This is a genomic window from Arthrobacter glacialis (genome assembly GCF_002909415.1).
In the GTDB taxonomy this organism is placed as follows: Bacteria; Actinomycetota; Actinomycetes; order Actinomycetales; family Micrococcaceae; genus Specibacter; species Specibacter glacialis.
In genome coordinates this window covers 56,696-114,366 of sequence record NZ_PPXB01000001.1, presented here as the reverse complement: position 1 = coordinate 114,366, position 57,671 = coordinate 56,696, and the positions used below count along the sequence as shown (strand labels likewise).

The following is a 57,671-nucleotide window of genomic DNA, read 5'->3' as shown; positions in this document are numbered from 1 at the left end:
TCTACTACGCTCAACTTACGATCGCGAGAAGTTATTCCGGAATTCTTGATGTGCGCGAAAAATTCTTGACATTGACGATGCGTCAACCTTTACCGTGGTGTTCATGGACCTTTCAATTCAACAGCTGGCCCAACAGAGCGGCACTACAAGCCGCACTCTACGTCACTATGGCGACATTGGCCTACTACCCCCGAGCCGCATCGCCAGCAATGGCTACAGGCACTACGACCAGGCCGCCCTGGTGCGGTTGCAGCGTATTTTACTGCTGCGGGAACTGGGCTTGGGCCTGCCCGCCATTGCCTCGGTACTGGAACATGAAACCTCACCCGCTGCGGCCCTGCGCACGCACGTCGACTTGCTGCGGGCCGAACAGGCGCGGCTGGTGCGGCTGATTGCGTCCGTCGAAAAAACCATTGCAGCCCAAGAAAAAGGAGAAGAAATCATGGCCGAGAAAATGTTTGACGGCTTTGACCACACGCACTACAAGGAGGAAGTGCAGCAACGCTGGGGCAAGGATGCCTATGCACGCAGTGATTCATGGTGGCGCGGCATGGATGCCGCCTCGCAGCAAACCTGGAAGGACCGGCTTGCCACACTGAATAGCGATTGGAGCGCCGCAGCCGCAAGCGGGATGGCCGCCGATTCGACAGCCGCCCAGAAACTGGCGCGGCGCCACGTCGAATGGCTGGGTTCCATCCCGGGGACGCCCGCGTCCACCTCCGGCTCTACGCCCCGGGGCAACCTCAAGGACTACATCCTCGGGCTCAGCGAAATCTACGTGGCCGATGAGCGCTTTGCGGCCAACTACGGCGGCACGGCCGGGGCCACGTTTGTGCGGGACGCCCTGGCTGTCTATGCGGAACGGGAGCTGTAGCGGGGCGCGGGGCCACTGCGTGCGCTCACACAGGTCCTGACCGCACGGTCAGTGTGCAGATAATGCCCTCAAAATCGATATTGAGGGCATTATCTGCACACTCGAGAGACCGGGCGCGCGAAAAGTAAAGTTTCCCTTACATATCTGCGTGACTGACGGGGCAAAAGTTGAAGAAGCAGATAGCAAGTGTGCTCATTGCGGGCCTGGCCCTGCTGGCGGTGTTGCTGGCCTGGGCCAATGCAGCGGAATCGCCAGACGATTGGCCCGCCCGCATTCTGGCTGCCGCTGTGGTGATCGCGGCTCCACTCACAATTCAAGCCCTGAAGAAACGTCATCAGGTACGGACACTGGAGCAGGCCGAAGGCAGCTTCGAGCGGTAAGTCTCCGTCCGGGCCCAATCCGCCGCTTACCTTGATGCCCTCGTGATCCTTGTGCTGGCCCTTGCCATGGTGGCCACATTCGGACATTCACTCCTCGCCACCATGATCACGTTGGGCGCCGCCGTGCTTGTCATCTTGTCCTTTTGGATCCGCTACCAACAGACAAAGAACGCATGCTGGCCGGAGACGGTCGATGAAGAATCGCATAGCTGAGTCGCGCAAGGCGGCAGCGTTGTCGCAGGAAAGCCTGGCTGCCATGCTGTCCGTTTCCAGACAAGCAGTCATCGCCTTGGAGCGCGGGAAATACAATCCCAGCCTTCCGCTGGCATTCCGGCTCGCGAGGGTGTTCAATACGACCATTGAGGGACTTTTCACCGACGAGGAACTGGGGCCATGATCTTCATCGATCCGCCGTATTGGCCGGCACACGGGACAGTGTTCTCACATCTCATCTCCGATGCCTCCTTGGCAGAACTGCATGACTTTGCCGCAGCCAATGACGTGGCCAAGCGTGCCTTTGACCTGGACCATTACGATGTCCCAGCGCGCCGCTACGACGATCTGGTGGCGGCGGGGGCCATGGCGGTCTCTGGCAAGGACCTGGCCCGCGCCCTGGTGGCGTCGGGGCTTCGCATCAAGGCCAAGTACCGGGTCAAGTCGACTGGGTCAGTTCTGGAAGTGCGCTGGGACGCGCTACTTCCGGGGCAGCGGGAGCTGGGGGCTGAGTTGCTGCGCCGCTGGAACGAACCCCACCGGCACTACCATTCGGCCAGCCACCTCTTGGCGGTTTTGGAGTCCCTGGACCTGCTCACAAACAGTGCACCGCCGCCCGCTGTGGCCCTGGCAGCCTGGTTTCATGACGCCGTCTACAACGGGGTGCCGGGCACGGACGAAGAGGAATCAGCCGAGCTGGCCCAGCAGCACCTCAAGGGGCTGGCGCCACCGGCCGTCGTCACCGAAGTGGCCCGTTTGGTGCGGCTGACGGCGCAGCACTCCCCTGCCGCGGATGATCACGCGGGAGCCTTGCTGTGCGACGCCGATCTGGCCATTCTGGGTTCGGCACCCTTGCGTTATGCGCAGTATGTGACGGATGTTCGCAAGGACTACGCGCACATTCCCGAGGACCAGTTCAGCTTGGGACGGGCAGCCGTACTGAGTCAGCTATTGGCGTTGGAGCCGCTGTTCCGCACGGAGCTGGGGCAGCAGCTCTGGGCGGTTCAGGCCCGGATCAACATGTCCACCGAGTTGGCGCAACTGGACCACACGGTCATCGACGCCGGTAGGCTGGCACCATGACCGGCTACAGCTCCCTGCCCGTGTGTGAATTCGCGTTCCCCGGCCCCTTGCGGGACCAACTTGTTGCCGCCGTCCTTGACGGTTCCAAGACCTCAACCACCGCCACCTGCATTGAATACGAGATTGAGCAGGAGGCGCTTCCCTTTGTTGGAGCGCAGGAAGTGGTCATCGACTCCGCGGGCAAGCCTGTGGCTGTCATTGAAATGACCGACGTTCGCTTTGCCCGCCTCGCGGACGTGGACCTGCAACATGCCATCGACGAGGGCGAGGGCTTCAGCACCGTGGCCCAGTGGCGGGCCGGCCACGAGGAATTTTGGCATTCACAGGACATGCGCGACGCCATGGGAGACCCCCGTTTCACGGTGGATGACGGCACGGAGCTGGTGCTTCAGCGCTTCAAGGTGGTGGCGCGGCTGCCCTAGCGCCGCCAGGCATGGGGCACCTATTCTGGGGCCATGGAAACCTTGGGGACGGTCCGGATTTGGCACGACGAAGAAGGCTGGGGAGTCATTGACTCAGAGCCCACGCCCGGCGGTTGCTGGGCTCATTTCTCCCACATTGCCGTGCCCGGCTACGCTTCGCTGAAAAACGGCCAGGCGGTAATTCTTGAGTGGGAGGCCGCGGACCAGGACGGTTTCACCTTCCGGGCAACACGGTTGTGGCCCGCCGGTGCGGTGCCCATCACCAATGAACCCACGCCCGCCGACGGCCCGTACTCTTCCAGTCTGTCCATCACCTTTGAGGGGTAAGCGGTATCATAATTTCGGTGCCGCCGCAGCTGGCTAAGCTGGTGCCATGGCCCCGAAAAAAGAATCTCGCGAACCCCGGCTGACACCGCTTCATCTGCATGACCTGGTGGAGAACGACGATGCGTTCTTTGGCCCGGGCGACACCTATGACGGCCAACTCTTCGACAAGCCGTCCTTTGACGAAGCCAACCTGACCTCCACGGACTTCCTGGAATGCCAGCTCAACGGGCCAACCCTGAACAACACCGAACTGCGCGGCGTACGCTTCCGTGGCACGGTGATCAATGACAGCTTTGCTCCCGTGATGCATGGCGCGCGGACCAGCTGGCGGGACACTGAAGTCACGGCCCCGCGCTGGGGATCGGCAGAGCTTTACGACAGCAGCTGGCAGTCAGTGCGCATTGACGGCGGCAAAATCGACTTCCTCAACCTGCGCGCCGCCAAGATCACGGACCTGCTCATCAGCGACGCCATCATCGGCGAACTGGATCTGGGCGGGGCCACCGTGACCCGAATGGCTCTGAAGAATTGCCGGATTGGCACCCTTGACCTGCAGCAGGCCACGCTGAAGGACCTTGATCTGCGCGGCACGGAATTCCGCACCCTCAACGGCGTCGGATCCATGTCCGGGGTGGTCATGGACGACTATCAACTGGGCCTGCTGGCACCCATTCTGGCGACGCATTTGGGCATCACCATCGCCTAGCGGGCTAGACTCGGCATGTGAAGCTACGTCCTACCTCATCGGAACATGTTCTTGCCCGTCGCGGAATTGCCGGCCACCGCCAGTATCGCATCCCGGCCCTGGCTGTCTCCCCGCGCGGCACCCTGCTGGCCGCCTATGACGGCCGCCCCAATTTGGATGATCTGCCCAACCCGATCGACCTGCTGATCCGCCGCAGCCTGGACAATGGCGCCACCTGGGAACCGCAGCAAACAGTCCGCACGGGCACCGGATTGGACGGCTATGGCGATCCCAGCCTGCTGATCGACACCCAGACACAACGAATCTTCATGTTCCACGCGGCGGGCACGCATGCCGGCTTCTTTGAGGCCATTGAAGGGCTGGAGGATCAAGACAGCATCCAGCACGCCGATCTCAGCTTTTCCGACGACGACGGCGTCACCTGGCAACACCGCAGGCTCACCGCCATGCTCAAACGCGAGGGCATGACAGGCTTGTTTGCCGCAGCCGGCGCAGGCATCCAAATCCACACGGGCCCCTTTGCCGGACGCCTGGTCCAGCAATTTGTGGTGCTGTCCCGCGGCGAGATTGCCTCCGCCAGCGCGCACAGCGACGACCACGGAGACACCTGGACCCTGGGCGAATTCATCGCCGGCGGCAATGAGAATAAGGTGGTGGCCCGCACTGATGGGAGCCTGTTGATGCACTCCCGCGCCACCCCGTACCGACTCACGGCCGTTTCCACCGACGGCGGCCACAGCTACTCCCCCGCGCAGCCCCACCACGAGCTGCCGGACCCCAGCGACAACGGCTCCGTAGCACGCTTTGACGGACTCCCCAACGTCACCGGGCTCGCTTCCCCAGAGACTGACAGCTGGCTCATTGCCACCCACAACCACGACCCGCTGCTGCGCCGGAACACTGTTTTGAAGCTCTCGCAAGACAACGGCGCAACGTGGCCCTACGCCGTCGTACTGTGCGCTGGAAGTTCCGAGTACTCCACGGCAGCCCGCCTGCCCGATGGCCGGATTGGCGTGCTCTATGAACGCCAGGGCTACCAGGAGATTGTGTATGTGGTGCTCGACCCGGCGGACTTGTTGGCCTCCCCTGCTGCTGATTTGACGCACGACGGCGGCACCACCTACGCCGGCGGGCTCGCTTTGGACGTGGCGTTGCGGTCCATTACCCCGGGCCGCCCCGCTGTGTGGGAAAGTGTTGGCGAGAGTTTTGTGCTGACACAGACCGACGGGGATTGGGATCCGGCGGCGTGGAAGGAAGTGGGGCAGGGCTATTCCGCGGACGCGCCCCAGGTGCTGTCCAACCGTGAATCGCAGGATCTGAACTACGGGCCGGTGATCTCCGGATACAAGGTGGGGGACGTGCTGGCGTTCAGCGGCCGGGTGCGCAATGGCGACGCGGTGCCTTCAGTGGTGGCTGTTTTCCTTGAGGGCGCCGCTGTGGCTGTTGAGGTTCTGCTGGCGGCGGAGCCATTGGACCCCGGTCAGGCCCGCGGGTTCACGGCCAGCTACACGGTGACGGCAGAGGATGTTGCCGCCGGCAGTGCCACCGTCACGTTCACCCTGAATGCCGGCGACACCTCGCAGGCCGCCAAGAAGGCCTTTGCCTTCGGCATGGTGACGGGCAACGTCACCGAGTCCTGACCCGGGTTCGTTCAAACACGGCGGGCTAGCGTGCCGGTCCGTCCAGATCATCCAGCGAGCTGGCTATTTTGTGGCGGGCATCGGCCGCCGTGTGCACGGCTTTGAGCGTCTCGGCAGTGACGTTGAAACCCGCCACCCTAGCCTGCAGCTGGGTCAAGGCAGCTATCAGCATGGTCTCCTGCTCGGCCAGGGCGTCGCGTTGGGAGAGCAGGTCGGCCATTTGCTCGCCCATGATGAGGTGGCGGCCCAGGGCAGTTTGCGCCGCTGCCCCATCCCCGGCGGCCTGAGATTCCTCGGTCTGGGCGGACAGCTGATCCATGGCACCTTGCAGGTGGCTTGCCTGCAGGTCCAGTCGCTGCCGGCTCACCGACACATCGGCCACGCCGCGGCGCATCTTCTGCACGGCAGCCTGCTGCTTAATCTGCGCGTCCGCCAAGGTGAGTTGATTGGTGGAGGAGGCACCGGCGTCGTACGTCTTCTTGGCCCGCTTGGGACCGAAGAAAGCTGCAAGCCGGGCAAAAAAACTCATGAGGACGGCTAGTCCTTGCCGAGATCCGTGTAGGTGGCGGACCAGTTCTTGAGCATGGTGGCTTCAATTTCCAGGGTGCGGGTGAGGTCCTTCAGATCCACGTCGCCGGCGGGCGCGGCGGCGCTGGCTAAGGCGTTGCGAACACCCTTGGCCGTCTGGGTGATTTGTTCCACCTGGACGCCAAGCGTCTTGGAATAGAGGCCCTGCACCGCGGGGTCGGGCTCCTGCTGGGCCACCAACAGCTGGTGCTCCATGACGGTGCCGGTTTGTTGGAGGGTGTTGAAGATCTGCTCAAGATTGCCGGTGTACTGGCCGGTGCTCTGGGCCACGGCCAGGGAACGCCGGGTGGCTTCCAGGGACTCCGCCAAGGCAACTCGCTGTTTGAGGATCTCGGCCACAGGCCCGGTGCTTGTCTCGGCCCGGGCCTTGAGGGCATTGCGTTTGGCCGACTCGTATTTGGGCTTGGAAATTTTCACCAGGCCCAGCACCCCGCGGCGGATCAGCACCCCCATGACGATGGCCACACCCACCACAATCGCGATGATGACCAGCATGAGGATTAAAAAGACTGTGCCGAAGTCCATGGTTTCTTCGTTTTCCTGCCGTTGAAAATCGCTGAGAGATCGTGGAAATTAGCCTAGCACCGGCCGCTGGGGAAAGCTCAGGGTCATCCCCGATGCCATTGTGGGTGCCAGCAGGGCACAATGGGGTGATGAAGACACTCTTGAACATCATCTGGCTGGTTTTCGGCGGTTTTTGGCTGGCTCTTAGCTACTTTCTGGCCGGAATTGTGTGCTGCATTCTCATCATCACCATTCCGTGGGGCATAGCTTCCTTCCGCATTGCCGGCTACGCCCTGTGGCCGTTTGGCCGGACTGTGGTGGACAAGCCCGGCGGCACGGGCATTGCCAGCACCCTGGGCAATGTCATTTGGATTCTGGTGGCCGGGATCTGGATTGTCATCAGCCACATCACCACAGCAGTTGCCATGGCCGTGACCATCATTGGCATCCCGCTGGCCATCGCCAACATCAAGATGATCCCCATCTCCTTGATGCCGTTGGGCAAGGAAATTGTGCCCACCAGTCAGCCCTTTGTGCGCAGCTACCACTAAAGGCCCTGCCCAGATGACGCCCCTGGAGGACCCGCCGGGGCAATGCCGCGTAAGCTGGTGCCATGCGTATTAAGTCCGACTGGCTGGACATCATTGTCAACTTCGCCAGCTTTACAGCCATGATCCTGGTGCTTACCTTTGCCCGGTTCTCGCTGCCCATCAAGATCGTGCTGGCCTTTGCCGTTTCCCTGGCCATCACGGGAGGCTGGTCTTACTACAAACGCAAGCTCCGCCGTCGCCCCTCAGACCCCAAGCGCCTGCACGTGTACAGCGTCAAGAATGAGGACGAAAAGTAGTGGAAATTATTCGTTACGCCTCACTCAAGACCATGCCCTGGCCCAACGGCGGCGGAGTGAGCCGGCAACTCGCTGCGGCTCCGGCCACTGACGGCGGTTTCGATTGGCGCATCAGCATTGCCGAGGTTGCCAAGGCCGGGCCGTTTTCACCCATGCCCGGGATGGACCGGATCATCACCGTGATCGACGGCGAACTCATCGCTCTCACGGTTGACGGTGCCGAGCAGGCACTGGAAAAGTTCCGCCCGTTCCGCTTTTCCGGCGACTCCGAGACGTCCGCAGCCCTGCCCACCGGCACGCTGAAGGACCTGAATTTGATCACCCGCCGGAGCGCCTTCAAGGGCTATGCGGCCATCATCGAGCTGTCCAAAAAGCGCCCGCACCCCGTCTTTGCCGACCAGTTTGCCGTGCTGCTGCAAGGTGCTGCCACTGTTTCCCCCGCTGCGGTTTCAGTTGTCGACGCCGGAGCCTCCTCCGCTGCGCCCGTCACCTCAGCCGAGTCGCTGGGCAAGTTCGACACAGTGGTGGGGTCCGAGGACGCACCCGAAATTTCAGGCCGCGGGTTCCTCGCCATACTGAGCATCGATCCCGTCGGGTAGCACTGCCCACCCCTGCATAATTCCCCAACTTCATCCCTTGGTCTGATGTTCCGCGCCCCTTGGCTCTCCTAGGCTGGCCGTTCTGGGGAAAGGGTTCAACCGTGAGATTTTCAATTCGCGCAACGATGGGTTCGGTGGCGGTGGCGGCTTTGTTGGGACTGGGCGCATGCGCCGCCCCACCCACCACCACGTACACCAATGAGGCGGGCCAAGAAGTCACCGTGAATTGGAAAGACTATCCTGTGCATGCTTACTCCCTGCCCGCGGAACTGCTGGATGCCCCCGTCAAAGAGGACACCGAAGCCGTCGCGGCGGAACTGTTCGAGGAAATCAAAACAGCCCTCACCGCTGAATATCGAATGGAATGGGAAGCCCGTGGCGAAGCCGGCTGGTTCCCCACCACGGGCAATGGCTACGGCGGCCAGGCCATGACTTACACGTACAACTCCGTTGAGTGGAGAAGCACCACACTTCCCCCATCCACTGCCGAGTGGAAGAAAATCATGAGTGTCATCAATGGGTTCACCACTGCCTCTGGATTGGGCCGCGTGAAGCTCACCCCTGACAGCGACTCATTGGCGAACGACCCTGAACGGCAAAAAGAGCTGGTGGAAGAATACGGCACGGCTGATCTGGACAAACTGTATTGGTGGGCCGGTACAGCGTATTCGGGTTCCCAGTGGCTCTCCGTCAATTTGGTCAATGTGGATAGAGATACCAGCGGCAAAGCAGCCAAGGAATATCAAGAATCCGAGCTTCCGGCACGCTCCATCTCCATCACCTACGGCACTACCACCGTGTCCCGAGCGGATCTGCCTGCGTTCAAGAAAGCCTTGGAACAGTTTGAAGGACTGACGCCCCCGGAACCCACCACCTCGGACTGAGGCCGCCGTCATCTTCACCGTCGGCCCACCAAAACTCTTGGGCAATTTGGCGCTGCCATGCACAATGGGCATATGGAACAGCCTCGTTTGTCCACCCACCCCCGGCCTGGTCCATGACCTTCCCCATCCTGGCCCTCATTTGCGTGGCCGCCCTGCTGGGCCCGCTGCTGGCGCTCCCGGCACGGTGGCGCATTCCGGTGGTGATCGGAGAGCTGCTCGCGGGGATCCTCATTGGCCGCTCCGGACTGGGTTTGGTGGATCCGGCCGAACCCACCTTCACGTTCCTAGCGGACATGGGGTTTGCCCTCATCATGTTCGTGGTGGGCACGCACGTCCCGGTCCGAAACAAGCAAATTCGCGCCGCCCTGGGCAGTGGCGCCCTGCGCCTCATGGTGGTGGCAGCGGCTGCCGCAGCGGTGGGCATTGGCCTGGCTGCTATTTTTGGCGGCGGGCACGCACCGCTCTACATCGTGTTGCTCGCTTCGTCGTCCGCAGCACTGGCGTTGCCCATGATTGGCTCCCTGAAATTATCAGGGCCTCCTGTCCTTGCCATGACAGCCCAAGTGGCCATGGCCGATACTCTGGCCATCATCGCCCTGCCGCTTGTTCTCAACCCGGCCACAGCGGGCAGGGCGGCACTGGGCTCCTTGGCAGTTATGGCGAGTACCGGCGCCGTGTTTTTGTTGTTGCGCACAGCGGACGCAAACGGCACTTGGCGACGTATTCACAAGGTTTCTGAAAACAGGAAGTTTGCCTTTGAACTGCGATTCCAGCTGGTGGTCCTGTTTGCCTTGGCAGGCCTGGCGGTGTGGAGCCATGTGTCCATCATGCTTGCCGGATTTGCGTTCGGGCTGGCGGTTTCGGCCGTGGGAGAGCCGCGCCGGCTGGCCCATCAATTATTTGCCCTCACCGAGGGATTTTTGGGCCCACTATTTTTTCTCTGGCTTGGCGCGTCCTTGGACCTACGCGAACTTGCCGCCCATCCCCCGATGATCGCGCTGGGGCTGTCCCTGGGGTTTGGTGCCATAGCCGTCCATTGCGTGACGTGCTTCCTTGGTCAACCACTGCCGCTGGGCGTGCTCTCCGCTTCGCAGCTGGGCGTGCCCGTCGCCGCTGCCACGATTGGCATTCAGCAGAATCTGCTGGCTCCTGGCGAGCCGGCCGCCCTGATTCTGGGCGCCCTTGTCACGATTGCTGCGGCCACCGTTGCCGCTAGTCGTTACCGAGCTGCTGCACCAGCGCGCCGCCGGTGAGTGCCGCCGTCGTACATCATGCCATTAACCAAAACTGACCCGCAGTTATGGTCGAAAAACACCGCGAAATCGCGATTTTTCGACCATTACTGCGGGTCAGTTGCTTGGGCCCACGCGCCCGAGGGTTCCCTGGCCGAGCTTGCGAGGTTGGGGCGGGCGTGGGGACTAGTTAGCGGGCGCGGCGCTGGTTGGACGCAGGCGCTGACGCGCGGCGCGGTCCGCCGGAGCGTGCACCGCCACCGTTGGAGTTGAAGCTGCCACCGGAGTTGCCGCCAGTGTTGGAGGACCACACTGCGCCACCCTGGCCGGCACCGCGTGAGTTGCTGCGCGGGGCGTCGTTGGTGTGCGAGGAGCTGCGCGTTGCTGAACCCTGGCCTGCGCGGTTGCCGCGAGCCACGTCACCGTCGCGAGACGGGCGGCTCTCGCCGGAACGTGCCGGACGACCTTCACCGGCGGCACGGGCCGGACGGCCCTGACCGGCAAAGCGACCACCAGCAGGCTGGCCTTCGCGACGCTCGGAACGGTTCCCGGCAGCTGCCGGACGCTCAGAGGAATCGGCGGAAACGCGACCGCGTCCACCACGACCGCCACGGCCACCGGCTGTGGGGGCTGCGCCTGTGCGGGCACGCTTGCGCTGAGCGTTGGCGCCGGTTGAGGTGCCACCACCCTGTGCCGGCTGCTTGGAAGCAAGCAGGGCTGCGCGGGTGCGGGGATCAATCTTGTCAGCAACATCGCCCACCAGGTTGGCAATGGTCGGTGAGCTGGCGTTGACGCGCTCAAAGTTCACGTCAACACCGGCTGCCTTCATGAGCTTCTTGACGTCGCTCTGCTGCTCGGGGAGCGTCAGGGTGACAACAACGCCGTCGGACCCGGCGCGAGCCGTACGCCCTGATCGGTGCAGGTATGCCTTGTGCTCTGTGGGCGGGTCAACGTGGATGACCAGTTCAATGTCATCAACGTGCACGCCGCGGGCGGCAACGTCGGTGGCAACCAGGACGCGCACGTCACCGGTGGAGAACTCGGCCAGGTTCCTGTCACGGGCATTCTGTGACAGGTTTCCGTGCAGATCAACGGCGGGGATACCGGCGTCGGTCAGGGTCTTGGCCAGCTTGCGGGCGTGGTGCTTGGTCCGCATGAACAGGATGCGACGGCCGGCACCGGAGGCCAGTTCAACAATGACCTGCTTCTTGATGGTCTGGTCGCCAACAACCAGAACATGGTGCTCCATGGTGGAAACCGAAGCAACCGGCTCATCCACTGAGTGGGTGAGCTGGTTGGAGAGGTAACGCTGAACAATCTTGTCCACGCCGTTGTCCAACGTTGCGGAGAACAGCATGCGCTGGCCCTGGGTGGGCGTGGTGTCCAGCAGGCGCTTGACGACGGGCAGGAAGCCGAGGTCAGCCATGTGGTCGGCCTCATCCAAAACAGTGATCTCGACACTTTCCAGTGAGACGATGCGCTGCTTCATGAGGTCTTCGAGGCGGCCCGGGCAGGCGATGACGATGTCGACGCCGGCGCGCAGTGCCTTTTCCTGGCGAGCCTGGGAGACACCGCCGTAAATGACTGTGGTGTTCAAGCCCATGGCCTTGGCCAACGGCTCGATCGTGTTGTTCAGCTGGGTGGCCAGCTCACGGGTGGGTGCCAGCACCAGGCCCATGGGGCGGCCGGGCTTGCGGAAGTAAGGGGCTTCGCGCTCGGCCAGACGGGCAACGAGCGGGATAGCGAAGGCAATGGTCTTGCCGGAGCCGGTGCGGCCGCGTCCCAGAACATCGCGACCTGCCAGTGTGTCAGGCAAGGTCTTGATCTGGATGGGGAATGCTTCTTCAATGCCCTGAGCGGCGAGTGAAGCAACGATTTCCTTGGGCGCACCAAGGGCAGCAAAAGTTGTCATGTAAAGAGAGAATCTTTCGTAAGGCGGTTCAACGTCCCAGGATCAGTTTTGAGCCCGGGTTCGCCGATTCAATGCCAGAGCGTGTCAACCGCGGGCCGCACAGTGCAAAATTACTGTGCAAATCTTTGCGGGACAAGTTGCATGCGTTCATCGACGCAGAATGCGCTTGATGCACATTAAGTATTCCCAGTCTAACAGGGGCACGACGCCGGGCGCTCACCTTAGTGCCGCATCTCACCTTCTGCGGCGAATGCTGACCGCAACTGCGAGCTGCATGGTTACACGCGGTCTTTTGTGGCCAAGGTCAGCACTCGCGGTCATAGCTGCAGTTATCCACCGTTGTCGCAGCCAAAACCACCCCGCGTGTTCAGCGACATGGCAGGTCACGCCCTCAAGGCCGGCTATAAGGGCGTGGTCTGCCATCTTTTTGCGTAGGCGGTGATCTGGAAGGTGTCGGGGCTGCTCAGCAATCGAAACAGCAGCAGATGTGGGTTGCGGGCCCCGGAACCCGCATCAGCTGCAGTTTCGATGACAGAACTCGCTGCCAACCCGCATCAGCTGCTGTTTCGAATGCAGGAATCTCACCAATACCGGTAAGGGCCAGCCTTCAGAAGAAGCCCGGTACCCTTAAAGGGATGAGTGAAATCCCAGCTTCCGTCCCCGAATCCCCCGCAACAGCGACTGACGCGCCCGCAGAGCAGCGTGCGCCGCGTTCGCAGGACGGAACAGCGCGCCCCGTCACCCCGGGCAGCCAGGCTGCGGAGGGGACCTACCGCGCCCAGCCGGTGTCTTTTGTGCGCCGCGGCACGCGTTTGCAGGGACGGCGCCAGCAGGCCTGGGACGATCACTCCGACACCCTCGCAGTGGACGTTCCCCGCCACATTGCCGACACCTCGGTTCACCCCGAGTACGTTTTTGACGCCGAGGCGGAGTTCGGCCGCACGGCCCCCCTGGTCGTGGAGATTGGTTCAGGTCTGGGAGATGCCGTGGTCCACGCCGCCATGGAAAACCCCGACAAGGACTTTCTCGCCGTCGAGGTGTACACGCCCGGCCTGGCGCAGACCATCCAAAAGATCGTGGCCAAGCAGCTGACCAATGTCCGCGTGGTGCAGGCCAACGCGCCGGAGGTCCTGAGCACCATGCTCCCGCCCGGTTCCGTCAGCCAAGTCTGGGTGTTTTTCCCGGACCCCTGGCACAAGTCCAAGCACAATAAGCGCCGCATGGTGAAGGACACCTTCGCCCCTCTGGTTGCCCGCGTACTGGTCCCCGGCGGAATCTGGCGCCTAGCCACCGACTGGTCCACCTACGCCGAGCAAATGCAGCAAGTGGGCCAGGCATCTACTGACTTCACCAACATGCACGACGGCGAGCGCACCGGAGCCGAGAGCCCCCTCACCGAGGCTCGGCTCAGCGGAGTCGACTGCGAGCAAAGTGAGGAGCCCGACGCAGTGGGCGGTTGGGCTCCGCGCTTTGACGGCCGCATACTGACCAGTTTTGAGAACAAGGCCCACAATGCTGGCCGTGTCATCTTTGACCTGGCCTTCCGCCGCAACTAGTCCCCTCGCCCTCCCTAACAACTGGCCCGCAGAAAACGGCGAAAATTCACGGATTTGACGTGTTTTTCGGCGTTTTCTGCGGGCTAGTTGCTTTAAAAACTGGGGCGCACGCTTCGTCATGTTGGCGCATACCCATGACACAAAAGTCACCACAAAAAACAAAAGTCGCATGATCATGGCAACAATTAGCACAGCACTTTGTCGACTAATCCAGTGACTGTAGTAAACCGCCCGAATGCCCCCTAGGGTGGGGCCATGACTGCTGAACCTTTTGTTGCTGGAGTCGATGGCCCGGCGTCGGACGCGATGTTGAAGCTGGGGCGTTTCTTCACCAAGTGGGATGTGAGCGATGATTCCCGCGCGGTTTTCCGGGAGGGCGGACGGGCCGGCGACATCTTTTATCGCGACAGGTGGAGTCATGACAAGGTGGTGCGGTCAACCCACGGCGTGAACTGCACGGGGTCGTGTTCTTGGAAGGTGTACGTCAAGGACGGCATCATCACCTGGGAATCCCAGCAGACCGACTACCCCAGCGTGGGCCCGGACAGCCCCGAGTATGAGCCCCGCGGCTGCCCCCGCGGCGCGGCGTTCTCCTGGTACACCTACTCCCCCACCAGGGTTCGCTTCCCCTACGCCCGCGGCGTGCTCGTGGAAATGTACCGCGAAGCTAAGGCACGCCTCAAGGACCCCGTGCTGGCGTTTGCCGAAGTCGCTGCCGACCCGGAAAAACGCAAGCGGTATCAAAATGCCCGCGGCAAGGGCGGCCTGGTCCGTACTTCCTGGGCCGAGGCACTGGAAATAGCTGCCGCCGCGCACGTGAACACCATCAAGACGTACGGCCCGGACCGGGTGGCGGGCTTCTCCCCCATCCCGGCCATGTCCATTGTCAGCCACGCCATTGGCACCCGCTTTGTGCAGCTGATCGGCGGGGTCATGACCTCCTTTTATGACTGGTACGCGGATCTTCCCGTGGCCAGCCCTCAGGTCTTTGGTGACCAAACCGACGTCCCGGAGTCCGGCGACTGGTGGGATGCCACGTACCTGATGATGTGGGGCTCCAACGTCCCCGTCACCCGCACCCCCGACGCCCATTGGATGACTGAAGTGCGCTACCGCGGCACCAAGGTCATCGCTGTGAGCCCCGACTATGCGGACAACACCAAGTTCGCCGACGAATGGCTGCCTGCCGCGGCCGGCACCGACGCCGCCCTGGCCATGGGCATGGGCCACGTGATGCTCAAGGAATTTTTCGTGGACCGCCAGGTGCCGTTCTTCCAAAGCTATGTCCGCCAGTTCACCGACCTGCCGTTCCTCATCAGGCTGGTGAAGCGCGACGACGGGACATATAGTCCCGGCAAATTCCTCACCGCCGCGCTGGTCCCCGGCCAGGAAAACCAGGAGGATGCCGCGTTCAAGACGATGCTCTTTGACCGGGTGAGCGGCAAGGCCATTGTCCCCAACGGCACCCTGGGGCACCGGTACTCCAAAACCGGCGAGGGCAAATGGAACCTTGACTTGGAGGGCATTGAACCGGCCCTAAGCATGGCCGAGGTGTCCAGCGAATCGTTGGAGATCCTGTTGCCCTGCTTTGAGGACCCCGAGGGTGCCGGCTCCATCCTCAAACGCGGGGTTCCCGTCAAGATGGTTGAGGGCCATCTTGTCACCACCGTGTATGACTTGATGCTGGCCCAATACGGGGTGGGCCGCGAAGGTCTGCCGGGCGACTGGGCAAGCGACTACAACGACGCCTCCACCCCGTACACTCCCGCCTGGCAGGAAGAAATCACCTCAGTCCCCGCCCAGGCGTGCATCCGGATTGCCCGCGAATTTGCCCGCAATGCGGAGCAGTCCAAGGGCCGTTCCATGATCATCATGGGCGCCGGCATTTGCCAGTGGTTCCACGGCGACACCACCTACCGGGCCATTTTGGCGCTCGTCATGCTCACTGGCTGCATGGGCCGCAACGGCGGCGGCTGGGCCCACTATGTGGGGCAGGAAAAGTGCCGCCCCATCACCGGCTGGGTGTCCCTGGCCAATGCCCTCGACTGGTCGCGCCCGCCGCGCACCATGATCGGCACCGGCTATTGGTACATGCACACTGACCAGTGGCGCCAGGACGGCTACTCCGCAGATGCCCTGAAGTCCCCACTGTCCACGGGCAGTTTGGATGGCATGCACACGGCCGACGCGCTGGCGCAGTCGGCACGACTGGGCTGGATGCCGTTTTATCCGCAGTTCGATGCGAACCCGCTGGATCTGGCAGACCAAGCCATCGCAGCGGTGGCGGCAGGTGAGGCGCCGGATGAGAAGACGTGGGTTGCGCAATCATTGCAGAACGGGACCATCAACCCGGCCATTGAGGATGTTGACGCACCGGAAAACTGGCCACGCACGCTGGTGCTGTGGCGTTCGAACCTGTTTGGTTCCTCGGCTAAGGGTAACGAGTACTTTTTGCGCAACCTGCTCGGCACCCACAACAACGTCATGGGCCAGGACAGCGAAGCCTCACTCAAGCCCAAAGACGTGAAATGGCATGAGCAGGGCCCCGAGGGCAAGCTGGATTTCCTGGTCTCCGCCGACTTCCGCATGACCAGCACAACCCTGCTGTCCGACGTCGTTTTTCCGGCGGCAACCTGGTACGAGAAGCACGACCTCTCCTCCACCGACATGCACCCGTTTGTGCACGCTTTCACCCCGGCCATTGACCCGCCGTGGGAGACCAAGACTGACTTTGAGATGTTCCAACTGCTCGCCGAGGAGTTTTCGCGCCAGGCAGTGCAGCACTTGGGCACCCGCAAGGATCTGGTCAGCGTCCCGCTCATTCACGACACCGTGGGGCAGATCGCCCAGCCAGGCGGGGTGGTTCGCGACTGGCGCGAGGACGGCATTGAGGGTGTCCCGGGACAGAACATGCCCAACTTCATGGTGGTGGAACGCGACTACACGGCCATCGCCAACAAGCTCACGGCTGTGGGCCCGCTGGCGGACAAACTGGGCTTCACCGTCAAGGACGTCAACTACAAACTCGACAAAGCGCTCACCCACCTGGCCAAGGCGAACGGGGTCATGATGGGCGGTGCGGCGCACGGCCGCCCGGCCATCGACACGGACGCGAAACTGGCCGAGGCCATCTTGACGTTCTCCGGCACCACCAATGGCCAGCTGGCTGTCAGCGGCTTCAAAGAGCTGGAAAAGCGCACCGGCGTGAAGCTGGTGGATTTGGCCGAGGGCAGCGAGGAAAAGCATATTTCCTTCGCCATGACCCAGGCCGGGCCGGTTCCGGTGATCACCTCCCCGGAATGGTCCGGCTCGGAGACGGGCGGGCGGCGCTATTCACCGTTCACCATCAACATTGAGCGACTCAAACCCTTCCACACGCTCACGGGGCGCATGCATTTCTTCCTTGACCACGACTGGATCATCGACATTGGTGAGGCGCTGCCCATCTACCGGCCACCGCTGGACATGCACAAACTCTTTGGCGAACCCAAGCTGGGACCCACGGGCGAGCAGGAAATTGTGGTCCGCTACCTGACCCCGCACTCCAAATGGTCCATCCACTCCGAATACCAGGACAACCTGCTCATGCTCTCGCTCTCGCGTGGCGGCCCCACCGTGTGGATGAGCCCGCAGGATGCCAACTCAATCTGCGTCTTGGACAACGAATGGGTTGAGTGCGTGAACATGAACGGCGTGTTCGTGGGCAGGGCGGTGGTCAGCCACCGCATGCCGGCAGGTGTCGCCTACATTCACCACGCCCAGGAGCGCACCATCGACGTGCCCAAGTCGGAGGCCACGGGCCGGCGCGGCGGCATTCACAATTCGGTGACCCGGCTGCTCGTGAAACCCTCGCACCTGATTGGCGGCTACGCCCAGCTCACGTACGCGTTCAACTACCTTGGCCCCACGGGAAACCAGCGGGACAACGTTTCCACCATCCGCCGTCGCTCTCAGGAGGTGCAGTACTAATGCGTGTAATGGCTCAAATGGGCATGGTCATGAATCTGGACAAATGCATTGGCTGCCACACCTGCTCCGTCACGTGCAAGCAGGCCTGGACCAACCGGGCAGGCGTGGAGTACGTCTGGTTCAACAATGTGGAGACCCGCCCCGGGCAGGGCTATCCGCGCCGCTACGAGGACCAGGAAAAGTGGAAGGGCGGCTGGGAGCTGAACAAGCGCGGCCGCCTCAAACTCAAAGCCGGCGGGCGCGTGAAGAAACTGTTCGGGCTGTTCGCCAACCCCATCCAGCCCGAGCTCAAGGACTACTACGAGCCGTGGACCTACGACTACAAGACGCTGGTGGACGCACCCCTGGGCGATGATTTCCCCGTGGCCCGGCCCAAAAGTCTGATCACCGGCAAGGACACCAAAATCACCTGGAGCGCCAACTGGGATGACAATTTGGGCGGCACCACGGAGCTGGGCCATCTGGATCCCATCGTGGAGAAGGTGCGCCGCGAGTCAGAAGACAAAATCAAGTTTGAGTACGAGCAGACGTTCATGTTTTACCTGCCGCGCATTTGCGAGCACTGCCTAAACCCTTCCTGCATGGCTTCCTGCCCGTCCGGCGCCATCTACAAACGCGTTGAAGACGGCATTGTGCTGGTGGATCAGGACCAGTGCCGCGGCTGGCGCCAGTGCATGACGGGCTGCCCCTACAAGAAGATTTACTTCAACCACAAAACCGGCAAGGCCGAGAAGTGCACCTTCTGCTACCCGCGCATCGAGGTCGGTTTGCCTACCGTGTGCTCGGAAACCTGTGTGGGCCGGCTGCGGTATCTGGGGCTTTTCCTGTACGACGCCGACGCCGTCACCGCTGCCGCCTCGGTCACCGATCCCAAGGACCTGTACCAAGCGCAGATGGACGTGCTGCTTGACCCCAACGATCCTGACGTGATCAAGGCGGCCCGCGAGCAAGGAATACAGGAGGACTGGATTGAGGCGGCGCAAAAGTCGCCCGTGTATGCGCTGACCAAGGTGTACAAACTGGCCCTGCCGCTGCACCCCGAGTACCGGACCATGCCCATGGTTTGGTACATCCCGCCGCTGTCCCCCGTGGTTGATTTACTCCGCGATCAAGGGCACGACGCCGAGAACCAGGACGTGCTGTTCGGCGCCATTGACGCCCTGCGCATCCCCGTGGAGTACCTGGCCGAGCTGTTCACGGCCGGGGATACCGAACGTGTCACGGAGGTGCTGCGCAAGTTGGCGGCCATGCGCGCCTATATGCGCGGCATTTCCCTGGGCAATGACCCCGACGAGTCCATCCCGGCCAGTGTGGGCATGGACGGGGCCACCATGTATGAGATGTACCGGCTCATGGCCATCGCCAAATACAGCGAACGCTACGTGATCCCCAAGGCGCACGCCGAGCAGGCGCACGACCTTGAGGAGATGGGCTGTTCCTTGGACTTCGACGGCGGACCCGGCATGGGTGCCATGGGCAACTCACCCTTCGGCGAAGCCAGCGGGCGCCCCACACCTGTGGCCGTGGAAACGTTCAATGCCCTGTCGGACCGGCAAAGCTCGGATTCCGTGGCGGGAGCTGACACGCTGCGCGGCCGGGTGAACCTGCTCAATTGGGACGGCAACGGTGCACCGCCCGGATTGTTCCCGCAAGATCACCCCACCGGGCCGGCCGTTGATGCCCGGGCGGATGCCCTTGACGGCGGTGGCTCATGAGCAGGCAGACCGGCAAACAAGACCAGGTTTCATTTCTGGCCGCCGCCTGGTGCCTGTCCTACCCCGATGCCGCACTGGTGGCCAGGGTGCCGCTTATGCGCGCCGCACTTGGCGAGTTTCCGGGCGCAAGCCAGCCGTTCGCCGTCGTGCTTGCCATGCTGGAGTCCACCGACTTGATGGAACTGCAAACCCAGTACGTCCAGGAGTTCGACTTGGGCAAGCGCCACGCCCTGCACCTTTCCTACTGGACGGACGGAGACACGCGCCGCCGCGGGGAAGTGTTGGGGGCGTTCAAGAAGGTGTACCGCGGCTCAGACACCCTGGTGGACACGCACGGGGAACTGCCGGACTACCTGCCCATGGTGCTGGAATATGCGGCCACGGTGGACATGGTCGCCGGCAAGGAGTTATTGCAGCAGTACCGGCCCAGCCTTGAACTGATCAAGTTTGGGCTGCTGCGGGACAATCTTCCCCACGCCGCCATGGTGCAGGCCGTGTGCAACTCCCTGCCCGGGGCTTCGCCCGCCGATGAACAAGCTGTCATGCGGATGGCCGGTTACGGCCCACCCACCGAGTCCGTGGGCCTGGACCCCTATGATCCGCGGCTGCTGCCCATGAAAGGTGCCTGAGCAATGGACATTTTCTTGTGGGGCGTGCTGCCCTACGTCATGGTGGTCATCCTGGTGGGCGGCAGCATCTGGCGCTACAAATACGATCAATTTGGTTGGACCACCAGATCCTCCCAACTGTATGAATCCAGGCTGCTGCGGATTGGTTCCCCGCTGTTCCATTTTGGCTTGCTGGCCGTCATTGCCGGGCACTTCTTTGGCCTGGTCATCCCAAAATCGTGGACAGAAGCTGTGGGCATGACCGAAGACCTTTACCACTTCAACGCCTTGTTTGTGGGCTCCATTGCCGGGGTGGGGACCCTGGCCGGGATCGCATTGCTGATTTACCGCCGCCGCAAGACCGGTCCCGTGTTCATGGCCACCACCAAAAACGACAAACTCATGTATGTGGTGCTGCTGGCCGCCATTCTCTTCGGACTGTGGACCACCCTGGCCAGCGTGTTCTTTGACGAACACGGGGTGACGTATCGCGACACTGTCTCTCCCTGGTTCCGCTCACTGTTTATTTTCCAACCCGATGTTGGTGCCATGGCTGCCGCTCCGACGTCGTTCCACATTCACACGCTGGTGGGCATGCTGCTGTTCATGGTGTGGCCCTTCACCCGGCTGGTCCACGCCTTCACAGCACCCCTGCACTACTTGTTCCGGCCTTACATTGTGTACCGCTCCCGGGACAAGGGCGCCAGCGTTGCCAACCGTGACGGCTGGTCGGACGTGGGCACGCGAGACCGCGACACCCGCAACCGCTAACTGACAACAGGAGAGAGCATGGCACAGACCAAAGCAGCACCCGCACTGAAGGGCCAGGCGCTGAATCTGGCCCTCGCCACTGCCGCCTCCGTGGTGGGGTTTTGGGCCTGGAACGTGATTGCCACCCTCAGCTCGCACTATGCCAAAAACCTGGAGCTTTCCGCAGGGACCATGGGCATCCTGGTGGCCATGCCCATCTTTGTGGGCTCCCTGGGCCGCATTGTTGTGGGCATCATGACCGACAAATACGGCGGCCGGGCCCTCTTTACGTTTGTGCTGGTGGCCACCATCCCCACGGTGTTGTTGGTGGCCTTGGGCGGCGCCCTGAATTCCCTTGCCCTGGTGCTTGTTGCAGGCTTCCTGCTGGGTGTTGCGGGCACGGTGTTTGCCGTGGGCATTCCCTTCGTCAGCGCCTGGTACCCGCCGGCGCGGCGCGGATTTGCCACCGGCGTTTTTGGTGCAGGCATGGGAGGCACAGCACTGGCGGCGTTTCTCAACCCACGTTTAGTGAAGTCCATCGGCTACGTGCCAACCCACCTGGTGATCGCCGGGCTGCTGGCAGTCATGGCCGTGCTGGTGTGGTGTTTCATGAAGAACGCCCCCGGCTGGCAGCCCAGCACGGCGCCGGTGGTGCCCCGGCTCGTCGAGGCATCCAAGCTGGCCGTCACATGGAAGATGTGCTTCCTGTACGCTGTGGTCTTTGGCGGCTTCGTCTCCTTCGCCACCTACCTGCCCACGTATCTGCGCGACGTTTACGCTTTTGACCCGAGCGCTGCCGGCGCACGGACTGCCGGCTTTGCCCTTGCCGCAGTGATTGCCCGGCCCATTGGCGGAGCGTTGGCGGACAAGATTGGGTCCAAGCCTGTTGTGCTGGCATCTCTGGCGGGCGTTGCGGTCCTGGGCTTCCTCGTGGCACTGGAACCTGCCGCAGATGTTCAAGCCGGCCCCATTTTCATTGGCCTCGCGGCAGCACTTGGTTTGGGCACAGGCGGGGTGTTCGCCTGGGTTGGCGCGCTTTCCCCCGAGGGCAAGGTGGGGACCATCAGCGGCATTGTCAGTGCTGCCGGCGGTTTGGGCGGCTACTTCCCGCCGCTGATCATGGGCTGGACCTACAACCCCGACGCCGAGCATTACAAGTACGCCATTGGGCTATCCCTGCTGGTGGTCACGGCCATCGTGGCGTTGCTCTTCGCCTTGTTCCTCGTGAAAACACCCGCAAAGGAGGCCGCTGCTCACCCCACCACATAAAAACCTTATCCATCGAATGGAGGCGGCCAAGACCTGCATTGGGGGCAGTTCTTGGCCGCCGTGGTGTGCACAGGGCTTCTTGGGGTAATCGAGGGCCCCAATGCTGCGTAAGATTGATAGATGTGGTTCTTGGCCTTGGATCACACCCCAACCGACAGGTGGAAAAGTTCCGTGACGTACTCCGCCGCCGATTCACGTTTGCTAACGCGAGTCGCCGAGTTCACCGAGAATTCCATTGCCTCTGGCCGTGCCTACGCTGACGAGGACCGTGTCGCCGACATCGTCCTGGAACCAGCAACGGGTCTGCTCTCCGGCACGGTATTTGGCGCCCAGAAATACAAGACGACAGCCAAGCTTGTGCGCGAGCACGACGGCGTCATCGCGTGCCGTGTGGGCATCTGCAGCTGCCCCGTGCGGCAAAACTGCAAGCACGTTGTGGCGTTGATTGCCGCCGCCGAGGCGGAACAATCATTCACCGACTTCTTTGTTCCGGAGGAAGCCCCCCGCGAACCCACGTATCTTGAAACACTGCTGGCAAAGGCCAAGGGCGGCAAGTCTGCAGCTCCAGCCCCCGTTGAGGGCGGGGCGGAACTTGCGCCCGAATCGTGGGAAGCGGCGTTGTCTGCGTTGCTGCCGCCAACCACCGCAGCACCCAGCCCCGACACACCCGCCTTGGGCCTGCAATTTGAGCTTCACGTCCCGCCGCCGCGGTTCTCCTACCGCGGCCGCGGCAGCACCGTCCCCGCCGAAGCAGTGCTGAACGTTCGCCCCGTGGTGATGGGAACGCGCGGAAAGTGGGTCAAGTCAGGCGTCAGCTGGGCCACTCTGGGCTATCTGGCGTACGGCGGCGTCCATGACAAGACCCAGCTGGAATGGCTCAGCGAGTTCCTGTCCTCGCACAGCCCCCGCCAATACAGCCACGGCAACGCAAGCGCCTGGCTGGCACTAAATGACTTTGCCGGCCGGAATTTGTGGCAGCTGCTGGCCAGCGCGCACAAAAACGGCGTGGCCTTAATCCAGTCAGGGACCGGCGATCCCATCCGGGTCAGCACCCTCGAGGCCACACTGTCCCTTGATGTGACCCGTCCGGAAGCCGGGGGCCTGGATGTTGGTCCGCTCATTGAAGTGGACGGTGTCCCCGTCACGCAAGAGGTCGTTGGCCGGATAGGCACCCCCGTCAGCGGGCTGTTTATCAGTGACCAAAGCGAGCCGGCACCCAGTTCGGGCAGCACATCGTTGGCGCGCAACGGCGTCGTGCGGGGAAACATCACCGTGGCACCCCTGCCGGCGGACACCTCCGCGCAGCTGCTCGATTTTGCGCTGCGCAAAGAGAACGTGCACGTTCCGGAGCTGGCGCGCGAGAAGTTCCTCACCCAGTTCTACCCGCAACTCAAGCAGGCGGCGGCCGTGGTCTCCGCGGACCACTCGGTGGAATTGCCGGCATATGTGGAGCCGACACTGTCCTTGTTGGCGGCGTACGGCACCGACCACACGGTGCGCCTGCACTGGGAGTGGCACTACCCCGTGGGCAGCCGCATCACATCGCTGCCGCTCTGGCCGGAGCTGGGCGAGGGTGCCGTGCGTGATGTCGGCGCCGAGGCAAGGCTCATCGCCAGTGTCGGGCAGCCGTGGGAAGAGATCACTGCCATGGGTGTGGCGGCCAACAATGCCTGGGGTGACCCCATTTTGGCGGCCTCCGCGCAATTGAACGGCCTTGACACCCTGGCGTTCACCGAAGTGGTTGCGCCGCTGATTGCCGAACTGCCCGGGGTCACGGTGGAAACCTCCGGAGACATTGCCAGCTACCGCGAGGTCACCGAGGCCCCCGTCGTCACCATTTCCACCAAGGCCACCGATGAGCGCGACTGGTTTGATCTGGGCATCGTCATCACCTTGGAGGGCCAGTACGTCTCCTTCGCCGCCGTGTTCTCGGCACTGGCCGCCGGGAACACCCGCATGCTGCTGCCCAGCGGCGCCTACTTCTCGCTGGACCGCCCGGAGCTGCACCAGCTGCGGGCACTGATTGAGGAAGCCCGCGGCCTGAACGACCATAAGGACGGCGAGCTGCGGATCAGCCGCTTCCAGGCCGGCCTGTGGGACGAGCTGGCCCAGCTGGGCATTGTTGATGAGCAGGCGCAGGCCTGGAGCAAGGCCATTTCTGGACTGCTCGACGGCGGTCCTCCCGTTGCGCTGCCGTCGCCACCGACGCTGAACGCCACCTTGCGTCCGTACCAGCTGGACGGTTTCAATTGGCTGCACTTCCTTTACAGCTTCGGTTTGGGCGGCGTGCTGGCCGATGACATGGGTTTGGGCAAGACCGTCCAGACACTGGCGCTGATGTGCCAGGTCAAGGCCGAAGACCCCGATTTGAACAAACCGTTCCTGGTGGTGGCACCCACCTCCGTGGTGGGCAACTGGGCCAGTGAAAGCCTAAAGTTCGCCCCTGGTTTGAAGGTGGTGACCGTCTCCGAGACCTTTGCCAAGAGCGGGTTGAACTCAGCCGAGTTCTTTGCAGGTGCTGACATCGTCATCACCTCCTACGCCTTGTTCCGCATCGATTTTGCCGAATACGGGATGCAGCCATTTGCCGGGTTGATCCTGGATGAGGCCCAGTTCGTCAAGAACCACCAGTCCAAGGCTTATCAATGTGCCCGCAAGATCAAGGCCCCGTTCAAGCTGGCCGTGACGGGTACCCCCATGGAAAACAACCTCATGGAGTTGTGGGCTCTGCTGTCCATCGTGGCCCCGGGTCTTTTCCCCAGCCCCAAACGCTTTGCCGAGTTTTACCAGCGACCCATTGAAAAGAACGCCGACTCCGAGCTGCTGAGCAAGCTGCGGGCCCGGGTCAAGCCGCTCATGCTGCGCCGCACCAAGGAAGCGGTCATTGCGGACCTTCCCGCCAAGCAGGAACAAATCCTTGAAGTGGAATTGAATCCTCGGCACCAGAAGATCTACCAAACACATCTGCAACGTGAACGCGCCAAAATCCTTGGCCTGCTGGAGGATGTGAACAAGAACAGGTTCACCATTTTCCAGTCCCTGACGCTGCTGCGCCAGCTCAGTTTGGATGTCTCCCTGGTGGATGAAACGCAGGCGGGCGTGCGCTCCTCCAAGCTGGATGTTTTGTTTGAGCAGCTGGAGGACGTGGTCAAGGAAGGCCACAGGGCGTTGATCTTCAGCCAGTTCACAGGTTTCCTGGGCAAGGTTCGCGACCGGCTGGTCGCCGAGGGCATCGACTTCACCTACCTGGACGGCAGCACCCGCAACAGGGCCGCCGTCGTGGATGAATTCAAGACCGGCACGGCGCCGCTGTTCCTCATCAGCCTCAAGGCCGGTGGCTTTGGTTTGAACCTGACCGAGGCCGACTATGTCTTCATCCTGGACCCGTGGTGGAACCCCGCCTCGGAGGCGCAGGCAGTGGACCGCACCCACCGCATTGGCCAGAAGAAGAACGTGATGGTGTACCGACTGGTTGCCAAGGACACCATCGAAGAAAAGGTTATGGCGCTCAAGGCCAAGAAGTCCCAGCTTTTCTCCGATGTGATGAGCGGGGACTCCTTGTCCAGCGGCGCGTTGACGGCCACGGACCTGGCCGGCCTGTTCCGCGACTAGTCCCCACGCCCTCCCCAGACTCGTACCTCGGCCGGGGCCCCTCGGGCGCGTAGGCCCAAAACAACTGACCCGCAGTAGTGGTCGAAAAAACGCGATTTCTCGACGTTTTTCGACCACTACTGCGGGTCAGTTTGTATTTGCAACTGTTAGCGCTGCGGGCGCCATACCACCATGGCCTGGCTGCGGGGGCGTGGACGCTGGCCGCGGGCCAGGGCAACAATGTCATCGCCGGTCAGGCCGGCAGCAAAAACGCGGCTGTTGGCCCGAAGCGGGCCCGATTTCAGCGCCGCTGTGACAGTTTCCAGCTGCTCGCTGAGGTCAAGCACCTGGGACCGCAGCAACTCCACCTGGTTTTCCAGCTGCATGATCCGGCGAATGCCCTCAAGGGATACACCGGCCTGAGAGAGCCGTTGCACCTCACGGAGCATATCCACATCATGCTGAGAATAACGCCGCGCCCTGCCAGGGGCGCGGGTCGGCATCACAATGCCCAAACGGTCGTATTGGCGCAATGTTTGCGGGTGCATCTCCGCCAACTCCGCCGCCACGGAGATCACAAAGATGGGCGCGTACGGGTCAACATTCATGGTGATCTCCTTCCTAGCGACGTGGTTGGGCCCAAGCGGGGGTTGTTGCTACAGTCTGGCTTTGTCTTTCAACGCGGCCCGGGGGTCGCCGTCGGCCGTTGCCGCCGCATACGCGCGAACAGCCTCTTCGGCTTCCTTGTTGAGTTTCTGCGGCACGGCCACGTCAATGGTGACGAGCAGATCGCCGTCGCCCTTGGACGTTTTCACGCCGGCGCCCTTGACGCGCAAGGTCCGCCCGGAGGGGGTTCCGGCTGGAACGCGAACCCGGACTGTGTCCCCGGTCAAAGTTGGCACGCTGATGTCTGCACCCAACGCCGCTTCGGGGAACGTCACGGGGACGTGGATGCGGATGTTGTTGCCATCGCGGACAAAGAAGTCGTGCGGTTTGACGTTGACGCTCACCATCAAGTCGCCCGGTCCCGCAGCGCCCGGCTGGCCCTTGCCCTTGACGCGGACCTTCTGGCCGTCCTTGATGCCAGCAGGAATCCGGACGTCAATGACCTCGCCGTTGGGTTCGCGCAGGGCAATCTTGGTGCCGTTGATGGAACCGCCAAAGGATATGGAGGTCGACGCCGTACGGTCCGCACCCTTGCTGGGAGGCGGGGGCTGGTATCCGCCAAAGCCTCCACCGCCGCCACCGAAGAGGTCCGCGAATTCCGGCGGAAGGCCGGAGCCATTAAAGCCTTGTGAACCGCCGCGCGGTGCACGTCCGCCGCGTCCGCCACCAAAAAGGTCGCCGAACACATCTTCAAAGCCTGCGTTCCCGCCGCCCTGGCCGGCTCCGCCTGCACTGAAACGGGCGCCTCCGCCCATGGCCCGGATGGCGTCGTACTGCTCGCGATCTTCCTTGCTGGAGAGCACCGAATACGCTTCGGAGACGTCCTTGAAAGTCTTCTCCGCAGTGGGGTCGCCGGAGTTGGTGTCCGGATGGTACTTCCGCGCCAACTTCCGGTATGCCTTCTTGATGTCGGCGTCCGATGCATCTTTGGCCACACCGAGAATTTTGTAGAAGTCCTTTTCTGCCCAGTCCTGACTTGCCAAGACGCCTCCTTTCTAAAAGTTTGTGGGGTGGTGCTGTGCCGATGGTGGGGCTGATCGGGACTTTGTGTCTCGAACAGCCCCACCAAGGGATTGAATCAGTTGTTACTCCGGTACTGCCACGATCACCTGGGCGGCGCGCAGGATACGCTCGCCGGACTTGTAACCGTTGCGCAGCACCTGGCTGACGGTGTCGATCTCAACCTCAGCTGAAGGCTGCTGAATGAGCGCCTCGTGCACTGTCGGGTCGAAAGGAACGCCTGTGGCGTCAATCTTTTCCAAACCGTACGTGGCCAAGGCTGCCTCCAGCTTGCTGGCAATCGCAGCAAACGGGCCGTCTACGATGTCGCCGTGGGCTCGCCCTGCATCAATGCCATCAAGGACAGGAAGCAGCGAGTTCAGCACACCGATGACTGCCATCTGTCCGGCAACTGCCCGGTCACGCTCAACGCGCTTGCGGTAGTTGACGTACTCGGCCTGCAGTCGAAGAAGGTCATTCTTCAACTCGGCAGCATCGTCGGCAGCTGCACCCTGGGCCACGGCGTCCTCGGCGGGAACCTCAACACCGTTGAGGATGTCTTCTGCCTGGGACAGTGCATCACCGTCGGCGGAACCGGCGGGATTGACCACGGGGTCGTTCTCCGGGACCTCTTCGGGGTTTACTGAGTCAGCCATGGTTACTTCTTCTCGTCTGCGTCTTCGTCGATGATCTCGGCGTCAACGATGTCCTCGTCAGCGGCACCGTCCGATGCAGCACCTTCGGAAGCTCCGGCGTCGGCCGGTGCACCCTCAGCGGCGGAGGCAGCGTAGATAGCCTCGCCCAACTTGGACTGTGAAGCCTGCAGCTTCTCGAACGCAGCCTTCACAGCATCGTCGTCGTCGCCGGCCAGTGCCGTCTTCAACTCGGTGACATCAGCCTTGACCTCGGTCTTGACGTCCTCGGGCAGCTTGTCATCGTTGTCGGCCAAAACCTTGTCCACCGAGTAGTGCAGCTGCTCGGCGCTGTTGCGCAGATCTGCTGCCTCACGGCGGGCCTTGTCCTCGGAAGCGTGCTCTTCAGCATCGCGAACCATGCGCTCGATGTCTTCCTTGGAGAGCGAGGAACCACCGGTGATAGTCATGGACTGCTCAACACCTGTGCCCTTGTCCTTGGCGGAAACGTGCACAATGCCGTTGGCATCGATGTCGAAGGTGACCTCAACCTGCGGGACGCCGCGAGGAGCAGGCGCAATGCCTGTCAGCTCGAACGTGCCCAGCGGCTTGTTGTCGCGGGTGAACTGACGCTCGCCCTGGAAGACCTGGATGGCCACTGACGGCTGGTTGTCATCAGCGGTGGTGAAGGTCTCGCTACGCTTCGTGGGGATGGCCGTGTTGCGCTCGATCAGGTGCGTCATGACACCACCCTTGGTTTCAATGCCCAGGGACAGCGGGGTGACATCGATGAGCAGAACGTCCTTGCGCTCGCCCTTCAAAACGCCAGCCTGCAGTGCGGCACCAACGGCCACAACCTCATCCGGGTTGACGCCCTTGTTGGGCTCCTGACCGCCGGCGAGCTGCTTGACCAGTTCGGAGACGGCGGGCATGCGGGTGGATCCACCAACAAGAACGATGTGGTCAATGTCAGAAACCTTGATGCCGGCTTCCTTGATGACGTCGTTGAACGGCTTCTTGGTGCGGTCCAGCAGGTCAGCTGTGAGCTCCTGGAACTTGGCGCGGGTCAGCTGCTCGTCCAAGTGAACCGGGCCGTCGGGGGTGACGGAGAGGTACTGGAGTGAGACGCTGGTGCTGGAGGCCGAGGAGAGTTCCTTCTTGGCCTGCTCAGCAGCTTCCTTCAGGCGCTGCAGGGCGATTTTGTCCTTGGACAGGTCGATTCCCTTGACCTTGAGCTGGTTCAGCAGGTAGTCAACAACGCGCTGGTCCCAGTCGTCGCCGCCGAGGCGGTTGTCACCGGCGGTGGAGCGAACCTGAATGGTGGAGAAGTTGTCTTCATCCTTGCCAACTTCAAGCAGGGAAACGTCAAACGTTCCGCCACCGAGGTCGAATACCAGGATGAGCTCGTCTTCCTTGCCCTTTTCCAGGCCGTAAGCCAAGGCAGCAGCCGTGGGCTCGTTGACAATGCGCAGCACCTTCAAGCCGGCAATTTCGCCGGCTTCCTTCGTGGCCTGGCGCTCGGCGTCGTTGAAGTAGGCAGGGACGGTGATAACAGCGTCGGTAACCTTTTCACCCAAGTAGGATTCGGCGTCGTTCTTGAGCTTCATCAGGATGCGGGCGGAAATTTCCTGCGCCGTGTACTTCTTGCCGTCAATGTCGACGTTCCAGTCGGTGCCCATGTGGCGCTTGACGGAAGCAATGGTGCGGTCAATGTTGTTGACGGCCTGGCGCTTGGCGATTTCGCCAACCAGGACTTCGCCGCTCTTGGAGAAGGCAACTACTGAGGGGGTGGTGCGGCCGCCTTCGGCGTTGGCGATAACCGTGGGCTCGCCGCCTTCCAGGACGGATACAACAGAGTTGGTGGTTCCGAGGTCAATACCTACAGCACGTGACATAAGTGGTTCCTTTCATGAGCCGCTGCGTTAACAAGTCCGGCCACCGAGAGTGGTGAAAGGTTCGCCCAAGCAGCGGGTTTGAGCGTTCTGCACTCAACTTTACTCAGGCTCGTTTGGATGTCAAGCCAAGTTGAGCGTACTTGACTCAACTTTCACTTTGGGCGAACGGCACGACGCCGGATGGCCGGGTTTTGTGCCGCACGCCACCTCATGGGGCTGGCGCCTTGGGCGGCGCGGAACCCCACAATGTGGAAACCTCTGGCCGCAGCGGCGTTGCGGGCGTACGCTCCCCTGTATGAGTGAGCAATCCAGCAACGATCAAGGCGATGTTTACACCCACGGACACCATGAGAGCGTGCTGCGTTCCCATGCGTCACGGACAGCTGACAATTCCGCAGCATACTTAATACCGCACCTGAGCCATGGGCTCCGCGTGCTGGATGTGGGCTCGGGGCCCGGCACCATCACGGCCGATTTTGCCCTTTTGGTGGCTCCGGGCGAGGTACTTGGTCTCGATCGGGCCCCCGAAGTGGTTGCCGCTGCCACGGCGCTGGCCAGCGAACGGCACCTGCGCAATCTCAGCTTTGACACAGGCGATGTGTACAACCTCGATTTCCCGGACAACACCTTTGACGTGACGCACGCCCATCAGGTGTTGCAGCACCTGACAGACCCGGTGGAGGCACTGAGGGAGATGCGCCGGGTGACAAAGCCCGGCGGCATTGTGGCTGTGCGCGACGCGGACTTCCACGGCATGTCCTGGTACCCGGAGCTTCCCGAACTCGATGAGTGGATGGCCCTGTATCAGCAGGTGGCCAGGCACAATCAGGCCCAACCGGACGCTGGCCGGCGGCTGCTGCACTGGGCTAAGGCTGCAGGCTTCACGGAGGTGACGCCGTCGAGCGCCAACTGGCTCTACGCAACGCCGGAGCAGCGCGCATGGTTGGCAGGAGTCTGGGCGGACAGGGTGGTGGGTTCAGCCTTTGCCGAACAAGTTGTGGCCTACGGCTTTGGCGACTCCGCAACGTTGGCCCGGATCGCGGCCGGCTGGCGGGCCTGGGGCGCCGCGGAGGACGGCTGGTTTGTGATGCCCAACGGGGAAATCATCGCCCGGGCCTGACTGGGCTCAGCTCCCGATGAGCATGACCGCACTTTGTCCGCATGCAGGCCGTTGCGCAACCACCTGCAAGCGGACAAAGTACGGTCATGGGGGCCCGGCGTCTGCCACGTGGGCGGCGCAATGAAACGCGCGCCCGGCCACGTAAGCTTGGCGGGTGGAATTTTCTTTGTGGCTGGCCCTTGCCGGCGCCGGCGCCATGATCAGCCTGACTCCCGGCGCGGGCGCCATCAACACCATGTCCAACGCGCTGACCTCCGGCTTCCGGCGCTCCTTTTGGGGCATTTTGGGCCAGCAGCTGGCGCTGGTCATTCATGTGGTCATCGTGGCGGCAGGTGTGGGCATCCTGGTATCAAGCTCGCCGTTCCTGTTCATGATGATCCGCTATGTGGGCGCCGCCTATCTGGTCTATCTAGGTATCCGGAAGTTGCTGGCCAAGGCTGAAAAGACTGACGACGCCAACTCCCCCGCCGTGGTGGAGTCCGGTTTCTCCATGTTCCGCCGCGGGCTGTGGGTGAACCTGCTTAATCCGAAGGCGATTGTTTTCTTCCTGGCGTTCATGCCCCAGTTCATTCGGCCCAATGAACCATTGCTGCCGCAGTACGTGATCCTGACGGCAACCGTGGTGGTCATCGACATCATCGTCATGTGGTTCATCTTTGCCGCGGGCGCCAAACAGCTCAAGCACTTGACCACCAGCGAGCGCGGGCAGCTGATTCTCAACCGGATCTTTGGCATCTTGTTCATTGTTGTGGGCATCTTGTTGGCACTGGTGTAGGCCTCAGGCCCAACACCTTGGGTCCGCGCTGCGGCCTGCGGCGTCGATAGACTTATCCAATGACCAAGCCCTACCGGATCATCACCGTCTGCACCGGCAACATCTGCCGCTCACCCATGGCCGAATTCATATTGGCGAACGCCGCCAGGGATGCTGGACTCGATGTTGAGGTCGACTCGGCAGGCACCACGCAATGGGAGATCGGCAATCCCCTGGACTCCCGTGCCGCGGATGTGCTCAGCCGCCACGGCATCCCGACCACAGCCCACACTGCACGCCACTTCAACACCGCCTGGTTTGCTGAACGCGAGCTGATCCTGGCCCTGGACACCGACCACTTTGATGCGCTCCTGGCCCTTGCCCCCACCCCCGAGGCCGCCGCGAAGGTGCGCATGCTGCGCTCCTTCGACCCTGCCGTGGCCCATGTGGGCAGTCAGGCGCAAGGCATCTATGATCCCTGGTTCGGCGACGACCATGATTTTGAAGTCAGTTGGGCCTTGATTTCGGCAGCCGTCCCAGGCATCCTGGCCTACGTCACCGCCAACGGCGCAGCACAGGGCACAGACCGTGGCTAGTCCCCAGCCGCTCCCACCGCTCGCAAGCTCGCAGCGGGCCCCTCGCGACGGTGGGCCCACCCAGCCGCTCCCACCGCTCGCAAGCTCGCAGCGGGCCCCTCGCGACGGTGGGCCCACGCAACGGCCCGTCATCATCGCCGTCGACGGCCGCTCCGGTGCCGGAAAGACCACTGTCGCGGTGGAATTGGCGGCCATGCTGCGCCGTCACCGCACGGTCTCCCTGTTTCATCTGGAAGATATTTACCCCGGCTGGGATGGCCTGGCCGGCGGGGTTGAACGCTACATTGACCAGGTGCTGGCCCCCCTGAGCCAGGGCTCCCCGGCCACGTGGACGGCATGGGATTGGGAAGCTAAGAATAGCGGCGCTACCCGCACCACCGAGCTTGCCCACGTGGTGCTTGTGGAGGGTGTGGGATCTTCACTGGGCCGGGCCGGGAAATTCCTGGATGCCGTGATTTGGGTGGATGCTCCCAGCCATGTCCGCAAGCAGCGGGCCCTGGCCCGTGACGGCGAGACGTACGCACCTTTTTGGGATAGTTGGGCCGCCCAGGAGGAACTCCTACTCAGCGAGTCTGGCAGCGCTGCGAGGGCCGACGTGGTGGTGGACGGCACCCACGGCGTGGCCCGCGCCCCGGAATTTGTCCTTGACGCACTGACCCAGTTGCCTGCCTTGGAACATGTCCTGAGCCCGGAACTGGCACGCCGCCGGGGCTTGGATTTTTCGGCCGTGCGCATCGATGCGCTGCCGACCGGCGCAGATCTGTTCCAGGCCCTGTACGGGAGTTCCACCAACGCCGTCTGGCTGGACAGCTCCATCGCGGAAAGCGGTGGCATTTCGGCAGCGCAACCCAACCGGGCCCGGTTTTCCATCATGGCCGATGACTCCGGCTGTTTTGGCCAGCTGGCCCGTTACCACCAGGGCCTGACAACAGTTAGCTGCGGGCAGGTGACCACCCGCATTCGCGGCACCTTCTTCCACTGGCTGGACTCCGTCTGGGGCCGCAAGGCAGTCCGCGCACCCCAGCACTACCCCGGCGATTTCACCCTGGGGTGGCTGGGCTATTTGGGTTACGAGCTCAAGGCCGAAACAGGCGGAACGGACACGACACCGCGGGCCGGAAACGCCGCAGACCTGCCCACTGCCGCATTGCTGTTTGCCGGCCGGGCAGTGGTGCTTGACCATGAAGAAAAGTGCCTCTACGTTTTGACCCTGACGGCAGCCCACCACCCAGCGTCCACCGAGGAAGCCGCCAACTACGTGGCATTGGTTCGCCATGCGGTGCGGACCACCGCTCCCTCCCCACAGCATGGGACCGCCGGGGTAGCACCCACTCCCACCACCGCGCCCCGCTTCGTGGCCCGTGACGGCGAGCGCCGCTACAAGGACATGATCGCCGCGGCCAAGGCGCAAATCCACGACGGCAATTCCTACGAGGTTTGCCTGACCACGCAATTGACAGCGCACACGCCCGAGAAAGTGGATGCCTGGGCGGCCTACACGGCCCTGCGCACGCGCAGCCCAGCCCCCTTTGCGGCGTTCATGCGTTTGGACTCGATCAGTGTTTGCAGCACCTCACCGGAACGCTTCTTGCGTTTTGACGCCGCCGGACTGATGCGCGCCGAACCCATCAAGGGCACGCGGCGCCGCGACCTGGACCCTGCCGTGGATGCTGCCCTCAAGGCGGATTTGGCCACCTCCCTCAAGGACAGGGCGGAGAACGTGATGATTGTTGACCTGTTACGCAACGATCTCTCCCGCTTTGCCCTGCCGCACACCTTGATGGTGCCGCGCCTGTGCGCCATTGAAAGTTACGCCACGGTGCATCAAATGGTCAGCACCATTGAGGCGCAGCTGATCCCGGGCAGTTCGCGTGCTGCTGCCGTGGCCGCCGCCTTCCCGGCCGGGTCCATGACGGGTGCGCCAAAAATCAGCACCATGGCCATTCTCGACTCGCTTGAGGCCGGGCCGCGTGGCATTTACTCCGGCGCGTTGGGCTACTTCTCCCTCAATGCCGCCATGGACCTCTCAGTGGTGATCCGCACGCTGGTCCTCACAGATACGCACGACGGCGGCACGCACTTTACGCTGGGGGTCGGCGGCGCCATCACGGCCGACTCAGACGACGAGGCCGAATGGCAGGAGATCCAAGCCAAAGCCTTCGGCGTCCTGTCCACCCTGGGCTCAGAGTTCCCGGCGTAACCGGCGACGGCCCGCCATTTTCCGGCGACTATCCGACTCCTCGGCCGCGGGCGGCCTGCGGGTCTCCTCTACGTCGCCTACAAAAAATGCCGGCTCCGCTGCCGCGTAAGACGCGTTACTGGAGGGTGGCGGTCAGGCGTGCCACGTTGTCCACGTAGCGGGCCAAAACGGGCCGGTTGACCCATTCCTCCAAGTTCAGCTCACGCGAGACGGCCCGGTAGTGGTCTTCCACGGTGTGCATCTGCTGGACCACCTCGCGGTCAATCATCATGACGGTGACTTCAAGGTTGAGGGAGAAGCTGCGCATGTCCATGTTGGAGGAGCCAATGACGGCAACGTCGGAGTCCACGGTGAAGTGCTTGGCGTGCAACACCAACGGCTTGGGGTACAGGTAGATCCGCACACCAGCCTTCAGCAGCGCCTCATAGTAGGAGCGTTGGGCGTGGTGAACCAGGAACTGGTCGCCCTGCTCGGAGACGAACAGTTCCACCAGCACCCCGCGCTGGGCGGCCGTGGTGATGGCGTAGAGCAGTGAATCGTCGGGCACAAAGTAGGGGCTGGAAATGGTGATGCAGTCCTTGGCCGAGTACAGCAGGGTGTTGAACAGGCGCAAGTTGTTCTCGGTGACGAACCCCGGACCACTGGGCACCACCTGACACAGAGAACCGCCGGAAAAGGATTCCCAATGGTGGGTGGCCAGCTGCGACTCAAGGTTTTCCTCGGTCTCGGATGACCAGTCGGTGGCGAACATGATGTTCAGGGTGCCCACGATGGGTCCCTCCAGACGGGACATGAGCTCCACCCACTTGCGTCCAATCTTGTGGTTTTTCTTGTTCCGGTAGGACGGCTCAATAACGTTTTGGGAGCCGGTGAAGCCAACGCGCCCATCCACCACAAGAATTTTTCGGTGGTTGCGCAGATCCGGTCGGCGCCATTGGCCCTTGACGGGCAGGAGCGGCAGCATGCGCCGCCACTGGATCGAGCTGGCCTTCAGGCGCTTAATCATGTCCCCGTAGCCGGGCACCCGCAAGGAGCCAATATGGTCAAAGAGCACGCGGACACGCACACCACGCTCCGCCGCCGCCTCGAGCTCCCTAAAGAGCCTGTCGGTGCAGTCATCCGAGCTCATGATGTAAAACTCTGCGTTAACATAGTCCGTGGCCCGGCTGACCTCATCAGCCATGGCATCCAGAGACTCCTGGTACCCCTCAATCAGCTCAACGGAGTTGCCCCCCAACACCGGGAAGTAACCCAAGTTGCGGTTCAGTTCCATGACGGATTTCACCCACGCAGGGCCCTCATATTCGGGAACCTGGGCCGCAATGTCCGCGGTTCCTTCCAGAATCCGCAGGTTGACGGCGTCCTGGGTCTCCCGCCGGCGTCGTGAGAGCCTGAAGTTGCCGAACATGAGGAACAGGATCAAGCCAATATAGGGCAGGAAGAAAATACATAGCAGCCATGCCATGGCAGTTGTGGGGCGCCGGTTGCCGGGAATAACGCCAAGCACCACAATACGGATGGCCAAATCCACCAACAAAAGCAGCGCGGAAACCCAAGGACTCACTGTTGGCAGACTAAACGCCGTCCAGATCATGCGGGCCTCCCAGATTTCGTAAGCTCGTTCCTAAGCCAAGTGACAATAGCCTAACGGTAGTTCGTGTCTGGGCAGTTCCTGACCCGTCGGGTAACCTGCTGAGGCTATGCTGGGCGTAATTTTCCATCCGCGTTTTGAAACTTTGCAGAAAGAAGTTCAACTATGAGCAACTCCAGCCAGCCTGAAGTCTCCGTCGACATTTTTGCCCTCGACCCACTCAAACTAACGCAACAAGCCGTCAAGGGCCTGCGCATGGCCTTTGCCATCAGCGGCGCTGTGGCATTGATCCTGGGCATTGTCCTGCTGTTCTGGCCCACTAAAACCCTGGCCGTTATTGCCATCTTCCTGGGTATCAACTTCCTCATTGCCGGCGGTGTGAGGGTGGCGTTGGGTATTTTCAGCCACGGCCTCTCCACCGGCTTGCGCATCCTGGATGTGGTTCTGGGCCTGCTAGTTCTGGTTGCAGGCGTCATTATCCTGCGCAATTCAGCGGCCAGCGGCGAAGCTCTCCTGCTGTTCACGGTCATCTTCATGGGCATCGGCTGGATCATTGAAGGCATTGTGGCCATCGCCGAAGCCGGCAGGGGATCCACCCGCACCTGGGCCATTGTCTTTGGTATTCTGAGCGTTCTTGCGGGCATTGTGGTGCTGGTTGTTCCGGTCTGGACCGCGCAGTGGCTGCTGCTCGTGAGCGCCATCATGCTGATCATCCTGGGCATTGTTGGCCTGGTCCGCGCATTCACCTTTGGCAAGGCGATCCTGCAGGCCAGCTAAGCTCTACTGCATGACAGTTTTGGTATTTCTGGATCCCGTTCACCCCGCTGGCCGGCTGGCCGACGCCTCATCCCCCACCATTTTGGCTACGGATCAAGGCGTGACGCGGGGGGACGGGATTTTTGAATCCCTGCTCGCCATCAATGGTGTCCCCCGCAAAGTCCAGGCCCACCTTGACCGGCTGGCGGGTTCGGCACTGACCATGGATCTGGCGATTCCGGCGGCGGAGGTTTGGCTGGCAGCCATTACGACGGCGCTCACGGCTTACGCCGGCGGCTCGGCTGCCGAGGGGCAGGCAGTGGTGAAGTTGATTGCCACCCGCGGCCCCGAAGGCGGCAACACCCCCACCGCCTGGGTGCAGGTCTCAGCCGTCTCACCGGCCTTGGCCAAGCAGCGCGACGCCGGACTGTCGGTGATCTTGTTGGAGCGCGGCTATGACAGCGACATTGCCGCACGGGCGCCGTGGCTGCTTTTAGGCGCGAAAACCCTTTCCTACGCGGTGAACATGGCCGCCCTGCGCCACGCCCACAGCCAGGGGGCCGATGACGTGATCTTCACCAGTGGTGACCAGCTGGTGCTGGAGGGACCCACGTCGTCAGTTCTGTTGGCACATATCTCGGATGATTCAGGTGTCCCGGTGAAGCGGCTCATCACACCCCATCTGGATACCGGAATTTTGCCCGGCACCACTCAGGGAGCGCTCTTTGCAGCGGCCAAGGAGGCTGGTTGGGAACTGGGCTACGGCCCCGTCACCCCGGCGGACTTGCTGGACGCTGACGCCGTCTGGCTCATTTCCAGCTTGCGGCTGCTGGCCCCCGTGAACACCATTGACGGTGTGGAGATCGGCACGGCGGCCAACCGGGCGCAGCTCAGCGCCGAACTCAGCGCACTGTTGGCCACAACACTGTAGGAGACTATGCGGTTAGGCGGCTACGCTGTCTGACTCCCACTGAACAGGCACCAGTGGACGGAACTTGTTGGCCAACAGGATCAACACAATAGTCGTCGCTATGAACGCCACGGCAATGAACAGGCAGGTGATGGCCACGGCGCCGTAGCCGCCGTTGGCCGGATTCAGGAACGGGTAGGCATACCAGCCGGTGATGGCACCGCGGACCAGCGAGTAGGCCAAATAGGCCAAGGGGAAAAACACGGCGATCCAGAGGCTGCGCAGCGAAAGGGGCTTGCGGGGGGACTGGATGAGCCAGTCTGCCACCACTACCACCGGCATAACGTAGTGCAGCCAGGTGTTGATCCACGGGAGCAGCGAGCCAAGGTCCACATCACGCAACAACGCGCTGAACACCATACCCACCAGCGCCATGGCAACCACTGAAACGCAGCGCAAAACCTGCCACAGCGGCCCCAGCTCCTTGCCACGCCACGTCAGCACCGACTCCACCAACAGCACCACCGCAGCAAAAATGTTGCCAAGATTGGTGAAGTAGCTGAAGAAGTTCAGCACTGGGAAGCCATTGCTGATGTGAATACCCAGTTGGGTTCCCACGGCAATAAGCGTTACGGCACCGAACAGGAAACGGACTGCGGCAAAGGCGCGGGTCAAGGTCATGCGTTTATCTTGCCACTTGGCGGGGTTGCCGTGTTGCAACGCGCCCGTCATGTTGAGCCACACTGACACATTCTTGGGCCCGCTGCACGGCTCATGTGCTATTTTTTCAAGTAAGTAATGAGTGCCAGCGTCAAGCCCTGACTCGCTGGCCGGCAACCCTCTTTCCGGCGGGGTGCCTCAGGTGAATACTTGGCAAACCCAGCTACCCAAGCCACAGGTTTGCAAGCGTGAACGTCTTATTGCGTGCTTATCAGCCAACCCTCGTTAAGCGCAGTCTCCCGCTTGCAGATTTAGCGCTTTCTTGCAATGAGGAGAACACATGTCCGCGGACGAATCCCCCCTGGCCTACCGGCTCATCACCGGCCCCGATGACAAGTCTTTTTGTGAGCGCATTTCAGAAGCTCTGGCCGAAGGCTACGTGCTCCACGGAGGACCGGCCGTAACCTTCAACGGGACCAGCGTCATCTGTGCCCAAGCATTGATCCTCCCACAGGCCATTGCCGTCAGTGACGCAGCAGTTGCCACGGCCGTGGATGAGCTCGATGCTGAGCTGGAGTTCGACGGCGAGGGCATCGCATGAGCTACGCAGGAGACCTTGCCCCGGCCACGGCTTGGGAACACCTGGCAGCAGGCGCGGTACTCCTTGATGTGCGCACCGAGGGAGAATGGGCGCACATTGGCGTTCCAGACACCTCGGCACTGAACACTGAGCCTGTCTTCATCCAATGGAACCTGGCCAGCGGACACAACAACCCTGACTTTCTGGCGCAGCTATTGGCGGCAGTGCCCACGGAAAAGCCGCTGGTGGTGTTGTGCCGCTCCGGCGCCCGTTCCATCGCCGCGGCCCACGCCGCCACGGCTGCCGGGTACACGGCCTATAACGTCCTGGAGGGCTTTGAGGGTGAGCCGGACAGCTACGGCGAGCGGGTCATCAACGGCTGGAAGAACCGCAGCCTGCCCTGGCGCTAGCAACGCAGCGCCCCGCGCCGCCGCCGTAAGTCAGTCAGTCAGTCAGTCAGTCAGGACCGCACCACCAGCGAAATAGGGTAAGTCATTGAGTAACTTTAACGAGCACGCCGCCACCTGGGCGCAGGACACCCAGGCCGTGCGCGGCGGGCTTGACCGCAGCAATTTCTCCGAAACCTCCGAGGCCTTGTTCCTGAATTCAGGGTTCGTGTACGAATCGGCTGAGGCCGCCGAACAGGCCTTCACCGGCGAGGCGGACCGGTTCGTGTACTCCCGCTACGGCAACCCGTCCGTGGCAACCTTCCAGGAACGCCTGCGCCTGCTCGAGGGCAAGGAGGCCTGCTTTGCCACGGCCTCGGGCATGTCCGCCGTTTTCACGGCCTTGGGTGCCTTGCTGGCGGCCGGGGACAGGGTGGTTGCCTCACGATCACTCTTTGGCTCCTGCTTTGTCATCTTGAACGAGTTGCTGCCGCGGTGGGGCGTGGAAACGGTGTTCGTGGACGGACCGGATCTGGATCAGTGGCGCGAGGCCCTTTCGGTGCCGACCACTGCCGTGTTCTTTGAGTCCCCGTCGAACCCCATGCAGGAAATCATTGACATACAGGCGGTGTGCGACCTGGCCCATGCCGCGGGCGCGCAGGTGGTGGCCGACAACGTGTTTGCCACCCCCCTGCTGCAGCGATGTGGCGATTTTGGTGCGGACATCATTGTGTACTCCGGCACCAAGCACATTGACGGTCAGGGGCGTGTTCTGGGCGGCGCCATCCTGGGCAGCAAGGAGTTCATTGACGGTCCCGTCAAGAACTTGATGCGGCACACGGGCCCCGCCTTGTCGGCGTTCAACGCGTGGGTCCTGACCAAGGGCTTGGAAACCATGAACCTGCGCGTCACGCATTCGTGCAACAACGCCCTGGCCCTGGGCGAGTTCCTTGAGGCCCAGCCACAAGTTAGTCTCGTGCTGTACCCGCATCTGCCGTCCCACCCACAGTACGAGCTGGCTAAGAAGCAGATGAAGGCCGGCGGCACGGTGCTGACGTTTGAACTGGCGCAGCCGGGCACCGGAACCACCAAGGATGCAGCGTTTGCCCTGCTCAATGCCCTGCAAATCATTGACATTTCCAATAATTTGGGCGACGCCAAATCCCTGATCACCCACCCTGCCACAACAACCCACCGCGCCATGGGCGCGGAGGCCCGTGCGGCCATTGGCCTGCGCAACGGCTTCCTGCGCTTGTCAGTGGGTCTGGAGGATGTGGAAGACTTGAAGGCTGATCTGGCGCAGGCGTTGTCCGCTATTTAGCGAGCTTGCGCGCCCATGCGGAGAAGCTGGCCACGTCGGATCCGGACATGACGGCGGCCGGCGGTTCGCTCACGGGGACAACCATCAGCGCCAGCGCGTCCGCGGGAAATACTGCCATCCATTTTCCGGCCTCGGAGGCCCTACCGGCCGTCGCCGCAGCATCAACCCCCACCGCGTTGCACAGGAAGACATCCGGGCTGGCCCCCATCGGATCGACCATGCTGATCCGCCCGTCGAGCAGTTCGAGGATTTCCGCGTGAAGCATGGTCACGGTGAGGTCGCTCGTGGTCAGCTGCACGCAGTGCATCAGCTTGGCGCCTTTGCGCCCGCGCGGCAGGTCCACCTCGGTGGCCGTCAACCCAGCACCCTGCCACGGGATTCCGCCGTCCCGCGGGATGGCGGCGGGCGGAAGGGGTGCTGCGGCATCGCGTTTAGTCCAAGGAAACATGTTGCTGAGCCTAGCGGAACCACCGTCGTGCGTTAAAAAACTGTGGCCGCGCCCGTCTCCCGTTTTCGCGCCCGTTCGGACGGGCGCGACATGCGGGGACGGGCGCGGCGGCCCGAAAGTCCGGCGTTTCTAGTCTTGGAAGTACTCGATCTCCGCGCCAATGGTGTTGAGGCGTTCGGCCAGGTCCTCGTAGCCGCGCTCAATCACGTAAATGTTGCGCAGCTCGGAGGTGCCCTTGGCGGCGAGCATTGCCAGGAGGATGCAGGCGGCCGGGCGCAGTGCCGGGGGGCAGCCAATTTCCGCTGCACGCCAGGCCGTGGGGCCGGTGATGTCGATTCGGTGCGGGTCCAGCAGGCGAACGCCGGCACCGAGGCGGTTGAGTTCCGTCAGGTAGATGGCCCGGCCCTCATACACCCAGTCGTGGATGAGCGTAGTGCCCTCCGCGCAGGAGGCAATCACGGCGAAGAACGGCAAGTTGTCAATGTTCAGGCCCGGGAAGGGCATGGGGTGGATCTTGTCCGGCGCCGCCTTCAACTCGGACGGCAGCGTGGTGATGTCCACCAGGCGGGTCTTGCCGTTGCGGGCCACGTACTCGGCGGACTTGAGGTACTTGAAGCCCATTTGCTCCAACACCTTCAGTTCAATTTCCATGAACTCAATGGGAACCCGTGTCACGGTGACTTCAGACTTGGTGACGATGCCGGCCGTAATCAGGCTCATGGCCTCGATGGGGTCCTCGGACGGCGCGTATTCAATACCCACGTCAATGCGGGACTTGCCGGTGATGGTCAGTGTTGTTGAGCCAACACCTTCCACCGTGACGCCCAGGCCCTGCAGGTAGAAGCAAAGGTCCTGCACCATGTAGTTGGGGCTGGCGTTGCGAATGATTGTTTTGCCTTCGCGGTGCGCGGCGGCCATAATGGCGTTTTCGGTGACCGTGTCGCCACGTTCCGTCAGCACAAAGGTCCTGTCCAGGGCATCACTCACAGGGGCGTGGACCTGGTAGAAACCGTCATGGGCTATGACTGTGAGGCCAAATTCGCGCAGTGCCTGCATGTGCGGTTCCACTGTGCGTGTGCCCAGGTCACAGCCGCCGGCGTAGGGAATCCGGTAGGATTCCTGCTCATCAAGGAGGGGGCCCAGCAACATGATGACGCTGCGGGTGCGCTTGGCTGCAGCGATGTCCATGGAGGCAAGGTCCAACACGGCGGGCCGGCGAATCTGAAGGTCGTTGTCTTCCATCCAGGTGCACTCAACACCAATGGATGTCAACAGTTCAACAATGCGGTTGACCTCTTCAATGCGGGCCAGGCGACGCAAGGTGGTGGTGCCGCGGTTCAGCAAGCTGGCGCAGAGCAGGGCAACGCCGGCATTCTTGCTGGTGTTGACCTGGACGCTTCCGGAAAGTTGGCGCTCCCCGTGCACACGCAGGTGCGTGACAGCGTTCTTGGTGGTGGCTCCCACGCTGAAGAGGTTGGCCTCCAACAGTGCTTCCATCCGCTGGATCATCCGCAGACTCAGGTTTTGTTTGCCTTGTTCCATCCTGGCGACAGCACTTTGGCTGGTGCCCAATTGGGACGCCAATTCACCTTGGGTCCAGCCTTTTTCGGTGCGGGCATCGCGCACCAATACGCCAACTGTTGCTGCAGCCATTTGAGTCATAACAACTTTTATATCACAGGATGCATATTTTGCTTGACATTTGTGACCCAATGGGCAGTTTGTGCGAAAAACGGTCAAAATTAACCGTTATATGCGATAACCCTTAAGTGAGCGCGGCCGCGGAAGTCGGCGTCACACTCAACGGTACCCCGACCTCGGCCGCACGTACCAAAACACCCAGCAACTTTGAGCCAATCGGCTAGCCCCGCTCGGCCTCGGTGGCACCTTTCGCGGGACCCAGATGAACTCCGCCCTAGCTGAACAAGGCGATGGAAGCGGCCAGGGTCTCGGCCGAGTGCTGGAGCTGGGCTTCCTCCCTATGGTCCATGTGCGTGTCGAGCACACGCTGCACGCCGCCAGCGCCAACGATCGACGGCACACTCAGGGCCACGCCGTCGATCCCCCGGTAGCCGTGCAGCACGCTCGAGACGGGAAGGATGCTCCGCTCGTCCTGCAAAACGGCCTCGACAATGCGGGCACCCGAGAGCCCGATCGCATAGTTCGTGGCACCCTTGCCGGCGATGACCTTGTAGGCGGCATGGACCACGTCGTGGGTGAGTGATTCGAGCCGTTCACGGGGAAACAGCAGGGACCCGGAGGAGTCGGTCCATTCCGGTAGCGGGGTCTGGCCGATGGTCGCGGTGGACCACAAGGGGAATTCCGTGTCGCCGTGCTCGCCGACGATCAGCGCATGCACGCTTTGCGGCGCCACCTGCGCAGCCTCTGCCACGAGCCAGCGCAGCCGGGCGGAATCAAGCACTGTGCCCGTGCTGAAGATGCGCCCGTGCGGCAGATCCGTGATGCGCTCGGCTACTGCCGTGAGCACATCGCACGGGTTCGTCACCAGGATGAACACGGCATTGGGTGCCAGGGCCACCAGTTGCGGCAGCATCTTCTCCAGGATTGCCACGTTGACGCCCGCCAGCTCAAGCCGGGTCTGGCCAGGCTCCTGCTTGGCCCCGGCCGTGATGACCACGACGTCGGAATCGGCCACCAGCTCAATGTCACTTCCGCCCGTGATGCGCGGGGCACCCACAAAGGGGGTGCCGTGGGCTAGGTCAAGGACTTCGGCCTCCACCTTGGCCGTGGCGATGTCATACAAGACAACCTCGCGTGCGGAACCTCGAATGAGGGCGGCATAGGCCAGCGACGTGCCGACGCTGCCGGCGCCGACAATGGTGAGCTTGGTGCTGCGTGCGATCGTCATGCCCCCAGTATCCCAGCCACCCAGACGCTTCCACAGTATGTGTCCGGCTGTTTCCTGGCGGCGATCACACCGGCAAAGGAAAGGCCCGCCCTGCACGCCTCAAGGCGCCAAGGGCGGGCCGGTTGCTGTCTAGCTAGCCAAACACGGGATTCCAGCTGCCCAGCAGCACGGCAGCGCTCACCGATACGGCTGCGATCACCAGCCCCCCAGCGACAACCCACAGGTCATGACGGGCGAACGAGGATTCACGGGCCCAGGTGCGCGGACCTGCCCCGAAACCCTTGGCCTCCATGGTGACAGCAAGCCGTGACGCCCGGCGCACGGCCTGCACCAGTAACGCCATGGCCTGGCCCAGCTGGGCCTTGACGCCACGGAACAGCCCGGGCTCACCGCCCACCCCGCGGGCACGGCGCGCCATGCCGAGAGTTTGCCATTCCGCGACCAACAAACCCACCAGCCGCATGGCCGCCAGCGCCCCAAGGACAAAACGGTGCGGCAGCCTGAGTTTTTGTGCCAACGCGTCGGCCAGATCCGTGGGATCGGTGGAAGCCAGCACAATGATTCCCGGCAAGGCGATGGCCAAACCACGCAGGGCAATGGCCACCCCGGCTTCCAGCGACCCGCTGGTAAAGGTCAAGGGCCCCCACTCCAACAAAAGCTCACCGGTTTTGGGCGCCAGCAGGGCCGTCCCGTAGCCGCCCACCACTGCTGCCACCAGAATGGGCCAGCCGCGCAGCAACAGCATGCGCGCGCTCAGTCCAGCCAACGGCAGGAGCATGCATTCAAGCACCAGGGCAACGGTTGCCGAGACCCAGTCAACGCTGACCAGCAGAACCACTGTGATCGCCATGCCGGCGCCCAGCTTCGCCAGCGGGTTGGCACGGGCCAACCACGCCGTGGAGCGGGGCGTGGCGATGATGTCGACGCTCATCGCTGCACCACCGACTCCGCTGAAAGCAGGGAGGCCGCACCTTGCGGCATCTGTTCGGGGGCGCCCAGCACCAGCTGTTCTCCACCCAGCACAGCACTAAAGGCTGCATCGTGTGTCACGGAAATCACGGCTGTCCCCGCATCCAGCAGCTCAGTCAGCAGGGATGCCAGCTCGGCCCAGGTGTTGGCGTCCTGGCCAAAAGTTGGCTCATCCAAGATCAGCACCTGCGGGCTGGCCGCCAACACTGTGGCCACGGACAGGCGCCGCTTTTCCCCGCCGGAGAGCGTGAAAGGGTTGGCATCGGCCAAATGGTCCAGCCGCAACCGCGTCAGAAGCCCATCCACCGAATCTCCGCCGCGCCCCAAGAGTTTCGGTGCAAACAACAGCTCCGCACGGACGCTGCCGGTAACAAATTGGTGCTCAGGTTCCTGAAACACCGTTCCGATCCGGCTGATCAGCTGGCGCCCGCGCCACTTCAACGGAGCAGTTCCGGCCCCGCGGGCCAGCGGCTCCGTTGCCAGCAACTGCCCGCCTGCTGGCGCCAGCAAGCCCGCCAGGGTCAGTGCCAGTGTTGATTTTCCTGCCCCGTTGGGGCCCGTCACGCTCAGCGCCTGCCCGGCGCTGACCCGCACGGAAGGAACCACAGCGATTGGAACGCCCGGGTGCCTGCGCCGTCCCTTGGTGCGGGAGACGGCAAGACCGCACGCCTCAAGCAGGAGCAGCTCCCCGGCGTCGTGCGTGGATGAGGCTTCCCTGGGCCGGACCGCCGGCACGTAGCCCGGCACCCAAATCCCGGCCGCCGTCAGCAGTTCCCGGCTTTGCGCCAAGACGGCGGCCGGCGGGCCGTCAAACAACACCCCGCCTGGCTCGCCCAGCGCGGCTGGCGCCAGGACAATGATCCTGTCCACGACCTCAAGCCACACGGAAACCCGGTGCTCAACCACCACAAGGGTTGCCCCGGATTCATCCAGGCTGCGGCGCACGGCATCGCGCACCTCCACCACACCGGCAGGATCCAGATTGGCCGTGGGCTCATCCAACAACAACAGGCCGGGGCGCATGGCCAGCATGCCAGCGAGCCCCAGCCGCTGTTTTTGCCCGCCAGACAGGGCCGAGCTTGGATGATCCAGGGGCAGCTTCAACCCCACGGACTCCAACGAAGCGCTCACGCGGCGCCAGATCTCATCCCGGGGGACGGCCATGTTTTCTGCACCAAAGGCAACGTCGTCACCAATGCGCGAGAGCACCACCTGAGCGTCGGGGTCTTGCTGCATGAGCCCTGCCCGGCCGCGTGATTCCGCCACTGGATAGCCGTCGATGAGCAGTTCACCGGCCTCATTGGCGTCCTCATCGTCCCCCAGCACCCCAGCAAGGGCGTGCAAGAGTGTCGACTTGCCAGCACCCGAGGGACCCAGCAACAAGACCCGCTCCCCGGGGGCAATCTCCAGATCCAGGTCATGTACGGCCTTGTTGGTGCGGCCCGAATGCTGCCAACCCCAGCCCTTTGCACTGATCCGCGCCGGAGTTGTCCCCCGGTGCGCCCAGGAGCCCACGCCTAGACCGCTCGTTCGATCGCGGCGCCGCGCGAAGGCAGATTGGACAACGCACCCGTGCGTGCCAGTCCGCGCACGGCCAGCCAGGACACCAATCCGGCAATGATGGCGCCAGAGATCATGGCCAGGACCACGTAGACGAGCTTCCACTCCATGGCCCAGGCGACATTCCAGACCAGGGAGTCGTTGATGCCCATGGCCAGGCCTGCCAGCGCTCCGGCCAGCAGGGCCACAGGCAGGTTGAACTTGCGGTAGCGGAACAGCGCAAAGCCCAGCTCAGCACCGAGGCCCTGGACCAGTCCGGAGAGCAACACCGTGAAGCCGAAGTGGGTGCCCAGCAGCCCCTCCACACTGGCGGCAATCAGTTCACAGTAGAGCGCTGCGCCGGGCTTGCGGATGACCAAGCCGCCCAAGACGCCGGCGATCAACCAGCCGCCACCGTACAGTGCGCCAACGGGCGGGAAGGCGACGGTGAAAGCGCTGATCAGGCCGTACCCGGCGGACCAGAGCCAGAAAATGACGCCGATGGCGACACCCAGAACGGACACCACCACAATGTCCACAACACGCCATGTGGACTTGCGTGCCGCCTGGTTTTGATTGCTTGGTGCGGCGTTTTTGCTCGCGATTGACTTACTCATGGTTCCTCCTTCGCAGGAGGGGCGGCAGGCGGACTTTCCGCGCAGCCGAAGAGAACTCGACTCCCTTCGCCGGTACTAACCGGAGCAGGTTCGAGGGTCTGCGGCTAACCGCACTCTCAGCGCCGGTACCCAAGGCGGGTAGACGCTCCCCTGTCGTGTTTGAATTGCGGCTTCAGTTTACCCCCGCCGGATGCCGCGCACTAATACTTCCGCACGACCTGACGTAATGCACCCGTTCGCCCACCCGTTCCTCGAGGTAGCCGGTTGCCCTCGTGCGGGGCGTCCGGTGAACGGGGCTAACGACGCCGGGCGGGCACCGAAGGGAATCCCGGTGCCCGCCCGACGGACAAGCTGAGGTACGACTCGCTGCCCGCTGTTGTTAGTGGCTCGCCACCCTGCGACGGGTCACCGCGAACACGCCCGCACCAGCAATGAGCAGCAACACGGCGAGCCCACCCAACATCGTGGCGTTGGCGCCAGTACTGGCCAAGCCATCCGCAGCAGCCGGGGTGGTTACCGCAGCGGTGGCCGCACCAGTGATGGTCAGCGGTGCGCTCAGCTGGCGGGAGGTCCCGTCAACTCCCACACCGTCAATGACGATGCTGTGCAGTCCGGGCGCAACATCCACAGGCAGGTTCACGCTCAAGGTCACAACACCCTGGGCATCAGCCGTGACCGTCCCCAGCAACACCGGTGTGGAATGCAGGGTGAAACTCGCCTCACTGCCCGGCTTGAAGCCCGTGCCACTAACTGTCAGCCTCCCACCCGGCGCCAGAGTTCCAGCGCTCAAGGTGATGCCAGCCGACGGCGTGCCCGACGGGGTAGCGCTCGGCGTGCCCGACGGGGTAGCCGTTGCCGACGATGACGCACTCGGGGTGGTCGTGGGGCTTGGCGTCGCTGTGGGCGTTGCCGTGGGGCTTGGCTCAACCACGTCGCCAACATAAGGCCCGCTGCCAACAGGGCCTGTGGCCCGGACTCCCAGCTCGTAAACGACCGGCCCGGCACCCACTGCCCGGCCAGCCCCGGACTTGAACAGGATCCGAACTCCGGAAATGGTGGCCTGCGTCAGGACAGCTTCCTGGAAGCTCACTGCCGGATTCAAGGCACCCAGGGTGACCCATTCGTCGTCGGACTTTACCTGCAAATCACCCGCCATGTGACCAACCACAGCCACCGACTTCATGGCTGCGGGGGCATCCAAAACATAGCTCAGGTGGGAGCCGGCAACGGGTGCGGTGGCTGCCTCGAAAGCACTGTTGATGGTGGCATCGAAGGCACTGGCCGGACCAGTCCCATTGGCACCGGCCAAGTTAGTGGTGAGCTTCTGGGTGGCTTCGAAGGCTTGGAACTCGCGAATCTTCACCCACTGGCCCCCGGAGTTGGCAGCCGCAGCCACCAGGCGGATGTACCGGGCGCTGACAGGGGTGTCAAAGCTCTGCTCGATGCGCGGCTTGCTCGCAAACGTGCCCGCCGAGGTCCATGTGCTGTTGTCGGCGGAGTACTCTAGTCGTGCGTTGTAGATCATGTCGCCGGCCTGAAAATCTGAATCGGCCTGTTGGATCAAAACCTTGCCAACCGGCTTCACTGCACCCAAATCAAGGGTGACGGTGGATCCGACCACCGGCGGGGCACTTGACCACCAGAGGGTGCTGGCGTTGCCGTCAACCATTTTGCCGGGTGTGTTTTGCTGGTAGGTTGCCAACGAAGAAGACGCGGTCCCCGGGAAGTTGTTCGCTGCTGCCACGGGGGTCAGGTTCAGCCAGGTGTTGTAGCGTGCCTGGGCTGCTGCGGTGAAGATTTCAAAGACGCCGTCACCCACAGACGGGATGATCTGGTTGGGTGTGATGCCAATGTTGTTCGGACCAACATCGGGCACGGTGGCGCGCATGGCCAACGCCATTTCTGCGTTGGCTTCCAATGCGGCATCCGTTGCGACAACGCCGTTTCCGGACTTGATGGCGATCAGCATGGCGACTTGCTCTTCCATGGCCGTGGCCCAATGGGCAGCAGCGTCGATCCATGGCTTGGAATCGTCGTAGAAGCCCTTCATGGCCATGGTTGCCAATGTCTCAGGGCCTGCCTTGATAGTGGCCAGGCGGTCCTGCAGCGACTTCATCCCTGCCACGTTACCGGCGTCGTACGCTGTCCAGAAAGCGGCTACATCGGCACTGAGGGCAGGGGCTGTCTTGGAGTTGGGGCGGTAGGGCTTCCAGCTCTGGTTCAAGTCGACGAAGGTTTCCAGCGACTTGCGCACGGCAGCCTCTGCACCGGCAAGCTCTGTGATGATTGCCGACTGTGTGGTTGCAGCGTTGTAGGCGGGACTGTTCCACGAGTAGTCACCAAACCCGGCCAGGGCGATCATGGAGGCGTAGGCCTCGATCATCGGGTTGGAGGTGATGCCGTCGATGTGCTTGTACAAGTTGGGATCGCGCCCTTCCAGCGGGTTCAGGAACAGGCGCCCGCGCTGGCCGTCGTTGACCGGCAGGTTGTCCCAGATGTAGAAGTGTTCGGCGTTGTAGGTGTCCACAGCCTTGGTCACCGATGCCTCGGTGATGGTGTTTGAAAAGACGCCCTCCCCTGTCCATTGGATCAGGATGGAATCATCGGTGGCCAGGCCAAACTGGTCCTTGTAAGGATCTTCGGCGGAACCGTTGTAGTTGGTGGGAACGGTTTGCAGGGGCTGCAGATTGTGCACCTTGACGTAATCGTTGACAATCCGGTTGAGGTAGAACGCCTGTCCGTCGGCGAGCTTCCTGAATCCGGAACTGGTGAACTTTGCCAGGTCGGCAGCACACTTCAGTGACGGATCAATGTCATCCAAGGCAATGTAGAAGCTGCTCACGCCAATGCTGCGGAGCTGGTCAAATTTAGCCACCGTGGAGTTGTAGTCGGCGTCGGAGGAGTAGCAAACATCGTTGCCCGGAGACAGGGCAAAAGTGAAGTTCACATGGTTTGCGTTGGCCTCATCGACGAGTTCCTTCAGGTCGGCCAGTTCTGCTGCGGGGTACAGGTCACGCCACTTGGCGCGCAGGTAATTGTCATCTTTGGGCGTGTAGATGTAGGTGTTCAACTTGTGCTTGCCGTAGAAGTCCAGCTGGTCCAGACGGGCCTGATGCGACCAGGGAATGCCATAGAAACCTTCAATGGCGCCTCGGATGGACATCAGTGGCCAGTCCTTGACAGTCATCGCCGGGGCTGAGCCGTTTGCGACCGCCTGGCTCAGGCTCTGCACGGCGTAGAAGGTGCCTGTGGCATCTTTACCGTTGAGTACCAGTGCGGGTTTGCCAGCGATGGTTCCGGTGGCAATCACATAGCCGTCAGTCGCCAAGGCGTCAGCACTTGTGGCACCCACAGCTGCCAGGGCCGCTGGGATGGCGGAGTTGTTGGCGGCGGTGCCCAGAAATACTGTGGCACCCGCGGCTGTTCCGGCATCCACGAATGACGCGGTTCCGCCTGCTTTGTTGATGACCTGGCCGAGCAGGTCCTTGGCGGCGGCGTCAGTTGTGGCGCCCACGGCGACCTTGACCGTGCCTGTCAACGGGACGGAAACGCCCGTTGTGTTCACTTCCTGCGGCGTGGGCAGAATCCCTGTAGGCGTCGCAGCCGCCTGGGCCATTGGAAGCGCGGCTGGCGACAACGCAGCCATGCCACTTCCGGCAATGATGGCCAGAGCCAGCGCTCCGGTGGCAACGTTCTTTAAGGCACGTTTCACACTGTTCCCCTTGGTGTTTTGCAAGCGGGCGTCATCACCATGATGATATGGATCACAATTTCCGGCCAATTGGGTGAAACTCTACTGACCTGCCAAGGATTCCGTCAATTGATTACGTACGACAATTGGAGGTGGCTAGCGAGCAAAATATGGCAACCCATCCGCACGTGAAAATGCCGCAAAACAATTGCCTGGACCTGAGAGGCTAGGCTAAACGCAAGGCATTTTCCCGCTTTGGGTCAGCCCCACACACTGAGGAGCGCTTTATGAACATCGTCTACAAATTGCTCGGCCCTGCCGTGACCTTGGGTGCAGGTCTTGTGGCTAGCAAGCTGGTGGACACGGTTTGGGAGAAAAGCACTGGCAACAAGCCCCCGCACGACGGGACGGACTTGAAGAACAGCCTCCGCTCCGCCCTGACATTTGCATTGGTGTCCTCGGCGGTGGCCGCCATCATTCAGGTTTTGGCCGGACGAACCACCCAAAAAGCCATCGCCCGGTTTGGCCAGCACCACGAAGACGTCTAAAACACCCGCCGGCGCGCGCCAAGCAAAAATCGAACGGGCAGTAGTTGTTGATGTTTTTGTTAAACATCAACAACTACTGCCCGTTCGGCGAGGTGCGGGAGGAGTTGGGGACTAGTCCTTGCGGTCGCCTTCTACGGCTGCAGCGACAACTTGGTCCAACTCATCAACACTGAGCAGTTCCGGCCTGCGGTGTTTTGTCCGGTAGCCGGCACGGCCCACCATGTGGGCAGAGACGGGCACCGTGAGCAGCTGAAAGAGCCACGCCACGATCAAGATCGGCAGCAGCGACCACAACCGCATCTGCAATCCCATGGCGGAGAGCATGAGCAGCAGACCCAAGACCTGTGGCTTGGTAGCCGCGTGCATGCGACTCATCAAGTCCGGGAAGCGCAGCAGGCCAATGGCCGCTGCAAGACTCATCAGCGCCCCGCCCAGCAGGCAGACGGCCGTCAGCACATCAATCAGGACGTTCATCCTTCTTCCTTCCTGTGGGCCACAAAGCGCGCCACGGTGACTGAGCCGATGAAGCCAATGACTGTCAGCACCACCAGGAGCGCCAAATTGTCGGTGTGCTTGTTCATGGCCATTTCAGTGGCCAGCGACGCTCCGAAAATAGCCAACAAAACATCCGCAGCGATGACACGGTCCAGCAGGGAAGGCCCGGCGGCAATGCGGTAAATGGTTCCTGCCGCGGCCAGCGTCAGTATGGCGGCAACAATGATGACAACAATGCTCATGGCGGTCATTTCTCCTCCTGCGAAGATGTGGCAGGCGCCGCAGGAGCCACGTGGGTCACCATGGGCGCACCGGTGGCTTCTGCCTTCAGTGCGGCCAGCTCTTCCTTGGTGCCCATCACCCGTATCAATCCGGCCTCGATGTCCTGGATACCTCGACGAACCTGTTCAGCAGCTGCCGGTGTCTCCACGTTCATGGCATGGACGTACAGTGTGGCCGTGCCGCGATCCACCTCCACCACCAGGGACCCCGGGATGAGTGACAGCACATGACCAACGGCCGTCATGAGCAGATCCGAGGTGCTGCGCAGGGGTACGGCAATGACCGCGTTGCGAATCCGCGGGCCCTTGGTGAAGGCCCAATACAGGACCTGAACACTGGCCACCGTGACTTCCTTGATGAACCACAGGACAAAAGTCAGGGCACGCAGCACGTTGAAGCGTCCGCTGAGTTCAACCGGTGGCAGGTAAAAAGCGCGTGATACACCCACGGCAATCAAGGCGCCAAAGAGCAGGTTGCCGGCGCTGAAGTCCTGCCACAGTGCACCCCACACCACAACAAGCCACACGAGCAGCGGCAACTTCTGCATGACGGTCCCATTGCGTTTCATTTTTACACCTTGGCTCATGGGTTGCCCGCCCCCAATCCCAGGACGGCTTCAATGTAGGCAGTCCGTTCCAGCATGCTGGTGGCTGCGTCCTGGCTCAAGTCAAAGAGCGGACCGGCAAAAACGGTCATGGCAACACCGAGCACCACCAGCCCCATGGTGGAATACACCATCATCTTTGGCAGGATGGGTACCTCGTTTTCACCCGAGAAACGACCCTCTGTGGCATCCACATGCTTGCTGCTGCGCAGGGCGCGCATGCTTTCCTTCCCCGAGGCGTCCGGAGCGGTGGAGAGCAGCACGGCGTCTGGATCTTCGGCGTCGGCGGCGCTGCGCCAAAATACACGGTTCCAGACGCGAGCCACCACCAGCAATGTCAGCAGGCTGGCTACGACACCGCCCACAACCACCGCATAGGCCAGCGGAGAGCCGTCGGCAACACCTGCTTGCAGGAGCCCCAGCTTGCCCAGGAAACCTGAGAACGGCGGAATGCCGGCAAGGTTCATGGCGGGGATGAAGTACAGCACGGCCAGAATGGGCGACAGCTTCGCCAGCCCGCCCAGGCGCATAATCGAGGAATTGCCGCCGCGCCGCTCCACCAGGCCTGTGACCATGAACAGGGACGTCTGGATGGTGATGTGGTGGATGACGTAGAAAATGGTGGCGGCCAGACCAATGACCGACGACAGTGCGACGCCGAAAATCATGTACCCGATATGACTCACCAGGGTGAAGGAAAGCATACGTTTTATGTCAGTCTGGGCTATGGCACCCAGAATTCCCACCAGCATGGTCAGCAACGCCACCACAAGAAGCACCGAGTTGAAATGGTCCGTGGGAAAGAGCAGCGTTTCGGTCCGGACGATGGCATAGACACCCACTTTGGTCAGCAATCCGGCGAACACTGCGGTCACGGGAGCAGGGGCTGTGGGGTAGGAGTCGGGGAGCCAGAAGGAGAGCGGGAACACAGCCGCCTTGATCCCGAACGCCACCAGCAGCAGCACGTGCAGCAGGTGTTGGGTGCCGGGATCCAGTTCACCGAGCTTGATGGCAAGGTCGGCCAGATTGACTGTTCCGGTGGCACCATAAATCATGGCGATGGCTATGAGGAACAGTAGTGAGGACACCACGCTGACAACAACGTAGGTGATGCCTGCACGGATGCGTGAGCCGGTTCCGCCAAGGGTCATGAGCACATAACTGGCGGTCAGCAGGATTTCAAAGCCCACGTAGAGGTTGAAGAGATCCCCGGCCAAAAATGCGTTGGAAACGCCTGCTACCAGAATCAAATAGGTGGGGTGGAAGACGGAAACGGGTCCGCTTTCTTCACCGTCGGCGGCGCCCTGCCCCGTGGCATAGGCAAGAACTGCCAGGCTCACTGCGGAGGAGACCACCAAGAGCAGGGATGAGAATTGATCGGCGACCATGACAATGCCAAAGGGTGGCGCCCACCCGCCAAGCTCCACGGCTATGGGTCCGGACTGCCACACGTGGGCCAGCACCCAGACCTCCAAGGCCAAGGTGACGGTGAGGGTGCCCAAGCTGACACGGCGCTGGGCACGCGGATGCCTGATCAGCACGAATGCCCAGGCGGCGCCCAGGAAGGGCAGGACTACGGCAAGTGGTGCCAGGCTGGCAACATTCATTCCTTCTCCCCCGTCGGCGATTGAACCTCTGGCGTTTTCAGGACCGGTGATTCTGGGTGCACATCCTTCTTGGATGTCGCGACCGCTTTGGCGTCAATCACTCTCTTGGGCACAATTCCTGGAATTGTCTCGCGCTTCCCTAGTGGCTGGTTATTCTCGTGGAAGTCGGAGACCTCAATGGCAATCTCGGAGTCCTCCTCGTCGTCGTACAGATCCTGCATGGCCACGCGAATATCCTCCTGGTCCACCTGGATGTGGTCGGCGCGGCTGAGTAGCCATGACCTGTAGATCAGGCTGAGCATGAATGCTGTCACGGCGAAGGAGATCACAATGGACGTCAGAATGAACGCCTGCGGCAGGGGATCGTTATATGCGCTGGAGGGAATGTCTTTGTTGAAGATCGGGGCCAGTCCGGCATAGCCGCCGGTGGCGAGCAGGAGGATGTTGGTGGCGTTGGCCAGCAGCATCAGACCGAGCAGCACTCGTGTCAGGCTCCGCTCCAGCAAGAGGTAGAGCCCCACCGCATACAGCACGCCCATCACCAATAGGAGGGTTATATTGATGCTCACTTGGCCACCTCCAACGGCTCGTCATCCTGAATTAGCGCGACGCCGTCCATGCCATCCTCTTCGTGCTTGTCAATCTCGGAGCCCAAGCTGCGCAGAACATCTACAACCAAACCAACAACCACCAGGTAGACGCCTATGTCGAAGAGTGTGGAGGTCACAAACTTCACGTGACCAAAGATGGGCAGCTCGAAGGCAATGATGGCGCTTTGGAACACGTCGCCGCCCAGGAAGAGCGGGGCCAATCCGGTCAAAGCCGCGATGGTCAAGCCCAAGCCCAAAAGAGTTCCCGCTGAAATCCTTGTTGCCTCAGCCAGTTCAAAGCGCCCACCCGCCAAATAACGGATGGTGAGGGCCAGGCCTGCAACCAGTCCGCCGGCGAAGCCTCCGCCGGTGGCGTTGTGGCCGGCGAGCAGCAGGTAGATGGAGATGACAATAATGCTGTGGAATACCAGCCGTGCCACCACTTCAATGATGATGGAGCGGCGCTCCGGGGCCAGGGTGCGCCCGGCAACGAGCCACGGGTTGCCAGGTGCTGCCGCGAACCGCTTGGCGATCTCAACGGTTGGTTCAAAGGAGGCGGCTTGCAGCTTGCCAACGCTTCCGGTGGCTACAGTCTCCGCCCGCGGAAGCCGCTGCCCGCGTCCACGCACAAAGATCAGGCTGGCAACACCTGTGGCCGCAATGGCCAGCACGGAAATTTCACCGAACGTGTCCCAAGCGCGAATGTCCACAAGGGTCACGTTGACAACATTGAGACCCCCACCACCCTCATATGCCATGATGGGCATATCAAGGCTCACGGGAACATGAATGCGCGATCCCATCGCCACGATGGCCACCACCACCATGGTGGCGCCAAAGGCGATGCCAATAATCAGCCGGGCAGCCTTGTGGCTGCCTGCCGTGCGTTCCAAAAGGCTTGCCGGCAGGGAGCGCATGGCGAGGACAAAGGCCACAAGAATAATGGTTTCAACCAACATCTGGGTCAGGGCAAGGTCCGGGGCGCCCTGCAGGGCAAAGATCAACGCAATGCCATAACCGGTCACCGAGACCATCAGGACAGCCATGAACCGTTTGCTGGCCCTGGCCGCGGCAATGGCGCCAATGACTATCACCGCACCAGCAATGAGCTGGAAGGGTGAACCTGGATCCACAAAGTAAAGGTCGTGGCTCCAGTGCTGATCGGTCAGGAAAAGGACCGCCAATACCGAGGCTATGGACGTGGACAAAATGACCGCCAGGTAGAAGAACAAGGAACCACGCTGGGTGCGTCCCGTAACCCAAATGGCCACCCTGTCCAGAACAACAATGGATTGGCGGTAGCCGCGCTCAAAATCGACAGTGGCAGGGATCTTGCCTTGGAATACTTCAACCTTGTTGCGCAGCAGGAACAGGGCCGTGCCGGCGGTCACCACTAGGGCACTGAGCCCCAGGGCAGGGGTAAATCCATGCCACAGCAACAGGTGCATGCCGTGGGGGTCATAGGCCGGGAATTGGTCGCTGTAGGGCTTGACCCAGCTCTCCACGAGTTGCGAGAAGAAACCGTAGGCCACCGTGAGCAGGCTCAGCAGCGCGGGCGCCGCCAGGAAGAGCCAACCAACGGGTTTGAACACTGTGGCCATGCCCTTGGCCTTGGGCGCAAAACCACCCCACATGAACCTGGCACTGTAGGCGAACGTCAGCACGGAGCCAAGCACTATGCCCACCAAGACTGTCCAGCCAATGACCGGGCCCGCCGGGCCGTGGTTTGCTGAAGCGATGAAGGCTTGGAAGATGCCCTCCTTGGCGATGAAACCTGCCAAGGGCGGCAGCCCCGCCATGGAGGCTACGCCAATGAGCGCCACAACGCCCAGCATGGGGGCCGATTTAAAGACCCCCGATAATTCGCGGATGTCGCGGGTGCCGCTTTGGTGGTCAATAATGCCCACCACCAAAAAGAGTGCCGCCTTGAACAAACCGTGCGCCAAAACCATGGCCATGCCTGCCATGGCGGCCTCCTGGCCGCCCAAGCCAACCACCAGGGTCAGGAAGCCCAGCTGGCTGACAGTGCCGTAGGCCAAAATGAGTTTCAGATCGTACTGGCGCAACGCACGCCAGCCACCCAGAAGCATGGTGCCCAGGCCCAGCACCACAATCATGGCCTGCCAATATTCGGTCTGTGCAAAACCTGGCGCGAGGCGGGCAATGAGGTAAATTCCGGCCTTGACCATCGCGGCGGCGTGCAGGTAGGCGCTGACGGGGGTGGGTGCAGCCATGGCGCCCGGGAGCCAGAAGTGGAACGGCAGGAGCGCCGATTTTGTTACGGCACCCACCAAAATCAAGGCGATACCAATATCCAGGAGCACCTGTGCGGTGCCGTCCATTGACAGCAACTCCGGGGCCTTAGCCAGGACGGCCGAAATGCTGTAGGTGCCAGCACTTTCGCCCACCATGATCAGGCCCACCAGCATGGCGAGCCCACCAAAGGTTGTCACGATCAGGGCCTGCAGGGCGGCGCGCCGGGCCGCAATGCGGGTGCGTGCATAGCCAATAAGGAGGTAGGAAAGAACTGTTGTCAGTTCCCAGAAAACAAACAAAAGAATGAGGTTGTCGGCCGTGACCAGCCCAAACATGACCCCCGCGAAGGCCAGCAGCTGGGCACCAAAGCCGCCCAGGCCGGCGTCGTCCGTCTTGAAGTATCTGGCGCAATAGGCCAGAA

At 62.2% G+C, this 57,671-nt stretch carries 52 protein-coding genes and 2 riboswitches (1 of these 54 cut by a window edge); of the genes, 30 read left to right on the top strand and 22 right to left on the bottom strand.

The annotated features are described in order from the left end of the window. The first annotated feature begins 103 nt into the window (after positions 1-103). The 8 genes from CVS28_RS00545 (at position 104) to CVS28_RS00510 (ending at position 5,645) form a co-directional block, all read left to right on the top strand. On the top strand, positions 104-874 hold the full coding sequence (locus CVS28_RS00545; RefSeq protein ID WP_103480464.1) for a MerR family transcriptional regulator: 771 nt from the start codon (positions 104-106) through the stop codon (positions 872-874). A gap of 167 nt (positions 875-1,041) precedes the next feature. Continuing rightward, the gene (locus tag CVS28_RS00540; protein WP_103463793.1) at positions 1,042-1,254 is read left to right on the top strand and encodes a hypothetical protein; all 213 of its coding nucleotides are present in this window, start codon (positions 1,042-1,044) and stop codon (positions 1,252-1,254) included. A 193-nt stretch (positions 1,255-1,447) separates the two neighbouring features. Then, positions 1,448-1,651, top strand: a complete 204-nt coding sequence (locus CVS28_RS00535; protein WP_103480301.1) for a helix-turn-helix transcriptional regulator — start codon at positions 1,448-1,450, stop codon at positions 1,649-1,651. Further along, positions 1,648-2,550: a DUF4031 domain-containing protein gene (locus CVS28_RS00530; RefSeq protein ID WP_103463791.1), complete on the top strand. Its 903-nt coding sequence runs from the start codon at positions 1,648-1,650 to the stop codon at positions 2,548-2,550. Before CVS28_RS00535 ends, CVS28_RS00530 begins: the two co-directional genes overlap by 4 nt. Continuing rightward, on the top strand, positions 2,547-2,972 hold the full coding sequence (locus tag CVS28_RS00525; protein WP_103463790.1) for an ASCH domain-containing protein: 426 nt from the start codon (positions 2,547-2,549) through the stop codon (positions 2,970-2,972). The genes CVS28_RS00530 and CVS28_RS00525 overlap by 4 nt, the downstream gene beginning before the upstream one ends. A gap of 33 nt (positions 2,973-3,005) precedes the next feature. Continuing rightward, positions 3,006-3,299, top strand: coding sequence for a S1 domain-containing protein (locus CVS28_RS00520; RefSeq protein ID WP_103463789.1), 294 nt, complete (start codon positions 3,006-3,008; stop codon positions 3,297-3,299). Positions 3,300-3,345: 46 nt separating this feature from the next. Beyond that, positions 3,346-4,005 carry a pentapeptide repeat-containing protein gene (locus CVS28_RS00515; protein WP_103480300.1) on the top strand — a complete coding sequence of 220 codons (660 nt, stop codon included), beginning with the start codon at positions 3,346-3,348 and terminating at the stop codon, positions 4,003-4,005. 17 nt (positions 4,006-4,022) lie between these two features. After that, entirely contained in the window at positions 4,023-5,645 is a 1,623-nt protein-coding gene (locus CVS28_RS00510; protein ID WP_103480299.1) for a sialidase family protein, read from the top strand. 25 nt (positions 5,646-5,670) lie between these two features. Here CVS28_RS00510 and CVS28_RS00505 read toward each other — a convergent pair whose 3' ends face one another. Both CVS28_RS00505 and CVS28_RS00500 read right to left on the bottom strand, forming a co-directional pair. Continuing rightward, positions 5,671-6,174, bottom strand: coding sequence for a PspA/IM30 family protein (locus CVS28_RS00505; RefSeq protein WP_103480298.1), 504 nt, complete (start codon positions 6,172-6,174; stop codon positions 5,671-5,673). An 8-nt stretch (positions 6,175-6,182) separates the two neighbouring features. Further along, positions 6,183-6,758, bottom strand: coding sequence for a hypothetical protein (locus tag CVS28_RS00500; RefSeq protein ID WP_103480297.1), 576 nt, complete (start codon positions 6,756-6,758; stop codon positions 6,183-6,185). 128 nt (positions 6,759-6,886) lie between these two features. Here CVS28_RS00500 and CVS28_RS00495 point away from each other — a divergent pair, with 128 nt between their 5' ends. The 5 genes from CVS28_RS00495 to CVS28_RS00475 all read left to right on the top strand — a co-directional run bounded on the left by CVS28_RS00495 (position 6,887) and on the right by CVS28_RS00475 (position 10,320). Next, on the top strand, positions 6,887-7,288 hold the full coding sequence (locus tag CVS28_RS00495; protein WP_103463784.1) for a YccF domain-containing protein: 402 nt from the start codon (positions 6,887-6,889) through the stop codon (positions 7,286-7,288). 62 nt (positions 7,289-7,350) lie between these two features. After that, entirely contained in the window at positions 7,351-7,584 is a 234-nt protein-coding gene (locus tag CVS28_RS00490) for a hypothetical protein (RefSeq protein ID WP_103463783.1), read from the top strand. Further along, on the top strand, positions 7,584-8,183 hold the full coding sequence (locus CVS28_RS00485; RefSeq protein WP_103463782.1) for a HutD/Ves family protein: 600 nt from the start codon (positions 7,584-7,586) through the stop codon (positions 8,181-8,183). Before CVS28_RS00490 ends, CVS28_RS00485 begins: the two co-directional genes overlap by 1 nt. 101 nt (positions 8,184-8,284) lie before the next feature. Next, entirely contained in the window at positions 8,285-9,067 is a 783-nt protein-coding gene (locus tag CVS28_RS00480; protein ID WP_133159018.1) for a hypothetical protein, read from the top strand. A 113-nt stretch (positions 9,068-9,180) separates the two neighbouring features. Beyond that, a complete protein-coding gene (locus tag CVS28_RS00475; protein ID WP_103480295.1) occupies positions 9,181-10,320 on the top strand; it encodes a cation:proton antiporter in 1,140 nt (379 codons plus the stop codon). Between the two features lie 169 nt (positions 10,321-10,489). Here CVS28_RS00475 and CVS28_RS00470 read toward each other — a convergent pair whose 3' ends face one another. Then, the gene (locus CVS28_RS00470; RefSeq protein WP_103480294.1) at positions 10,490-12,211 is read right to left on the bottom strand and encodes a DEAD/DEAH box helicase; all 1,722 of its coding nucleotides are present in this window, start codon (positions 12,209-12,211) and stop codon (positions 10,490-10,492) included. 635 nt (positions 12,212-12,846) lie between these two features. Between CVS28_RS00470 and trmB the strand changes: the two genes are divergently transcribed. From trmB to CVS28_RS00435, 7 genes are all read left to right on the top strand, one after another. Continuing rightward, complete coding sequence (trmB, locus tag CVS28_RS00465; protein ID WP_103480293.1) at positions 12,847-13,767, top strand: tRNA (guanosine(46)-N7)-methyltransferase TrmB; 921 nt, start codon at positions 12,847-12,849, stop codon at positions 13,765-13,767. Positions 13,768-14,022: 255 nt separating this feature from the next. Then, positions 14,023-17,736 (top strand): nitrate reductase subunit alpha, encoded by a 3,714-nt coding sequence (locus tag CVS28_RS00460; protein ID WP_207797140.1) that lies wholly within the window; start codon positions 14,023-14,025, stop codon positions 17,734-17,736. Continuing rightward, positions 17,736-19,451 (top strand): nitrate reductase subunit beta, encoded by a 1,716-nt coding sequence (gene narH, locus CVS28_RS00455; RefSeq protein ID WP_103480291.1) that lies wholly within the window; start codon positions 17,736-17,738, stop codon positions 19,449-19,451. The genes CVS28_RS00460 and narH overlap by 1 nt, the downstream gene beginning before the upstream one ends. After that, on the top strand, positions 19,448-20,080 hold the full coding sequence (narJ, locus tag CVS28_RS00450; RefSeq protein ID WP_103463776.1) for a nitrate reductase molybdenum cofactor assembly chaperone: 633 nt from the start codon (positions 19,448-19,450) through the stop codon (positions 20,078-20,080). The genes narH and narJ overlap by 4 nt, the downstream gene beginning before the upstream one ends. 3 nt (positions 20,081-20,083) lie before the next feature. Then, positions 20,084-20,830, top strand: coding sequence for a respiratory nitrate reductase subunit gamma (gene narI / locus CVS28_RS00445; RefSeq protein ID WP_103463775.1), 747 nt, complete (start codon positions 20,084-20,086; stop codon positions 20,828-20,830). Positions 20,831-20,848: 18 nt separating this feature from the next. Next, positions 20,849-22,078 (top strand): MFS transporter, encoded by a 1,230-nt coding sequence (locus tag CVS28_RS00440; protein ID WP_103463774.1) that lies wholly within the window; start codon positions 20,849-20,851, stop codon positions 22,076-22,078. Positions 22,079-22,312: 234 nt separating this feature from the next. Then, the gene (locus CVS28_RS00435; RefSeq protein ID WP_423716372.1) at positions 22,313-25,690 is read left to right on the top strand and encodes a DEAD/DEAH box helicase; all 3,378 of its coding nucleotides are present in this window, start codon (positions 22,313-22,315) and stop codon (positions 25,688-25,690) included. 146 nt (positions 25,691-25,836) lie between these two features. Here CVS28_RS00435 and CVS28_RS00430 read toward each other — a convergent pair whose 3' ends face one another. The 4 genes from CVS28_RS00430 to dnaK form a co-directional block, all read right to left on the bottom strand. Continuing rightward, positions 25,837-26,277: a heat shock protein transcriptional repressor HspR gene (locus CVS28_RS00430; protein ID WP_103463772.1), complete on the bottom strand. Its 441-nt coding sequence runs from the start codon at positions 26,275-26,277 to the stop codon at positions 25,837-25,839. A gap of 48 nt (positions 26,278-26,325) precedes the next feature. Continuing rightward, a complete protein-coding gene (locus tag CVS28_RS00425; RefSeq protein ID WP_103463771.1) occupies positions 26,326-27,318 on the bottom strand; it encodes a DnaJ C-terminal domain-containing protein in 993 nt (330 codons plus the stop codon). Positions 27,319-27,420: 102 nt separating this feature from the next. Beyond that, positions 27,421-27,990 (bottom strand): nucleotide exchange factor GrpE, encoded by a 570-nt coding sequence (locus tag CVS28_RS00420; RefSeq protein ID WP_103480289.1) that lies wholly within the window; start codon positions 27,988-27,990, stop codon positions 27,421-27,423. Positions 27,991-27,992: 2 nt separating this feature from the next. After that, on the bottom strand, positions 27,993-29,861 hold the full coding sequence (gene dnaK / locus CVS28_RS00415) for a molecular chaperone DnaK (RefSeq protein ID WP_103463769.1): 1,869 nt from the start codon (positions 29,859-29,861) through the stop codon (positions 27,993-27,995). A gap of 295 nt (positions 29,862-30,156) precedes the next feature. On the opposite strand from dnaK, the gene CVS28_RS00410 reads away from it, so the two are divergent. The 4 genes from CVS28_RS00410 to CVS28_RS00395 all read left to right on the top strand — a co-directional run bounded on the left by CVS28_RS00410 (position 30,157) and on the right by CVS28_RS00395 (position 34,531). Then, positions 30,157-30,981, top strand: a complete 825-nt coding sequence (locus CVS28_RS00410) for a methyltransferase domain-containing protein (RefSeq protein WP_103463768.1) — start codon at positions 30,157-30,159, stop codon at positions 30,979-30,981. A gap of 154 nt (positions 30,982-31,135) precedes the next feature. Continuing rightward, positions 31,136-31,756 carry a LysE family transporter gene (locus CVS28_RS00405; RefSeq protein ID WP_103480288.1) on the top strand — a complete coding sequence of 207 codons (621 nt, stop codon included), beginning with the start codon at positions 31,136-31,138 and terminating at the stop codon, positions 31,754-31,756. Positions 31,757-31,815: 59 nt separating this feature from the next. Further along, positions 31,816-32,331 (top strand): low molecular weight protein-tyrosine-phosphatase, encoded by a 516-nt coding sequence (locus CVS28_RS00400; protein WP_103480287.1) that lies wholly within the window; start codon positions 31,816-31,818, stop codon positions 32,329-32,331. A 130-nt stretch (positions 32,332-32,461) separates the two neighbouring features. Beyond that, a complete protein-coding gene (locus CVS28_RS00395; protein ID WP_243399638.1) occupies positions 32,462-34,531 on the top strand; it encodes a chorismate-binding protein in 2,070 nt (689 codons plus the stop codon). Positions 34,532-34,646: 115 nt separating this feature from the next. Here the strand turns inward: CVS28_RS00395 and cls are convergent, their stop codons facing one another. Continuing rightward, entirely contained in the window at positions 34,647-36,125 is a 1,479-nt protein-coding gene (gene cls / locus CVS28_RS00390; protein ID WP_103480286.1) for a cardiolipin synthase, read from the bottom strand. Between the two features lie 162 nt (positions 36,126-36,287). On the opposite strand from cls, the gene CVS28_RS00385 reads away from it, so the two are divergent. Next, complete coding sequence (locus CVS28_RS00385) at positions 36,288-36,899, top strand: HdeD family acid-resistance protein (RefSeq protein ID WP_103480285.1); 612 nt, start codon at positions 36,288-36,290, stop codon at positions 36,897-36,899. A gap of 10 nt (positions 36,900-36,909) precedes the next feature. Continuing rightward, positions 36,910-37,809 carry an aminodeoxychorismate lyase gene (locus CVS28_RS00380; RefSeq protein WP_103480284.1) on the top strand — a complete coding sequence of 300 codons (900 nt, stop codon included), beginning with the start codon at positions 36,910-36,912 and terminating at the stop codon, positions 37,807-37,809. A gap of 12 nt (positions 37,810-37,821) precedes the next feature. Here the strand turns inward: CVS28_RS00380 and CVS28_RS00375 are convergent, their stop codons facing one another. Then, a complete protein-coding gene (locus tag CVS28_RS00375) occupies positions 37,822-38,469 on the bottom strand; it encodes a Pr6Pr family membrane protein (RefSeq protein WP_133159017.1) in 648 nt (215 codons plus the stop codon). Between the two features lie 113 nt (positions 38,470-38,582). After that, a riboswitch (SAM riboswitch) is annotated at positions 38,583-38,703 on the top strand. 85 nt (positions 38,704-38,788) lie between these two features. Here CVS28_RS00375 and CVS28_RS00370 point away from each other — a divergent pair. The 3 genes from CVS28_RS00370 (at position 38,789) to CVS28_RS00360 (ending at position 40,735) form a co-directional block, all read left to right on the top strand. Next, positions 38,789-39,049 carry a DUF1737 domain-containing protein gene (locus CVS28_RS00370; protein ID WP_103480283.1) on the top strand — a complete coding sequence of 87 codons (261 nt, stop codon included), beginning with the start codon at positions 38,789-38,791 and terminating at the stop codon, positions 39,047-39,049. Continuing rightward, a complete protein-coding gene (locus CVS28_RS00365) occupies positions 39,046-39,438 on the top strand; it encodes a rhodanese-like domain-containing protein (RefSeq protein WP_103480282.1) in 393 nt (130 codons plus the stop codon). The genes CVS28_RS00370 and CVS28_RS00365 overlap by 4 nt, the downstream gene beginning before the upstream one ends. A gap of 85 nt (positions 39,439-39,523) precedes the next feature. Continuing rightward, a complete protein-coding gene (locus CVS28_RS00360) occupies positions 39,524-40,735 on the top strand; it encodes an O-succinylhomoserine sulfhydrylase (protein ID WP_103463759.1) in 1,212 nt (403 codons plus the stop codon). Here CVS28_RS00360 and CVS28_RS00355 read toward each other — a convergent pair. The 7 genes from CVS28_RS00355 to CVS28_RS00325 all read right to left on the bottom strand — a co-directional run bounded on the left by CVS28_RS00355 (position 40,728) and on the right by CVS28_RS00325 (position 50,889). After that, a complete protein-coding gene (locus CVS28_RS00355) occupies positions 40,728-41,183 on the bottom strand; it encodes a hypothetical protein (RefSeq protein WP_103480281.1) in 456 nt (151 codons plus the stop codon). The two genes, CVS28_RS00360 and CVS28_RS00355, sit on opposite strands and share 8 nt — an antisense overlap. A gap of 129 nt (positions 41,184-41,312) precedes the next feature. Further along, positions 41,313-42,845 carry a UDP-N-acetylglucosamine 1-carboxyvinyltransferase gene (locus CVS28_RS00350; protein ID WP_103480280.1) on the bottom strand — a complete coding sequence of 511 codons (1,533 nt, stop codon included), beginning with the start codon at positions 42,843-42,845 and terminating at the stop codon, positions 41,313-41,315. 253 nt (positions 42,846-43,098) lie between these two features. Continuing rightward, positions 43,099-44,052: an L-lactate dehydrogenase gene (locus tag CVS28_RS00345; protein ID WP_103463756.1), complete on the bottom strand. Its 954-nt coding sequence runs from the start codon at positions 44,050-44,052 to the stop codon at positions 43,099-43,101. Positions 44,053-44,185: 133 nt separating this feature from the next. Continuing rightward, on the bottom strand, positions 44,186-44,983 hold the full coding sequence (locus tag CVS28_RS00340) for an energy-coupling factor transporter transmembrane component T family protein (RefSeq protein WP_103480279.1): 798 nt from the start codon (positions 44,981-44,983) through the stop codon (positions 44,186-44,188). Continuing rightward, positions 44,980-46,536 (bottom strand): ABC transporter ATP-binding protein, encoded by a 1,557-nt coding sequence (locus CVS28_RS00335; RefSeq protein WP_103480278.1) that lies wholly within the window; start codon positions 46,534-46,536, stop codon positions 44,980-44,982. The genes CVS28_RS00340 and CVS28_RS00335 overlap by 4 nt, the downstream gene beginning before the upstream one ends. A 2-nt stretch (positions 46,537-46,538) precedes the next feature. Beyond that, complete coding sequence (locus CVS28_RS00330; protein WP_103463753.1) at positions 46,539-47,177, bottom strand: ECF transporter S component; 639 nt, start codon at positions 47,175-47,177, stop codon at positions 46,539-46,541. 44 nt (positions 47,178-47,221) lie between these two features. Then, positions 47,222-47,339, bottom strand: a riboswitch (TPP riboswitch). A 217-nt stretch (positions 47,340-47,556) separates the two neighbouring features. After that, entirely contained in the window at positions 47,557-50,889 is a 3,333-nt protein-coding gene (locus CVS28_RS00325; protein ID WP_133159016.1) for a glycoside hydrolase family 84 protein, read from the bottom strand. Between the two features lie 266 nt (positions 50,890-51,155). Between CVS28_RS00325 and CVS28_RS00320 the strand changes: the two genes are divergently transcribed. Continuing rightward, positions 51,156-51,416, top strand: a complete 261-nt coding sequence (locus tag CVS28_RS00320) for a DUF4235 domain-containing protein (protein WP_103463751.1) — start codon at positions 51,156-51,158, stop codon at positions 51,414-51,416. 111 nt (positions 51,417-51,527) lie between these two features. Here CVS28_RS00320 and mnhG read toward each other — a convergent pair whose 3' ends face one another. The 6 genes in view from mnhG to CVS28_RS00290 are tightly spaced (at most 14 nt apart) and all read right to left on the bottom strand, a layout consistent with a single transcriptional unit that may run on beyond the window. After that, entirely contained in the window at positions 51,528-51,890 is a 363-nt protein-coding gene (gene mnhG / locus CVS28_RS00315; RefSeq protein WP_103463750.1) for a monovalent cation/H(+) antiporter subunit G, read from the bottom strand. Then, complete coding sequence (locus tag CVS28_RS00310; RefSeq protein ID WP_370739445.1) at positions 51,887-52,162, bottom strand: monovalent cation/H+ antiporter complex subunit F; 276 nt, start codon at positions 52,160-52,162, stop codon at positions 51,887-51,889. Before CVS28_RS00310 ends, mnhG begins: the two co-directional genes overlap by 4 nt. Further along, positions 52,159-52,761: a Na+/H+ antiporter subunit E gene (locus CVS28_RS00305; protein ID WP_103463749.1), complete on the bottom strand. Its 603-nt coding sequence runs from the start codon at positions 52,759-52,761 to the stop codon at positions 52,159-52,161. Before CVS28_RS00305 ends, CVS28_RS00310 begins: the two co-directional genes overlap by 4 nt. A gap of 14 nt (positions 52,762-52,775) precedes the next feature. Continuing rightward, positions 52,776-54,404 (bottom strand): Na+/H+ antiporter subunit D, encoded by a 1,629-nt coding sequence (locus tag CVS28_RS00300; protein ID WP_103480276.1) that lies wholly within the window; start codon positions 54,402-54,404, stop codon positions 52,776-52,778. Next, a complete protein-coding gene (locus tag CVS28_RS00295; protein WP_103480275.1) occupies positions 54,401-54,973 on the bottom strand; it encodes a Na(+)/H(+) antiporter subunit C in 573 nt (190 codons plus the stop codon). Before CVS28_RS00295 ends, CVS28_RS00300 begins: the two co-directional genes overlap by 4 nt. After that, a protein-coding gene (locus CVS28_RS00290) for a Na+/H+ antiporter subunit A (RefSeq protein ID WP_103480274.1) crosses the window boundary here: on the bottom strand, positions 54,970-57,671 show its 3' portion. The gene runs 274 nt beyond the window's last position; 2,702 of the gene's 2,976 nt are visible here — the last part of the coding sequence; its start codon lies beyond the right edge, outside the window; it ends in the stop codon at positions 54,970-54,972. The genes CVS28_RS00295 and CVS28_RS00290 overlap by 4 nt, the downstream gene beginning before the upstream one ends.

Excerpts from the sequence above, each read along its gene's own strand:
- CVS28_RS00545 (WP_103480464.1), top strand. The coding sequence starts at position 104 with ATGGACCTTTCAATTCAACAGCTGGCCCAACAGAGCGGCACTACAAGC.
- CVS28_RS00535 (WP_103480301.1), top strand. The coding sequence starts at position 1,448 with ATGAAGAATCGCATAGCTGAGTCGCGCAAGGCGGCAGCGTTGTCGCAG.
- CVS28_RS00530 (WP_103463791.1), top strand. The coding sequence starts at position 1,648 with ATGATCTTCATCGATCCGCCGTATTGGCCGGCACACGGGACAGTGTTC.
- CVS28_RS00525 (WP_103463790.1), top strand. The coding sequence starts at position 2,547 with ATGACCGGCTACAGCTCCCTGCCCGTGTGTGAATTCGCGTTCCCCGGC.
- CVS28_RS00520 (WP_103463789.1), top strand. The coding sequence starts at position 3,006 with ATGGAAACCTTGGGGACGGTCCGGATTTGGCACGACGAAGAAGGCTGG.
- CVS28_RS00515 (WP_103480300.1), top strand. The coding sequence starts at position 3,346 with ATGGCCCCGAAAAAAGAATCTCGCGAACCCCGGCTGACACCGCTTCAT.
- CVS28_RS00505 (WP_103480298.1), bottom strand. The coding sequence starts at position 6,174 with ATGAGTTTTTTTGCCCGGCTTGCAGCTTTCTTCGGTCCCAAGCGGGCC.
- CVS28_RS00500 (WP_103480297.1), bottom strand. The coding sequence starts at position 6,758 with ATGGACTTCGGCACAGTCTTTTTAATCCTCATGCTGGTCATCATCGCG.
- CVS28_RS00495 (WP_103463784.1), top strand. The coding sequence starts at position 6,887 with ATGAAGACACTCTTGAACATCATCTGGCTGGTTTTCGGCGGTTTTTGG.
- CVS28_RS00490 (WP_103463783.1), top strand. The coding sequence starts at position 7,351 with ATGCGTATTAAGTCCGACTGGCTGGACATCATTGTCAACTTCGCCAGC.
- CVS28_RS00475 (WP_103480295.1), top strand. The coding sequence starts at position 9,181 with ATGACCTTCCCCATCCTGGCCCTCATTTGCGTGGCCGCCCTGCTGGGC.
- CVS28_RS00470 (WP_103480294.1), bottom strand. The coding sequence starts at position 12,211 with ATGACAACTTTTGCTGCCCTTGGTGCGCCCAAGGAAATCGTTGCTTCA.
- trmB (WP_103480293.1), top strand. The coding sequence starts at position 12,847 with ATGAGTGAAATCCCAGCTTCCGTCCCCGAATCCCCCGCAACAGCGACT.
- CVS28_RS00460 (WP_207797140.1), top strand. The coding sequence starts at position 14,023 with ATGACTGCTGAACCTTTTGTTGCTGGAGTCGATGGCCCGGCGTCGGAC.
- narH (WP_103480291.1), top strand. The coding sequence starts at position 17,736 with ATGCGTGTAATGGCTCAAATGGGCATGGTCATGAATCTGGACAAATGC.
- narJ (WP_103463776.1), top strand. The coding sequence starts at position 19,448 with ATGAGCAGGCAGACCGGCAAACAAGACCAGGTTTCATTTCTGGCCGCC.
- narI (WP_103463775.1), top strand. The coding sequence starts at position 20,084 with ATGGACATTTTCTTGTGGGGCGTGCTGCCCTACGTCATGGTGGTCATC.
- CVS28_RS00440 (WP_103463774.1), top strand. The coding sequence starts at position 20,849 with ATGGCACAGACCAAAGCAGCACCCGCACTGAAGGGCCAGGCGCTGAAT.
- CVS28_RS00430 (WP_103463772.1), bottom strand. The coding sequence starts at position 26,277 with ATGAATGTTGACCCGTACGCGCCCATCTTTGTGATCTCCGTGGCGGCG.
- CVS28_RS00420 (WP_103480289.1), bottom strand. The coding sequence starts at position 27,990 with ATGGCTGACTCAGTAAACCCCGAAGAGGTCCCGGAGAACGACCCCGTG.
- dnaK (WP_103463769.1), bottom strand. The coding sequence starts at position 29,861 with ATGTCACGTGCTGTAGGTATTGACCTCGGAACCACCAACTCTGTTGTA.
- CVS28_RS00410 (WP_103463768.1), top strand. The coding sequence starts at position 30,157 with ATGAGTGAGCAATCCAGCAACGATCAAGGCGATGTTTACACCCACGGA.
- CVS28_RS00400 (WP_103480287.1), top strand. The coding sequence starts at position 31,816 with ATGACCAAGCCCTACCGGATCATCACCGTCTGCACCGGCAACATCTGC.
- cls (WP_103480286.1), bottom strand. The coding sequence starts at position 36,125 with ATGATCTGGACGGCGTTTAGTCTGCCAACAGTGAGTCCTTGGGTTTCC.
- CVS28_RS00385 (WP_103480285.1), top strand. The coding sequence starts at position 36,288 with ATGAGCAACTCCAGCCAGCCTGAAGTCTCCGTCGACATTTTTGCCCTC.
- CVS28_RS00380 (WP_103480284.1), top strand. The coding sequence starts at position 36,910 with ATGACAGTTTTGGTATTTCTGGATCCCGTTCACCCCGCTGGCCGGCTG.
- CVS28_RS00375 (WP_133159017.1), bottom strand. The coding sequence starts at position 38,469 with ATGACCTTGACCCGCGCCTTTGCCGCAGTCCGTTTCCTGTTCGGTGCC.
- CVS28_RS00370 (WP_103480283.1), top strand. The coding sequence starts at position 38,789 with ATGTCCGCGGACGAATCCCCCCTGGCCTACCGGCTCATCACCGGCCCC.
- CVS28_RS00365 (WP_103480282.1), top strand. The coding sequence starts at position 39,046 with ATGAGCTACGCAGGAGACCTTGCCCCGGCCACGGCTTGGGAACACCTG.
- CVS28_RS00355 (WP_103480281.1), bottom strand. The coding sequence starts at position 41,183 with ATGTTTCCTTGGACTAAACGCGATGCCGCAGCACCCCTTCCGCCCGCC.
- CVS28_RS00350 (WP_103480280.1), bottom strand. The coding sequence starts at position 42,845 with ATGACTCAAATGGCTGCAGCAACAGTTGGCGTATTGGTGCGCGATGCC.
- CVS28_RS00345 (WP_103463756.1), bottom strand. The coding sequence starts at position 44,052 with ATGACGATCGCACGCAGCACCAAGCTCACCATTGTCGGCGCCGGCAGC.
- CVS28_RS00340 (WP_103480279.1), bottom strand. The coding sequence starts at position 44,983 with ATGAGCGTCGACATCATCGCCACGCCCCGCTCCACGGCGTGGTTGGCC.
- CVS28_RS00330 (WP_103463753.1), bottom strand. The coding sequence starts at position 47,177 with ATGAGTAAGTCAATCGCGAGCAAAAACGCCGCACCAAGCAATCAAAAC.
- CVS28_RS00320 (WP_103463751.1), top strand. The coding sequence starts at position 51,156 with ATGAACATCGTCTACAAATTGCTCGGCCCTGCCGTGACCTTGGGTGCA.
- mnhG (WP_103463750.1), bottom strand. The coding sequence starts at position 51,890 with ATGAACGTCCTGATTGATGTGCTGACGGCCGTCTGCCTGCTGGGCGGG.
- CVS28_RS00310 (WP_370739445.1), bottom strand. The coding sequence starts at position 52,162 with ATGACCGCCATGAGCATTGTTGTCATCATTGTTGCCGCCATACTGACG.
- CVS28_RS00305 (WP_103463749.1), bottom strand. The coding sequence starts at position 52,761 with ATGAAACGCAATGGGACCGTCATGCAGAAGTTGCCGCTGCTCGTGTGG.
- CVS28_RS00300 (WP_103480276.1), bottom strand. The coding sequence starts at position 54,404 with ATGAATGTTGCCAGCCTGGCACCACTTGCCGTAGTCCTGCCCTTCCTG.